This is a genomic window from Zhongshania sp. (assembly GCF_029212375.1).
Classification (GTDB): Bacteria; Pseudomonadota; Gammaproteobacteria; order Pseudomonadales; family Spongiibacteraceae; genus Spongiibacter.
On the sequence record NZ_JARGNU010000001.1, the window covers coordinates 403,701 to 461,140 of the forward strand.

Genomic DNA, 57,440 nt, shown 5'->3' on the forward strand with positions numbered 1-57,440 from the left:
GGCGTTTAAGCCACAAGGTGTTATTGATGCGCCCAAACAAGCCTTACCCCGCGCTAAACCAGCGGTGGGGGCCGTTGATACCGAAAAAAAGTCCTTAGCGAATGAGCCGACTGCGGCGGTTAAGGGCAGTGCCGTTGTCAATCCTGTTAGCGCAGAGCCTGATCCCGTGAGACAAGAGGCTGCGGTAAGGAATTCTGCTGCGCAGCCGCAAGTGGCGCCGAGTACTGCAATATCGGATTCGGCGGCGCCGCAGAGCAGGGCGCTTCCAAAGCCTCCTGTGCAAACTATGCCGCAAGCTGAAGTGAGCACCCCTGCGACTAGCAGCTCGGTACCGCCCTGGGAGGAGCAGGCTGTCCTAAATCATAAGCCGGTAAATCCGATCCTTGAGGCACCGGTTGCTGAAAATCGCCCTACAACGCTTATCGCAGAGCCAAAACCTACTCAAGCTGTTTCGCCAGCCCCAGCTAATACACCCGTAAATGCAGTGGCAGTCGCACCGGCTGCACCTAACGCGGCGCTTAACACCACTGATGCAACTGTAGCTGCTCCGTTGCAGGGTAAAATTAGCTTGGCGGAATTTTCGGAGCAGCACTGGCGCGAGCACATCGACCAATTTAATTTACCCGGTATGCTGGGTAGTATTGCCAGTCATTGCCAGCTGGTGGCGTCGACCGCCACGAGTTTGGACTTTCATATCGATGCCGGTAACGCGGCCTTGTTAAATGATCGCCACATCGAACGGCTTGGCGAGCTTTTAGGTGAGTATTTTGGAACGGCGCTAAACGTAAGTGTAAAAATTGCGCCAACGCCTACTGAAACCCCTGCTGCGTATCGGCAGCGGTGCTTAGATGAGCGTTTGCTTATCGCCAAAGAGGCTTTGTTTAACGACCCAATGGTAAATCGCTTAATTGCTGAATTTGATGGCGTGTTGGACCCGAATTCGGTGCAACTCATTAATTAATAACGTGATCGACGAGAGATACGCTAATGAAACCAGATTTAAATGAATTGATGAAAAAAGCCGCTGAAATGCAGGAAAAAATGCAAAAGGCGCAAGAAGAGTTAGCCAATGCCGAAGTGCAGGGCGAATCGGGCGCGGGTTTGGTAAAAATTACCATGACCGGTCGCCACGATGTGCGTCGGGTGAGTATTGACCCCACCCTAATGAGCGAAGAGAAAGAAATACTCGAAGATTTAATTGCGGCAGCGGTCAATGATGCTGTGCGCAAAATAGAAGCCAGTAGCAAAGACCAGATGGGTGGCATGTTATCCGGTATGGGCATGCCCGCCGGCTTTAAGATGCCATTTTAAATATGAGTTACAGCCCCTTAATCGATGAGTTAATAGATGCCCTGCGCTGTTTGCCGGGTGTTGGCGCCAAGTCGGCGCAACGCATGAGTTTTCAGCTGCTGGAACGCAATCGACCTGGCGCGGCGCGCTTGGCTGCAGCTTTGGCCAAGGCGGTAGACAAGGTTGGCCACTGCGCAAGTTGCCGAACGTTAACGGAAAATGAGCAGTGTTTTATCTGCGCCGACAGCCGTCGCGATACTGACACAATTTGTGTGGTGGAATCTCCGGCAGACGTGGTCGCGTTTGAACAGAGCGGTGATTACAAGGGCTTATACTTTGTGCTTATGGGGCATTTGTCGCCTATTGATGGCATTGGCCCTGAAGAGATTGGCATCGACAAACTCCTGCAGCGCAGCAGCGAACTGGCCGTAAGTGAATTGATTTTGGCTACCAACCCCACGGTAGAAGGCGAAGCAACCGCTTATTATATTACCGAGCAAATGCGCAGCCGGGGTATTGCGGTTAGCCGAATTGCCCATGGCGTACCGCTGGGTGGGGAATTGGAATACGTAGACAGCGGCACCCTCGCTCACGCACTAAAAGGACGACGACGCATTGACTGATCCTCTGGAAAGCTGCCTTTATATCGACACCGATATTGCTTTAAACGAGGCCTGCACGCAGTGGGCAAAAGCTGATTTTTTGGCGATTGACACGGAATTTATCCGCACCGACACCTTTTACCCTATTGCAGGGCTGCTGCAGGTCGGTGCTGAGGGGCGTTTATATCTTATCGATCCCCTTGAAATTGCGGACTGGTCGGCGTTCACAGCCTTGCTCCGGCGCGAGGACCTGCCCAAAGTCATTCACTCATGCAGCGAAGACTTAGAGGTTTTTCAGGTCTTGTTTCAGTGTGTGCCCCAGCCCTTGCTCGACACCCAAATTGGCGCCGCCCTAGCTGGGCTGGGTTTTGGTTTGAGCTACCAAAAATTAATTATGGAATGCTTGGGTATTCATGTAGAGAAAGGTGAAACCCGCTCGGATTGGCTGCGTAGGCCACTCAGCGAAAGCCAGTGCACTTACGCGGCCCTCGACGTTTTATATCTGCAGCGGGTTTACCCACTGCTCAACGAGCGCCTAGCAGCCAAGGGCGCCTTAGCGTGGTGGCTGGAAGACTGCGCGGCGATTACCGCGCAGGCGGAAACCCCAAATGCACCAGAAGACTACTATCTGCGCATTAAATCCCTGTGGAAGCTCAGTCGGCTTCAGCAGTACGGCCTGCAGCAGCTCTGTGCTTGGCGTGAGGTAGAGGCAAAAGAGCGTAATATTCCCCGTGGGCGGGTGATAAAAGACCCTGTTTGTTTTGAAATTGCGCGGCAGATGCCCAGCGATATAGCGCAATTGGGGCGTATCAAAGATTTATCGCCTGGTAGCATACGGCGTTATGGGGAAGCGATACTGACGCTAATTGATGACTGTCGCGGCGCTGCCGGCAGCGACCTGCCGCCAGCGGCCCCAAAGCCACTGAGTCCAGCGCAAACGCAGATGCTAAAACAAATGAAGGCAGTGGGCGAAACCGCTGCGGCCAAGCTCGATATTGCACCAGAGGTTTTATTGAAAAAACGCGATTTAGAAGAGTTAATCCGCAGCGGCAAACTGCCACAGGCGCTGAGCGGTTGGCGTAAATCAGTTGTTGGTGAGGACTTGTTGCGCCTCGGTGAGAAAAATTAATGAAGCGTATTTGTGCGGTATACCGCAGCCCTCGCACCGAGGGTATGTATTTATATGTTGATCATCAGGAAGATTTGGCCAAAGTGCCTGAGGCGCTGTTGTTGCGCTTTGGTAAGCCGGTGCGAGCCATGACCTTGGTGCTAACTGCTGAGCGCAAATTATCCCGCGCTGACGTTGGCAAAGTTATGCAGGAAATTGCCGACAATGGCTTTTATTTGCAGCTGCCCCCGCAGCCCGAGCGGCTTAACCCCATGGTAGGCCCCGAAATCGATGGCTGACATCGTACGGCCGCCATTTTGGGAAGTTAAATCTCTTGCCGAGATGAACGCGCAAGAGTGGGAACTACTCTGCGACGGCTGCGGTAAATGCTGCCTGCAAAAGCTCGAGGACGAGGATAGCGGCGAAGTTTTCTATACCGATGTTGCGTGTCGCTTACTGGACACCACGAGTTGCGGTTGTAGCGACTACCCGCATCGCCAGCAGCGGGTGCCAGATTGTTTGCAATTAAAGCTAGAGGACATAGCCGAGTTTCATTGGCTGCCCAAAACCTGTGCTTATCGGGTATTAAGCGAGGGTGGGACTTTGGCAGACTGGCATCCGCTGCTCTCAGACAGTGACGAAAGTGTGCACCGCGCCGGTATTTCGGTGCGCGGCCGCTGTGTTAGCGAGATTGCAGTGGCCGATGAAGATTTGGAAGAGCATATAATTCACTGGGTAAATTAAGGTGCGCAATGATTGATTTAGACGATTACCGCTTGGCATGGCAGGTATATCTTGGCGTTGGGGTGCTTGCAATGGTGCTGTGGTTTTTACTGTTGCGGCGTATTCCCTCGGTGTTTGTACGCTATTGGCTACTGTTTGCTGCGCTGGCATTTTTGTTCGTGCCTGGCCGCCACCCCGCAGCGCCTCAACTTTGGGTGCCTGGCAGTGCGGCAGCGGTGCTAAGTTTGCTAACAGAGGGCATTGAAAGTGCCATGCCGATACTGATTAGCTTGGGCGCGGGGCAGATTCTTGCTTTAATTATGGGGCTGGCGGCGATGATTTGGCTGTCAAACAGCTCGCCAGTAGCACCAACGCCGACTAGTACCAAGCCTGTTCGTGCTAAATCGGCCGGTGCTGAAAGCAAGGCGAGAGGGACAGAGCGCAAGGAACCCTCTTTATAGCACAAGGTATTCACGCTGCTGGCGGTGGGAGATTCCATCTTGGCTGTAATTAGCTATACTTTGGGGAAAATTCCGAGCATGGGCTTGGTTGTTTAGTTTAACAGGCGACACGGGTTTACATTTTTCTTAAATCTGCGCGCTGTAGGTAGCTTAATGGACTTAAAACTCGTCAGCTTGGATGGCAATGAAGCCTACGCTATTGCGACCGATACGGTTGTTATTGGCCGCGACAGCGATAGTGATATTACTATCACTAAGGATTTGTTGTCGCGCCGCCATGCCAAGTTAAGTTACATCGATGGTAGCTGGGTACTCGAAGATCTCGGTTCTACCAACGGTACGTGCATTAATAACCGTTTATTGAAAAGACCCACAGAAGTAAAAAGTGGCGATGTCATTAAATTTGGCGAAGCGGCGTATTACTTAAAAAGTGAAGCAGAAGCGGAGCGCACCATTGTTGCGGCGCGCTTGCCACAGAAAGATTCTTATAGCGGTGGCTCGGTGGTGATAGATGACGAGCCCGATAGCGAATTAACCTCCTTTCAACAATCCTACCAATTGCCCTCTGGCTGGACCGATACCGCCATTCGCAACAGTAAATACCCAAAAGAGCTGGTTGATCAGCGTATCCATCGGGCTATTGGCACTAAACAAATAAAGCCCGAAGTGGCCTTGGTGTTTTTCTTTGCCGACGGACGGAGTTTAGTGTTTGGTGTTTCCGCTAAAAATAGTGATACCTTTTGGACGATTGGCCGGCAAGAGAACTTAAAAATTCGTATTGATGATCCTAGCATCTCAATGCTTCACGCCAAATTAATACATAAAAATGGCAATTGGTGGATTGAGGATGTTGGCGCTACCAATGGCATTCGAATAGACGGCGAAGCCTGTCAAAAGGCTGTTCTCCAAGATAGTCAATTGCTCAGTTTAGGGCGTATTGAAATGGTGTTTCGCAAATTATAAAAAATCAATTTTTCGTCGTAGCGATGGGTTAAGCGACATCGGACTCATCATCAGGGACTAGATGAACGAGGCATTAGAGATGAATAGGTATATTGGCTGCAATCAGGCAGCAATGAATGCGGCCGCAGCGATTATAGCGTTTGTACTGCTAGCATCTTGCGCCAACACCAGTGACTCCAAACTTAGTAGTGGCGCGCCAGCGAGTAGCGAAGAAATTATTGCGGGCTTGCAAATTGTCGATTGCCTTTTACCTGGGCAGCTGCGCAAACTCGGTAATATGACGTATTTGTCGCCGCGGCGACCAATCAAAACCACCGCAGCCGATTGTAATGTCCGCGGCGGCGAGTACGTCGCCTATGACCGTGCCGACTATAAAACAGCCTTAAAAATATGGTTGCCAACGGCGGAGCAGGGCGATGCCGAGGCGCAATTAGCGGTGGGTGAAATTTTTGAAAAAGGTTTGGGTGCTGAACCGAATTACGAGGCGGCAGTATTGTGGTACCAAAAGGCCGCAGCGCAGGGCAATAAAAGCGCCCAATTTAATTTAGGCACAATGTATGAGCAGGGCTTGGGGGTAGCACAAAACAAATTACAGGCACTCAATTTATACCGCGAAGCGTGGGGTATGCCTGCCGATAGCGTAATTTTTCAAGACGCGGCGCGCAGTGAACAACAAGCCTTACGCAAGGCGCTTGAAGCCCAGCTAAGCGCTAAAAATGATCAGCTCGCTTTAATGGAGCGCCAGCTCGCCAGCCTTAAAAAGAAAACAGCCAGTAAACAACCCTCAGACAGTGCGCCTGTGACGGAGTTGGCGACCCTAACGCAGATAGTGGCGTCCTTGCAAAATGATCGCGCTAGCGTTGAAAAACAGTTGTCTACAATTCCTCGGCTGCGAACGCCGGCGGCGAGTCTCAACGCCACTCCGGCACAAGCTGCGACTGCAGCGGAAATCAAAGTTGCAGATATGGACTTTGGGCGCTATTACGCCTTGATTATTGGCAATCGTAATTACACGCAGTTAGAACACTTAGAAACGCCCCTGAATGACGCCCGTGAAGTTGGCGAAATTTTAGAAAAACAATATGGATTTCAAGTGCAGCTGCTGCTCGATAGCGACCGTCTTACGGTGATGAAGGCGATTAACGAGTTGCATAGCGTGCTCGGCGAAAACGACAACCTCTTGATCTACTACGCTGGTCACGGCTCGATGATTAATGTCGGGGAACGTGATACTGGCTATTGGTTACCGATTAACGCTGACCCACCGCCAAATGATGCGTCGTGGGTTTCAAATGATTTTGTCAGCAATCATTTGGGTCGAATTCAAGCTAAACGGGTTTTGGTCATTGCCGATTCCTGTTATGGCGGATTGCTGTCTTCCGCACCTGGGCATTTATTTTTTGGCCAAACTACTGGGGCGGGAAGTAGCGATTACATCAAGTATAAGCTGCCTCGGCGCTCCCGCTTGTTGTTGTCTTCTGGCGGAGATAAGCCCGTTATCGATGAAGGTGGTAGGGGGCATTCGGTATTTGCCCAAGAGTTGATTGACACTCTGCGCAGTAACGTCGGTGTGCTTTCGGCGCCGGATCTTTACGCCAGTATTCGCGGGCCGGTGAAAGCCCGCGCAGCAGTAAATCAGTTTGTTCAAGAACCTGTTTACAAAAGTATAAAGGGCGCAGGTCACGAAGTCGGGGATTTCTTTTTTGTACCGAAAGCCCTTAGCCAATAGGGCGAGAAATAAACGCGAGCAAGGCATTATTTAATAGATGTGCGCCATAGATTGCACAATAAGAGGATAACGGGTTGTGGCCAAAATACATTTAAAAACAGTGGTGTTGTCTGGGCTTATAAGCGCGGCTGCTATTGCGTTGCCACTGCAGGCAGCTGAAATCTGTAAAGGTCGTCAAGAATCGAATGGCGGTCAGGAAGGTCCCCCAGACCAGCCTACCGGTGGGGTTGGTACTGGCGGTGAGTATGTTAGTTTTGCCGCGCCTTCGTTTACCCGCGCAAGTGAATCGGCGGAACCGAGTAACAGTGTTTCGACTGATTCCTGCGGCGCAGTGGTGACCGAAAGCGGTGGTGGGCTAGCGCAAGACACCGCGATGAATCTAGGCAGTAAATTTAATGCCCTTCGAGTCATTTCAAGAGGCATTGGCAGTGACAAAAATAGCGAAAGCAGCACGTTGGGTGGCGCGGCGGGCGCGGGTGATAATGCGCTGCTCGATGGCAGTCGTTTCTCGGTATTTAGTTTTGCAGATCATGTTGAGCGCGAGCGCAAGGCCACCGCGAGCAGCGGTGGGTATGAACAGAAGAACAACGCATTGACCCTTGGTTTTGATTACCGCATAGACGATAGCAGCTTTGCTGGTATGTCGATTAGTCGAAGCGACGGCGACAGCGATCTCGATAGCCAGCTCGGTGGCAGCGAGGTATCCCTCACAATGCTCGGCTTTCACGGCGTTCACTACTGGCCAGAACATTATGTCTCGGTATTAGTTGCCTACGGTGCAATGGACATTGATATCGCTCGTCGTAACGCTGGCGACAGCTTTGACGCCGCCACCAACAGCAATTATTGGTACGGCGATCTGACACTGGGCACCGAATATCAGTATGGCGCGCTAAGGCTTAGCCCAACAATACGGGCATTGTTAATGACCGGCGAGATAGACGCCTACACCGAACGCTCTGCTTCAGGCGCTGGCACCGTGCGCAGTATTAACGCCCAAGATATCGATTCTAATTTGTTGAGCTTGGCCGTGCAGGCAGATTATTCGCTACTACAGTCGTGGGGTGTGCTGCTGCCTTCTATGCGGGCTGAGTTTATTTTTGATCAAGGCGACGCATATAAAACCAATGGTCAAACCTTGAATGACAGTGATAAAACCGTAATTGGTAGTATTTCAGATCTCTCTGACGAGCCCGACTCCAGCACACTGGCGGTGTCGTTGGGACTGTCTGGGCAATTCAAGCGGGGCTTTGCAGCCTATGCCGTATATGAGCGTTTATTTCTGCACGATTATCTGAATAAGTACACCGCGACCTTGGGTGTTCGCTATGAGCTGCCATAAAAAGTCACTATTGCGATTGGTAGTTTATTGATGAGGACGCAATGACTTTTCTAAATGGCGTTTTTCTCAGCTTGCGAATTTGCCTGCTGATTTTTATGTTTAGTGCCTGTAGTAGCCCCACTCAGCGTATCGATGCCACCGCTCAGAAGTATGGTATGGAAAAGCAGGTGTTAATGGGGCTTGGTTTTAAGCACGTTGTGTATTCTCGTCCGCCGTCAAAGGCTGAGGTGCTACATATTTATCTCGATGGCGATGGCAGCCCTTGGTTGCGTGGTCGCTATATTGCGAGCGACCCCACCCCCACGCAGTCGCTGGGACTCAGCCTAGCGAGTTTAGATACGCAGGCCGACGCGGTTTACCTTGGTCGCCCCTGCTATTTAGGTTTGGTTAATGAACCAGGTTGTAACGAATCAATGTGGACTTCGGCCCGCTATAGTGAAGCGCTGGTGCGTAGCATGGCCAAGGCTGCCGACTCGTTGATTGCCGCACGCGGCGCTAAACAGGTTAGGTTGATTGGTTATAGCGGTGGCGGTAGCTTAGCGATGCTCATGTTGAGGTATATGGAAAAGGTCGATGCAGTAATCACGATTGCCGCAAATTTGGATACAAGGGCATGGACCAGCTACCATAATTACTTGGCGCTAACAGATTCGCTCAATCCCATGGACAACCTTTTTCCAACGGGCATTCGGTATTGGCATTTTGCTGGGAGTGACGATGACAATGTGCCCCCACAACATCTTAGCGCATTTGTTGCTAAACACGGCGGCGAATCGCAGGTGATACGTGGCTTTGATCATTACTGTTGTTGGAGCGAGCGCTGGCCAAGTTTGCTGAGTACCGCCTTGGGCCACGGCAGCGGAGGTTAAAACGCGGGTATGGCGGATAATGACAAAACTCAAATCAGCAAGCTGACGCCAAGCGCCTCGCAAGATGAGGTCACGGAGTTTGAGTTTGAGTTTGAGTTTGATACAGATCAGACCGGTCTGGCGCCTACCGATGGCGAAAAAACCAAGCTTAATCACCAAGACATTGGCAGTGATGCTTTAACCGTTGTTGTGGGCGACGCCACCCAGCTAACGTCGAGGGCAGATGCCACGGTACTGACGAGTCACGCCGGTGATGATACAGATTTTTTTGTAGACGATAGTGGGCCGGTCAACACGGCTACCAGCCCCAGCTTCGATGTTGGCAGTGTGCTTAAAGATCGATTTCGGCTGGAAAAAAAGCTCGGTGAAGGGGGCATGGGCGCCGTTTTCCTCGCGGTGGATCAACGTAAATTAGAGGCCAAACACCCTGACCCCTATGTGGCGATAAAGCTGATTACCGGCGATTTTTTGCAGGATCCGCTGGCCTATATTTCGCTGCAGCGAGAAACCGATAAGTCTCAAAAACTTGCCCATCCAAATATTATTACCGTATACGATTTCGACCGCGACGGTGATGTGTTTTTTATGACTATGGAGGCCTTAAAGGGCCGCACCTTAGATCAAATTATTAGTGATCGGGAGCATTGCCAACGCCACGCGCGGGCTTATATTGAGGCGCTTGCCCAAGGAATTGCCTACGCGCACAAGCGCAATATTGTGCACTCAGACCTTAAACCCGCCAATATTTTTGTGACCGATGAGGGCGTGCTAAAAATCCTCGATTTTGGCATTGCGCGAGCGCTTTACGGCACTGGTGATGATCTTGGCGAGGTGGTGGGGCTCACCCCAGGCTACGCCAGTTGCGAAATGTTTGAGGCGGCGCCGCCTCATACCTCCGATGACGTTTACGCGCTGGGGATTATTGCCTATCAGCTTTACACCGGAGAGCATCCCTTCGCAAAAGCGAAAGCGCCAACCGCGCGAGACAAGGGCCTGCGGCCCAAGCGAATTGCCGGTATTGCGGCTTACCAGTGGCGGGCTATTGTTGCTGCGCTGGCATTTAAGCGAGATGAGCGCTGTGCGGATGCCGGTCAGTTTTATCGGCAATTTACCGGTGCAGGACGCAGTATTCGCCAGCTGAGTGCGGTCGTGGTGTTAATGCTTGTTGGTTTTGGTGGCTACATTGCATTTTACGAGCCCGCGCAGGGGCCGGATATTCCCTTTGCGGAACTGCCTGTCGCTGTGCAGCAGCAATTTGATAACAATATGAGTGAAGCAGAACTGGCCTTAAAATTTAAAGACATTAACGGCGGGTTATTCTACCTCGATAAGGCGTATGCACTGCATCCCCGTAATGAACGCGTAATGGCGAAGCTAGATGATTTGGTGCTGAAATTGCGTGCCGGTATTACGGCTGCGCCACTTGAGCCAGCGCAGCAGATACAACAACTGGACGAATTATTGAAATACGATTCGCTGGCTCAAAACCCAGAATTACTCGCGCTAAAGAAAAGCCTTAGCGGGCAGGCTGTGCCTTAGCCCTCGATTTCGGTGAATGCACCGGCAAATAAGGCCGAGCTTAGATAGCGTTCAGCCGAGTCAGGCAAAATTGCAACAATGGTTTTGCCGGCGTTTTCTGGGCGGCTCGCCACCCGTTGCGCCACCGCCATGGCGGCGCCGCTGGAAATGCCGGCCAATATACCTTCTTCCTTCATCAAACGATGGGCCCACTGCATGGCCTCGTCATCGTCGATGGTTTCTACGGCGTCAACCATCGTTAAATCGAGATTGTCGGGCAGAAAGCCCGCGCCTATACCCTGTATTTTGTGTGGTGCATGCTGCACTTCATCGCCGTTGAGCGCACTGCGAATTAGGTTGGTGGAGCTGGGCTCGACGGCAATAGTGGTGATCGCCTTGCCACACTGATTTTTAATATAGCGTGATATGCCAGATAGCGTGCCGCCGGTACCAACGCCCGCGACGAGAATATCAATTTCGCCCTTGGTGTCCTGCCAAATTTCCGGCCCGGTGGTGCGCTCGTGAATAGCGGGGTTGGCGGGATTGCTAAATTGCTGGGGCATAAAGTAGCGTTTCGGGTCGCTGGCCACGATGGCCTCTGCGGCGGCAATTGCGGCTTTCATGCCTTTGCTGCCATCACTGAGTACCAGTTTCGCGCCGAGGGCGAGCAGCACCTTGCGGCGCTCCATGCTCATGGTGCTGGGCATGGTGAGGGTTATGGGGTAACCCCGTGCCGCGGCTACAAATGCCAGCGCAATGCCGGTATTGCCGCTGGTGGGTTCAACGATTTCCATACCGGCTTTGAGGACGCCATCTTGTTCGGCTTGCCAGATCATATTGGCGCCAATTCGGCATTTCACACTATTAGCTGGGTTGCGGCTTTCCATTTTCACTAAAATATTGTGCTGGCTAATGCGTTTTACTTTAATTAACGGGGTGTTACCGATAGTGAGGCTTAAGTCGTCAAAGGGGGCGGGCATGGTAGTCTCCGTCTGTTTGAGGCATAGATTATTTGTGGCAGCGACCGCTGTAATACCAATTATGGCAGGCGATTGATTAATTATGCTGGCCAGATTTGTAATTGCCTTATAATGCCAGCTTGGTTAGTCTTCTGCGCAGTCATTTTAATCATCGCCTGACTAGTTTAGAACAGTGCGACAAGTTTTAGGGAATACCAATGAAATTTACCGGCACCGATTCATACGTTTCAACCGACGACCTGAGCATGGCAGTTAATGCGGCAGTGACTTTACAGCGTCCGCTGCTCATTAAGGGCGAGCCAGGTACCGGTAAAACCCTGCTGGCAGAGCAAGTCGCCGAGTCGATGGGCAAAACCCTGATCCAGTGGCATATCAAATCGACTACCAAGGCGCAGCAAGGCCTGTACGAATACGATGCAGTTTCGCGTTTGCGCGATTCACAGCTGGGTAATGAAAAAGTAAAAGACATCAGTAATTATATCCGCCGCGGCAAACTCTGGGAGGCGTTTGCCGCCGACGAGCAAGTGGTGTTGCTGATCGACGAAATTGATAAGGCCGATATTGAATTTCCCAACGATTTACTCGTTGAACTCGATCGCATGGAGTTCTTTGTTTACGAAACCGGCGAAACGGTTAAAGCCAAGCACCGGCCGATTATTATCATTACCAGTAATAATGAAAAGGAATTGCCCGACGCATTTTTACGTCGCTGCTTCTTCCACTTTATTACGTTCCCCAGCCGGGAAACCATGCAGAAGATTGTTGCGGTTCACTACCCAGATATCGCTAAAGAGTTAGTAGCCGAGGCCATGGAAGTGTTCTTCGAGATTCGTCAAATTCCTGGCCTTAAGAAAAAGCCTTCAACTTCGGAGTTAATCGACTGGCTGAAACTATTGCTGGCCGATGAAATTCCCGGTGAAATTCTTAAAAATCGCGATGCCAGTAAGGCCATTCCGCCGCTGTATGGCGCGCTGTTGAAAAATGAGCAAGATGTTCATTTGCTTGAGCGTCTGGCCTTTATGCATCGCCGCGATGGCCGCAATTAAATTATGCTAGTTCAATTTTTTCTCAGTTTACGCAATGCCGGCGTGCCGGTAAGCATTCGCGAGCTGCTCGATTTATTGGCAGGGCTGCAAGCGCGCTTGGCCTTTGTTGATGTTGACGAGTTTTATCAGTTGGCACGGCTGTGCATGGTCAAGGATGAGAAGTATTACGACCGCTTCGACAAAGCCTTTGGCCGCTACTTTAGCGACCTAAGCAGTCTCGACGATATTATCGAAGCGATGATTCCCGACGATTGGCTGCGCAAAGAGTTTCTTAAGCAGCTCACCGACGAAGAAAAAGCCAAAATTGAGTCATTAGGTGGTCTGGATAAGCTCATCGAAGAGTTTAAAAAGCGGCTCGACGAGCAAAAAGGCCGCCACGCTGGCGGCAATAAATGGATTGGTACGGGCGGTACTTCGCCCTATGGCCACAGTGGTTACAATCCAGAAGGCATCCGTATTGGTGGTGAAAGCCAAAACAAAAAGGCCATTAAAGTGTGGGAGCGTCGAGATTTTAAAAACCTCGACGACAGTGTTGAGCTGGGCACTCGCAATATCAAAGTGGCTCTGCGACGCCTGCGCAAATTTGCGCGCACCGGCGCGGCAGACGAGTTGGATATTAACGATACCATTTCGTCCACCGCCAAGAACGGCGGTATGCTCGACCTAAAAATGGTGCCAGAGCGCCATAATGCGGTGAAAGTGCTGTTGTTCTTTGATGTGGGTGGTTCAATGGACCCGCATATTAAAGTCTGCGAAGAGCTATTTTCAGCGGCGCGCACTGAATTTAAGCACATGGAATATTATTATTTCCACAACTACATCTACGAGTCGGTGTGGGATAACAATATGCGCCGGCACGCTGAGCGCATTCAAATGCTGGATATTCTGCATAAGTACAGCTCGGACTATAAAGTGATTTTTGTGGGTGACGCATCAATGTCGCCCTATGAAATTGTTCAGCCCGGCGGCAGTGTTGAGCATTGGAATGAGGAGGCGGGCGAGACGTGGATGCGACGTTTGCGTGAGACCTACGAGAAAGTGGTGTGGTTAAACCCCGTGCCACCCTCAGACTGGGGCTGGACTCAGTCGATTAAAATGGTTGAAAAGCAGCTTGAGGGGCATATGTACCCCATGACCTTAGGTGGGCTTGAGCAGGCCATGGTTTATTTGGCTAAGTAAGTCTACGGCGCAAGCGATGAATCTCATCGTTTGCGCTTATCTTTGCCTATTTCGCACTATTATTAAAGTCCACTAAACGCAATTAACGCAGCCGTCACCGCGACATTTAGCGATTCGACGCCGTTGTGCATCGGGATTTTTAGGCGCGCATTGCAGCGCTTTTCCAAATTGCGGCTCACACCCTCGGTTTCATTGCCAAGAATATAAACCATGCTGCCCTGCGCTTTGTAATCGAAAAGCGAGTGCTCAGCGTGGGACGATAGGCAGCATAGGGTGGCGCCATCGTCTTTCATGCGCAGTAACTCGGCATCTAAATCTTCGCAGTGATAGATCGGCGCCTTGAAGAGGGTGCCGGCACTGGCTTTTATAACTAGTGCTGTTAATGGCGCGCCGCCTCGACGGGGTAAAATAAGGCCGTCGATACCGCTGGCGGCTACTGAGCGAATAATCATGCCGAGATTTTGCGGGTTGGTTATGCGGTCTAATGCGATATAGCGGCGCGGCGATGCCTGCAAATGATCAGCACTAATTGCAGAGCAGGGCTGGTAGGCGCTGAGCTGTAGGTCGGCGGCCACGCCCTGATCTTGTTTACCGTTCTTGGAGATGCGCGACAGCGCTTTGCGCTCGTGCATTTCAATTTCAATGCCGCGCTGTTCGGCGAGCTGGCGCAATTCCCGAATAATGCCGTCTTCTTTATTGCTCTGAGCGAGGTGGAGCTTGTAGACCTGCATTGTAGAGTCTTGAAGGGCTTCTAGTACTGGCTTTCGACCGTAGATCGTTAACAACTGGTCGAAAAATGCTTTGCGTTGCTGATAGTTCTCACTGCTCATAGGGTTCGCTTATATTGCCGTGGTCTTGGGCTTGCTAAGGCCCTTTGCCGCAGCTGTGGGCACTCAGCGGGGATGCTGCGCGTGGGAGGGAATTTTAATTGAAAATGCTCGCGCTTACCTTGTTTTAGTCTATTTATATTTAGCGTTTTAGGACGATATATTACTTAATGCATTTTTGTGGTGCTTTTGCACTATGCTTGGGCATGAATATTGCTTCTAATTTGTGCGTTGCTGGATGCTCAGCAAATAAATCTTATGTCGCGTTTGCTTTGGCAACAGTCTCTAAGTCGAGAATTTGAAGCTAATATCACTGATAAACAGTGACTTACATGCAGTTGTAGTGGGTTTTACCTTAATACCTAATTATATAGGTCAGGTAATTATCGCCCCAATACCGAGCGACTTAATTATAAATGAACCAATTTAGTGCGTACCATTCCGCGCTAGGAGATACTTTTGATGAAAAACAAGGGAAATTGGCGCCTGCTGCGTGTTGCTGGCTTGCTCGCCACTATTTTTGCACCACAGTGGGGATTTGCACAGAGTCTCGACACCGGTAATACCGCGTGGGTGTTAACATCGACTGCCCTTGTTCTGTTTATGACGTTACCTGGCCTAGCGTTGTTTTATGGTGGCCTAGTGCGCAGTAAAAACGTATTAAGCGTATTGATGCAGTGTTTCAGTATTACCTGTCTTGCGTCCTTGCTGTGGGTTGTGGTGGGGTATAGCTTGGCCTTTAGCGAGGGCTCGGCGTTTGTCGGTGGCCTAAGTAAGGCATTTCTTGCTGGTGTCGGTGAGTCGAGTATTAGTGGCGATATTCCCGAAACCGTTTTTATTATGTTTCAGATGACCTTCGCGATTATTACCCCAGCGCTGATTATCGGTGGCTTTGCAGAACGGATTAAATTCTCGGCGGTTATGATCTTTTCGGCGCTGTGGTTGCTGTTGGTTTACGCGCCCGTTACCCACTGGGTATGGGGCGGCGGCTGGCTAGCTGAAATGGGCTTGCTTGATTTTGCCGGTGGTACAGTGGTGCACATCACCGCAGGTGCCGCTGCTTTAGTCGCTGCACTGGTGTTGGGTAAGCGTCAGGGCTTTGGGCAAATGGCCTTGCCGCCACATAACCTAACTATGACCTTTATTGGCGCCGGTATGCTGTGGGTTGGCTGGTTTGGTTTTAACGCCGGTAGCGCCTTGGCCGCCAATGGAAATGCCGGTATGGCAATGCTGGTAACCCATTTGTCTGCGGCAACAGGCTGTTTAACGTGGTCGGCAATTGAATGGAAGCGCTACGGCAAGCCGAGTGCGCTAGGCGCGGTAACCGGCATGGTAGCCGGTTTGGGTACCATCACACCGGCTTCCGGCTATGTCGGCCCTGCTGGCGCTATGGTGATTGGTTTAAGTGCTGGTATTGTGTGTTTTTACGTCACTTTAGCAATGAAGCAGGTGTGGAAAATTGATGATTCCCTCGATGTTTTCCCCGTGCACGGCGTCGGCGGCATCTTGGGTACCTTTTTGGCGGGCATTTTTGCCAGTAGCGAATTGGGTATTTTCAGCGGCCAAGGGCTTGCCGAAGGCATGACAATTGTTTCGCAGCTTAAAGTGCAGTTGATTGGTATTGGCGCTACCTTTGCGTATACCGCCATTATTAGTTACGGTTTATTTGTGCTTATCGACAAGCTCATTGGTTTGCGCGTAAGTGCCGACGAAGAAGCGCAGGGCTTGGATATTACTTGTCACAACGAAGTGGGTTACGATTTATAATTAGCCCGCGGTTTATTTTAATTTAAAAAAAAGCCCAGCATTGCTGGGCTTTTTGTTTTTGGCGTATATCTATTTAGGAGTGGCGATATGGAAGTGCAGACGCCAGTGACGTCCTTTGCACTGTACGGGACTTCGGCCTGCCATTTGTGCGAGTTGGCTGAAACTGTTTTAAGCGAACTTTTGGCCCAGGGCTACGACTGGCAGATAGAAGTGATTGATATCGCTGACGATGACGCCTTACTGGAGCGTTATGCACTGTCTATTCCGGTGTTAACTCGAGCGAGTGGCAACCTTGAATTGCGCTGGCCCTTCGATAGCGAGGCGGTACTGGCATTTGCCGGCGAGCGGTCAGCGCGATGAGTATCCAAGTTTCGGGACTTTATTCTTATCCAGTTAAATCTCTGCGCGGCCACGCACAGGAAACCACAAGGGTGACGAGCTGGGGCCCAGATCGCGACCGGCGCTGGTTGGTGGTGGGCGAAACTGGGCAATTTATCACCCAGCGCCAGGTTCCAAAAATGTCGCGAATTGGCGCCGAATACAGGGGGGAGGGTATTTATCTTTGGCATCTCGATTATGCCAATGCCGAGATTTACGTACCCGTAGCCAGTGCCCAAACTTCCTGTAAGGTGATGGTATGGGCAGATAGCTGCGCCGCCTTAGATGCCGGCGACGAGGCCGCTAGCTGGCTTAGCAGCTTGCTGGGCAAACCGCTGCGGCTTTGTTACATGCCAGAGCAAACGCATCGGCAGGTGGATATGCAATTTGGCCAGCAGGGCGACAGGGTGAGTTTTGCCGATGGTTTTCCATTTTTGCTTTGCAATACCGCTTCTTTACAGTTGTTTAGCGCTGGCCTCGGGCGAGAGATGGATATTTTGCGCTTCCGGCCAAATATCGTCATAAGCGGTGCTGAGGCATTTGCGGAAGATAATTGGCAACGTATTCGCATAGGCGATATTGAGTTTGATCTGGTTAAGCCCTGTGCGCGCTGCGCGATTCCCACCGTTAATTTAGTGGATGCGAGCCGCGAGGCGGATGTATTTACGATGCTAAGAAAACTACGTCAGCGGGGTGATGAGGTCTATTTTGGTCAAAATATGATCCATCGTGGCCAAGGTAATATTCGCCTTGGCGACGAGGTGAAAATTGTAAGCTAGCGCTAGTCTTTGAGTGCCGTGGCACTGGTTCTGGGGCCGATCTGGCGTTCAGTTTGGGCCAGCAGCGGCCGCTCTAGCTTTAGTTTTTCGGCGTAAATCACGCTAAAAGCCAGCACATTTTTAATGTATTCTCGGGTTTCGCCATAGGGTAGGTTCTCAATCCAGATGTCGGCTGGCATGTCTTTGGTTTGGCGCAGTAATACCCGTTCAATTCGACCCGGGCCGGCATTGTAGGCAGCGGTGGCTAGCACTCTGTTGCCGCCGAACTGTTCCAGTAACTGGCCAAGATAATAGCCACCCATGGCAATGTTTTTTTCGGGGATCAGTAGGTCTTCAGTTTTGGGGCTTGGAATGCCCATTTGTTTGGCGACAAGGCGAGCGGTGCCCGGCATTAATTGCATCAGCCCGCGCGCGCCAACGGGTGAGTTTGCGGCGGGCGCAAAGGCGCTTTCTTGTCGCGCAATGGCGTATATCCATTTCAATTGAATTTTTTCCCGTTTCGCCGTCTTAGTGAAACTGTCTTGGTGGGGAGTGGGGAAGCGCAGCTGCAAATCATCCCACTCGCCGGCGCGTATAGCGGTCATAATGGATTGGTATTCCCAGCCCCAGTTTAGAGCCAGCTGTGCGGCGGCAACTTGCTCGGCCTTGTTTAGGCTGCGCATAGCGTAAGCCCACTCAAGGTTGGCGGTTACGGGCTCGCCGATCAGGTATAGCTCGTGGGCGCGGGCAATGGCGCTGTGCTGTTCAATTTCACTAATGAGTGCAGGGTCTAGGGTGCGAGTGGCGCCCAACTGATAGTCTTCGTTGAGAATATCTGCCGCTAAAAAGCTGTAATAGCCGCGCTCGGAGGCCAAGGATTGCAGTGCTAATTGGGTGCTGACGGTCAGCTCACCGCGGAGCTCGATATCGGCTCTTGCCGACCAATAGCGCCAGTCGGCTTTCTGCTGCTTGTCGGCAGGGAGATGCTGCACAATACGTTGCACCGATGTCCAGTCGCCGTCCTTTAAGGCCAGACGAATTCGCCACTCCGTTAAATAGGGGTCTTCGTAGTCGGGGTCGGTGGCCATAACCCAGTCGCGAGTGTAATCGGCGTCACTGGCAATAATTTGTCTGGCCATGCTATCGCGCAGGGCATAATTTTGGCTTGGAGTGAACTTCAGGTGGCGATCAAGTTGCTGCCACAGTGTGTTGGTGCGCTCAAAATCGCTTTTGGCCAGACGCTTTAGGGTGTGAGCGGCTATGTCGCGGCTGTGATCGTTGGGGCTCAGGTTAAGGCCTCGGCTAAAAAGGAGGTTGGGGCTTTGTAATATTTCAATATAGGCTTCGCTGCCTTTGACCCTGCCAAGTAGGTAGCGGGCCATATCGGTTTGGCCAGCGTTGAGGGCAAGGCTGGCGCGACGCCAATACTGATGCTCAGTTTGGGCTTGGTTGAGCGTAGCAAACCACTGTTTGATTGGCGCGTCGCATTCTTTGGGGAGTGAGTAGGGCGTGCTCCACAGCTCCGAAATTGCGGTATTGGCGGCCTTTGTGTCGCCTATTTGGCGCAAGGCGTAAGCGTAATGGCAGCTATTGGTGGTGGACGAACTCTTGCGATAGTTCTGCACGTATTGTGGCCAATTGCGGTCGCGCAATAATTTATTCATCCATGTGAGACGAATGCGCTGTCCGGTAATGGTGTCGCCATACTGCTGTAAATACACATCAATGGTTTGCTGTGAAGTTTGATCGATCTGTGCTTTTAGCAATTCCAGCTCAAAATAGGGAAATAACGCGTAGTTACTTAAGCGAGGCGCTAGCTTTTCGGCATTGGCAATGCGACCGCGGCTGATTTCGGTCAGTGCTTCGCGGTATAATCTGCGGCTGTCCTCCGTCGAAGGGGCGGCATTGGCAGATATCGTCTGGAGTGACAGTACGATAAGGAGCGTGAAAAAGCGGTTCATATCCCAGCAGCCTTGATTGATTTCGTGAATTTTCGATGAGTTAGCAAAATACTTAGCGGATGCCCAACTGGCATCTGCTGCCCCCTATATTGGATCAAATATATGCCTTTGTTACGTGCCACACAATTACAGCACAGTATTGGACAACAGATTGTACTGGATAACGCAGAATTACAACTCGAAGCTGGAGATAGAGTGTGTTTATTGGGCCGCAATGGCTGCGGCAAGTCCACTTTACTGCGTATTGTCGAGGGCAGTGCCCCAGTAGATTCTGGTGAGGTTTGGCGCCAGCCAGGCGTTAAAATTGCGCGCATGGAACAGACCTTAGACTTTGCCTCGCCTGAAGAAACGATATATGACGTGGTAGCCGATGGCTTGGCCGGCCTTGGTAAGGTATTACGTCGTTATCACGAGCTAATCCATGGCGACATGGGCGATGCTGAGCTGAAAGAACTTGAGCACTTGCAGCGGGAAATAGAAACTAATGATGGCTGGTTATTTCAACAACGCATCGACAATATCCTGTCGCGCTTAGAATTAGATGCCGATGCCACTGTGGTTAGTTTGTCGGGCGGTTGGCGCCGCCGAGTGGCGCTGGCGCGGGCCTTAGTGTGCGACCCCGATATTTTACTGCTCGACGAGCCCACCAACCATTTGGATCTCGATGGTATTTTGTGGCTGGAACAATGCGTGATGTCTTTTCAGGGCTGCGTGCTATTTGTAACCCACGACCGGGCTTTAATCGAAAAATTGGCAACCCGCATCGTTGAGTTAGATCGGGGTATTTTGACGAATTACGACACCAATTACAGTCGCTATTTAGAGCTTCGCGAGCACGCTTTAGAGATCGAAGCTGAACACAATGCGCTGTTTGACAAGCGTCTCGCCCAAGAGGAAGTGTGGATTCGTCAGGGTATTAAAGCGCGCCGAACCCGCAACGAAGGTCGGGTTAGGGCGCTTGAACGTATGCGCACCGAACGCTCAGGCCGCCGCGTGCAGTCGGGGTCAGCCAATCTCAGTGTTAATCAGGCTGACAGAACTGGCAAAGTTGTGGCTGAACTTACGGATGTGTCTTTTCAGGTGCCAGGTAAGGTATTGGTCAATAATTTGTCGTTGCTGGTGTGTCGCGGCGATAAACTCGCCCTGATTGGCCCCAACGGCGCGGGTAAAACCACTTTGTTGCGGCTAATTTTGGGTGAGCTTGAAGCGCAATCAGGTACCGTGAAAGCGGGCACCAATTTGCAAGTAGCTTATTTTGACCAGTTGCGTGACCGCCTTGATGAAAGTCAGCGAGTGGTCGATATTGTTGGTCAAGGCCGCGATGCCGTCACCATTAATGGCAAAGACCGCCATATTATGAGCTATCTTGGCGATTTTCTGTTTAGTCCTGAGCGGGCCCGCAGTCACTTTGGCGTGCTGTCTGGTGGTGAGCGCGCGCGGGTGCAGTTGGCCTGCTTATTCAGTCAACCCGCCAATGTTCTGGTTATGGATGAGCCGACCAATGACTTGGATATGGAAACCTTAGAGCTGTTAGAAAGCCTGCTAGTTGAATTTAGCGGCACAGTCCTACTGGTGAGTCACGATCGCTCTTTTGTCGACAGCGTGGCCAGCAGCTGCCTGCTTTTTGAGGGGAATGGCGTAATCAGTGAGCATATTGGTGGCTACAGTGAGGTGTCTGCATATATGGCGCGGCGCGCTGCGCAACAAAAAGCGGCACCAGTCGCAAAGCAGGAGGCGCCTGCGGCGATTACCGCGCCGGCACCTCCGGCAGCTAAAGCCCGTAAGCTGAGCTATAAAGATCAACGGGAGCTTGATAACTTACCTAAAAAAATCGAGAACTTAGAGGCAAGTCTTGAGGATTTAGGTAAAAAGACGGGCGATGCTGGATTCTATCAGCAAGACCCAGTGGCCATTGCTGAAGTACTCGATAAACTCGCGTCCATACAGGCTGAATTAGATGCTTGCATGGAGCGCTGGCTAGAATTAGCTGAATAAAATCAGCTAATTCTAGCCGTTTAGGGCTTTTTGTGCTGGCCCACGCGCACCGCTAGCACATCACAGCTGGCGCCGTGTAACACGCCGTTGGCTGTTGAGCCTAGCAGTAGCGCTAGTCCCTTGCGGCCATGGCTGCCAACAATGATCAAGTCGGCGCCGAGGCTTTTGCTAAGCTCATGTATTTGCGCGTCGGGACGGCCGGTGAGCAAATGGCATCGCTTAGCGGGGATTGTTAAGCGTTCGGCATATTTTGCGAGCGCCGTTTCGGCTTGTTTTTGCAGTTGTAACTGCACTTCAGAGAAATCCATAGGAATATCGCCGCCGTAGGCGAGGCTGAGGGGTTCAACAACGTGCAATAGGTGTAGCTCTGCGCTGTGTTGTGCAGCCATGCCGGCAGCGCGGTCAAGTACGCTGCTGGCCTCATCAGATAGATCTATCGCGGTCAGGATAAGCCGATAATTTGGCATTTTACTCTCCATTAGTATTCGCAATTGACGCCGTTATTAAGGTATAAAGCCTGCCAACTGTCCAGTATTTGACAAAGGAATTCTATGACGTGGCTTATTGGTATTGCCGTAATTGCATTTATGCTGGCACCAATTATGTGGATTTTGCCCTCGCGGCGACAGTCGCAGCAGGCTGCCGTGCGAGAATCAGCGCGGTCCCTAGGCTTGTCAGTGAAAGTTGTTGCCATGCCGAAAACGCGGCGAGAGCGTATTCGTCGCGAAGATGATGTGTACGGCGTGTGCTACACCCGTGGCGTACACAATAAAAGAAGCTTGCCGGCATGGAAGTATTGGTTGATCGATATTCCTGAGGGTGAGGGCGATGTGGTGCCCTGCAGTACTGAAATTGAGGCATTGATCACCGAGTTTCGCGGTTTACTCCCCGCCGACGCGACAATGCTTGAATTTTCGCCTGTTGGCCTTCATGTTTATTGGCGAGAGCGCCAAGCTGATGAAAAGGTAGTGGCAGAAATTGCTCAGTGCCTCAATGCGATTATTGATAAAGGGGGGCTGGAAGTTGCGTCCAGAGCCGAAAGTACAGAGTGAAAACTTGCCAGCGGGCCGTTACCGCCACTATAAAGGTGGTGAATATCAAGTATATGACATTGCCACTCACAGCGAGACAGAAGAATTGCTGGTTGTTTATCGACCCCTTTACGGCGCTGGTGCGCTGTGGGTAAGACCCTTGGCAATGTTTGTTGAACTCATTGAATTTAAAGGGAAAACAATGCCGCGTTTCAGTCTCATTGAGGCCGATAGCAAGGCCTTGGCTTAGCAAGGGGCATAAAAAAAAGCCTAGCATCGCCCCTTGACCCTGGGGAAACGAACACTTATATATGTCGCCTCTCGCCGTTAAGGCGTCACGTACTTACTAATTTTGCAGAAGGATAATATGGGCAAATCTTTGGTTATTGTGGAGTCGCCAGCAAAGGCGAAGACCATTAATAAGTATCTGGGCTCCGACTACATCGTAAAGTCCAGCATTGGTCATATCCGCGATTTGCCAACCAGTGGCAGTGCTAAAAGTAGCACCGTAGATCCTAAAGAGCGGGCCAAGGCCGCGGCGTTAACGCGGAAAATGGCGCCAGAAGAAAAAGAAATTCATAAAAAGAAAAAGTCGCAGCAGCAGCTTATTGCGCGGATGGGCATCGACCCCGAAAAAGATTGGGCCGCCCATTATGAAATTTTGCCCGGCAAAGAAAAAGTCGTCAATGAACTGAAGAAACTGGCTGAAAATGCCGACACCATCTACCTCGCGACGGATTTGGACCGCGAAGGAGAAGCTATTGCATGGCATTTGCGCGAAGCGATTGGTGGCGATGCCAGCCGCTATAAACGAGTGGTATTTAACGAAATTACTAAAAAGGCGATTAAAGCCGCCTTTGAAAAGCCCACCGAGCTGGATATTGATCGGGTTAATGCGCAGCAGGCCAGACGTTTCCTCGACCGCGTGGTGGGTTACATGGTATCGCCGCTACTATGGGCAAAAATTGCTCGCGGCCTGTCTGCTGGGCGGGTCCAGTCGGTAGCGGTGCGTTTAATTGTTGATCGCGAAAAAGAAATTCGGGCGTTTATTCCCGAAGAGTACTGGCAGATTCATACCGACAACAAATCGTCAGCAGGCGCGTTGCGGCTTGAAGTAAAAAAACAAGCGGGCGCGAATTTCCGTCCCGACAATGAAGCCGACGCCCTAGCGGCAACGGCTGCATTGAATAAAGCGGACTACACGGTTACCGCACGCGAAGACAAACCAACCAAAAGCCACCCCGGTGCACCCTATATCACGTCAACGCTACAGCAGGCGGCCAGCACCCGTTTAGGCTTTGGCGTTAAGAAAACCATGATGCTCGCCCAACGTCTTTACGAAGCGGGCTACATTACATACATGCGTACCGACTCCACCAATTTGAGTGCCGACGCGGTTGCCGCTTGTCGAGATTATATTAGCGCGCAATTTGCCAAATCCTATTTGCCCGAGGCTCCGCGCTCGTATTCAAGCAAAGAGGGCGCCCAAGAGGCCCATGAAGCAATTCGTCCCTCCGACGTTAATATTGAGCCAACCCAGCTGGCCGGCATGGAGCGCGATGCGGAGCGTTTGTATGTGTTGATCTGGCGTCAGTTTGTGGCTTGCCAGATGGCCTCAGCCAGTTTTACCAGTACCTCGGTGGTGGTTGGTGCTGGCGACTTTGAGTTGCGTACCCGTGGTCGGGTAGTGTTGTTTGACGGCTTTATGAAAGTGCAGCCACCGAATGTGAGCAAAAAGGAAGAAGATCAAGAGTTGCCCGACGTTAAAGTGGGTGATCGTCTTGAACTTGTTAAAGTCGATCCGACGCAGCACTTTACTAAGCCATCGCCGCGCTATTCAGAAGCGGCCTTGGTTAAAGAATTGGAAAAACGTGGCATTGGCCGGCCATCCACTTACGCAGCGATTATTTCCACGATTCAAGACCGCGGTTATGTGCGGGTCGACAACCGCCGCTTTTACGCCGAAAAAATGGGCGATATCGTTACCGATCGTCTAGTGGAAAGCTTTAGTAATCTGCTTGATTACAGTTTTACCGCGCGCATGGAAGAACTGCTAGATGAAGTGGCGGCGGGCGATAAAAATTGGAAAAAATTACTCGACGAGTTTTATTCGGAATTTCGCAAAACCCTAGAAGCTGCGGAAGCTGAAGACGAGGGCATGCGTAATAATGTCCCGACGGGGACCGATATTCCCTGTCCGAATTGTGGTCGTACTATGCAAATTCGCACGGCGAGCACCGGCGTATTTCTCGGTTGTTCAGGCTATGCGCTGCCACCGAAAGAGCGCTGTAAACAAACGATTAATTTGGTGCCCGCTGAAGATTTTGTCAGCATTGATAGCGACGACGAAGAAGCTGAATCTAAGGTGCTGCGCAGCAAGCACCGCTGTGGTATTTGCAATACCGCAATGGAAAGCTATGTTATTGATACTTCCAGAAAACTGCATATTTGCGGCAATAACCCCGATTGCAGTGGCCATGAAATAGAGCAGGGTAGCTTTAAAGTAAAAGGCTATGAAGGCCCGCTGATTGAGTGCGATAAATGCGGCGCAGATATGCAGCTAAAAACCGGCCGTTTCGGCAAATATTTTGGCTGTACCGGTGAAGAGTGTAAAAACACCCGCAAACTACTGCGCAGTGGTGAGGCAGCGCCACCGAAGATGGATCCGGTGCCAATGCCCGAGCTGCAGTGCGAAAAGGTTGATGACCACTATATTTTACGCGATGGCGCGTCCGGCTTGTTTTTAGCGGCGAGTGGTTTTCCGCGCAACCGCGAAACCCGTGCGCCCTTGGTAAAAGAAATACTGCCGCATCAAGCTGAAATTGATGAGAAATACACATTCTTGTTTGCTGCACCGGCAAAAGACAAAGAGGGCCGTGATGCAGTTATTCGCTATAGCCGCAAAACCAAAGAGCAGTATGTGCAAACCGAAGTAGACGGCAAGCCCTCGGGCTGGTCGGCATTTTACGAAAACGGCAAATGGGTAGTGCGCGAGAAAGCGGCAAAAGTCGCTAAAGCAGCTAAGCCTGCGGCCAAGACTAAGGCGGCGAAGTAATTGGCTGGGCTAAAAGAAAGTTTCCGTGGCCAGTGTAATCTGCACGTGTATTTTGCTGAGCAATACCTTGCGCAGCTAGAATCCGCTGATCCAACAGCGTGGGGTGGGCATATACGTCGGGCTACCTCTGATTCACTGGTTTGGCAGCTCCAATTAGCTTATCAGTGCCATCTTGCCGATCTAATTGATCAGCAGCCTAAGTTCGGCTTGGCGTTGCCGCAGGGGGTGTTTAATGCTCGCTCCTTTGTGGCAGCTGAGTTACCACCAGAGATTGAGGAACTGGCCGACCGCGAGCTTGAGCCCGGTTGGCTTACGGTGATGCAGAATTATACCTTTGTGCAAACTGCTGTGGCGAGCCCTGCGCGCCATGGGGTTTTAGCGTGGGATGGTCAGCTGGAGCCGGAAGCGGCGCCTGATTTGGCTGCGTGCTTAACGGAGTTAAAGTCAACGATCGCCCGTCATCGCGCCACGTTAATGGAATACTAAGCTCGGCAGTTGGCGTCAGGCTTTATAGATTTGATACAATAGCGCCAACGGCGTCGTGTTGGCGTTAGTAATATCAAGGAATTTTTTGTGCTGTCATATTTAGAATTGGTTGAACTCGCTAACGGTGACGTTGTGCTACAACGCTCGGAAGGTGATGAAAACCCTTTGGTGACAATTCGTTTTTCCAAAGAAACGCGGGAGCATATCAATGGCTCTTGCTTGGAAATAGCCCGTGCCATGGTTCAGGCCGGAATTGAAGCGGCCGCTATTTCTGCCGACAATGACGCCTTTGCCGAAGAGGATGAGTCCGATCTGGACGAGCTCGAGTTGCAGACCAAAATCATCCACTAGCAAATTTTATTTTGATTGCTCACTTGGCACTGAATTTTCGGTGCATTGGTGTATGAGCGTATCGTCTAGTCGGTTTGCATTGATATTACTAGGCATTCCGCGGCGCCGGCAAGCGCGGCTACTTCCAGTGATTGACGCTCATCAGGCCGTAAAGGTCGGTCCAGTAAAATAGCTACTGTGTGACTTTTACCGCGCTCTAGGGCGCGCACGGCTATTTCTGTTAAATCCCGCTCGGTATTAGAGACAACCTGCAGTATTTTCTGGTCGTGCTGATGGCTAGATGCGCTAAGCAAGGGCTTTAATGGGCGGTCGGCAACCCAGCACAGCCAGCGCTGATCTGAGTTGGCGCTGAGCTGTACCAACATGGCTGCGAGCAGTGGCCGCGACAGATGTGACTCGCTGTGCATGGTAATTTCGGTGATCTGGCCAGCGGCAACCGCTGACTCAGAGGCGTAGTGTAGTGGTAGCTGTTCTATACAAGTCATGGTTTTTAACTCCCGCGCCGTAATACACCAACACTTAAGCCTTCGATGGCAAATTCTTGTTCACGTAAATCAACTTGAATCGCTTGGTAATCTGGGTTTTCAGCAAGTAAAGAAATTTGATATTTGTTTTTATGCTGCTGAAACCGCTTAACCGTTACTTCGTTATTTATACGCGCCACCACAATTTGGCCGTTGCGCGCTTCGCTGGTGCGGTGCACGGCGAGCAGATCGTCTTCAAAAATGCCCACATTAATCATGCTGTCGCCTTTTACCCGCAGAAAATAGTCGGCGCTAGGTGAAAATATTGAGGGGGGCATGTCGCAGTAATCTTCAATATTGGCTTCCGCTAGTATTGGGTTGCCCGCTGCTACGCGGCCGATAATGGGAATGCCTAGGTTTTCCGGCAGGCGTATGCCTCGGGATGCGCCTGCGATTATCTCGATAGCACCTTTGCGGGCAAGGGCTTTAAGGTGCTCCTCGGCGGCATTGGGGGAGCGGAACCCCAGCACTCGAGCAATGTCGGCGCGGGTTGGAGGGTAGCCAGTGTCGACGATGTGGTCTTTTATTAGCTGTAATATCTGGCTTTGCCGTGCAGTGAGCTTTTCCATAATTTCAGTATCTGTTTATCTATACAGGTACTGTTAGTATATACAGTGTTTTTGAGATAACAAGTGTAAATGTGCACAGACATTATTTTTTTGTGGAGGCATAAAAAACCCGCCAAAATTTAACAATGTGGCGGGTATTCGGCATCGATATAGGTATCGGCAGGCAATAGTATTGCCTGCGGTGTCAGTATTCGTCGAGTAATCCGTTGACGATGTCAGATTCTATTTCCGACAGTGGGTTGTTCCAATTTTCGGGAACCATGGTGTCGTCAAGAAAACGGTAGTCGTCGTCGCTTAATTCAAAGGCGTTTCGCCAATCTTCTGGCTCTTCGACGGTTTCGAGGCTCAGTTGTCGCCAACTTTCCATGTCGTATTGGCAGAGTTCACCGTCTATCAGTTGCACTTCAACGGAGTCGCTGCCGTCATCAACTGCAACCACTTCAAACAGCTGTTCTGATTCAGCATCTTTGTACCATTTTCCAACTTGGGGTCTAATTCTAGCCATGATTTCAACCTCTGCGAAAGCCTGTATCCAAACTAACACTTACGGATTTGCTGTCTAGTAGGTATTTTTCGCGACAGTAAGGTGGCGGTCTTGGGTTTTGCGGTGGGCCTTTAATACAATTCGCTGTATATTCAGTGGGCTAGCTACTATTTTTAATCTATTTCTCGATTTGAAAAATGGTTTTTTATGGTGCATTTGCATAAGCCTTGCTGGCTTAGCAATGAAATTGTATAGAAATAACGACGGATTAGCGCAATGTTTGAGCAGTGGTGGAGTAATTTTCAGCCGGATCAATACCCTTGGCTGGGCGATGTTTTTATCGTTGTTATTATTATGTTAACGACGAATTTATTTGTAAGCCGGTTAATGGCTAGCTTGGCAGTGAAGTTTACCAAAACTCGCAATTTGTGGGATGACGCGCTATTAGAGGCTGCGCGCAAACCAGCATTGCTCATGATATGGGCGGTGGGTGCTAGTCATGTACTAGAGATTATTGTGCGCTCCACCAACGCCGAGATTTTTACCGCGCTAGAGCCGCTGCGTGCGGTAGCCGTGGTGCTTATTTTGGGCTGGTTTTTGGTGTCGCTGGTACGGCAGGTTGAGCTGCGGTTATTGTCAGATGATTACTCAGCTAAGGATGAGCCAATAGACCGCACTACGGTGATGGCGCTCGGTAAATTAGTGCGCTCGGCAGTGATTATTGTGTCGGCGCTGATGGTGCTGCAAAACCTTGGTTACAGTATTTCTGGGGTGTTGGCCTTTGGCGGTATTGGCGGCATTGCCGTTGGTTTTGCGGCAAAAGATATGCTCGCTAATTTTTTTGGCGGCTTAATGGTGTATTTAGATCGGCCTTTTTCGGTTGGCGACTGGATACGTTCACCGGATAAGGACATTGAAGGAACAGTTGAAAATATCGGTTGGCGCCAGACTCGAATTCGCACCTTTGACCAGCGGCCACTTTATGTGCCCAATGCGACATTTATGCAGATTTCAGTCGAAAATCCTTCGCGCATGTTGAATCGTCGGATTTATGAAACCATCGGTGTACGCTACCAAGATGCTGCGTGTTTGCCCGAGATTATTGATCGGGTTAGGGCGATGCTTGAAAATCACGCCGACATTGATTTGGCTAAAACCCTGATTGTTAATTTTAATAAATACAATGCCTCATCTTTGGATTTCTTTATCTACACATTTACCAAAACCACTAATTGGGTGGAGTACCATCGCATCAAACAGAATGTGCTATTGCAAGTGCTCGATATTATTCATGAGCTTGGTGGTGATGTAGCCTTCCCAACCAGTACGATTAAGTTAGACCCTATCACTATTGAAAATGCCCAAGGGCGCGCGGAGCAAAACCATGAGTAAGACTATTGCTGTTATTGGCGGAACCGGATTATGTGATTGGCCGGGCGCTGAAGTGCTGGAAGAAACAGCGATTGAAACCCCCTTTGGGATGCCGAGCGCGCCCTTGCAGCGTATTCGTTACGAATCTGCTGAGTTTTTATTTCTCGCCCGTCACGGCCATGGCCACGAAATACCGCCTCACGCGATTAACTACCGGGCTAATATTTCTGCGCTCAAGCAGGCGGGCGTTGGCGCCATGATTGCGGTGAACGCGGTTGGGGGTATAAGCGAGCGCTTTGTGGCTGGGGTGATCGCTATTCCAGACCAAATCAATGATTACACTTGGGGCCGTGCGCATACCTTTTTTAATGGCAGCAATGGCAAGGTCGAACATATCGATTTTAGCTACCCCTATAGCCAAGATCTGCGCTCGCGGCTTGCCAATGCAGCGGTCGATGCGAATATTGCCTTTGAGGATTATGGTGTTTACGCGGTGACCCAAGGGCCACGCCTAGAGACGGCCGCGGAAATTCGGCGCTTGGCCAAAGACGGTAACGATATTGTGGGGATGACTGCGATGCCGGAAGCGGCGTTGGCGCGAGAAGCGGGGATTGAGTACGCCTCGATTGCGCTAGTGGTAAATCCTGGTGCTGGGCTTGGCGACAATATCATCACCATGGATGATATTCGCGCGGTAATCGATACCGGCATGCTACAGGTGAAGTCTATTCTCGCTCATTGCATAGCCGATTATTAAATGTGTAAGCCGGTCGTCTGTATAGACCGGCTATTTTTTAGGGCTTAGGCGGCGCAATTTTGGTAATTTTAATGATCGTGCCAAATTTAGGATGATCAATAAAATGCAGTTCGTCGCTGCGCATCCGCCGCTTTTGCTTCATTACCACAATCTGCTCAATTGGCGCGTCACTAGCGTCGGTTTGCGGCTGTGTGGTGGGTTTAAAATCTGGATTTTGCTGTTTAAATTGCGCATATTCGGGGCTGGCTTCAAAGGCTGTGTCAATAAGTGGCGCTTGCTCCTCTGGCTCGTTGTAGCTCAGTGGTTGGTGAGGCAGGTAGTAATTGTTCTCGCCGCGGTTGCCGTAATTAACCAGCCATAAATTGGTGTCTAGGTGGAGATAACGCTCTACTGAAACACGGATATAGCCCTCGAGTTCATAGTGTTTCCCAATTTGTTTACCGCCTTGAATTAGGATCGCTGGGGATTTCTTGCGGGCCTTCAGGTCTTGTTCCCAGCTTGCTTGAAACAGCGGTTTAAAGCGCGACGACATGCGCAGAGATGCGGCAACTTTGGCAAACTCAGGATCGCTGCTGTCAACGATATACGGCGAGTCACTTGTGCTGTCATTACTTTGTAGGCGCACCCATTTGCGGGGATAGCGCAAATGCACATTGTCGGGCCAGTCTTCTTCATACATATTGGCCGGATCGTTATTGGCGTAAATCACCATGTCGATGTGGTAGCGGTCGGAATTTTGCGCAAATGCCACGGCACTAAAACCCCACAGCAATAAAGCTAGCAGGGCGCAGGGGCGAAGGCGAAGTCGTGTACTCATAGTGCTCGGTCTCGTGTTTTCAATGCGGGCTTACTATCGCAGTTCTAGTGCTTGGCTTCCAGTTTGGCGAGTAGGGTTTCGACAAACTCGAAGCGCTGCTGTGGTTCAATCAGTGCTTGCTTGAATTTTAATGCATTGGCACCGTCGAGCTGGTAGCTGGCCGGTGCGGTTTGCACTAGTTTAACTATGTTCAATGGGTGTACTTGGGTGTCTTCGGCAAACTCGATCCGTCCGCCTTGGTTTGAGGCTTCGATTTTACTGAGGCCTAGTACTGCGGCATGTAGGCGTATCTCGGCGCAGCGGAACAGGTTTTTAACTTGGTCTGGCAGCAGGCCAAAGCGGTCGATCATTTCAACCTGTAGTTCCCGCAGTTCATGGCTATTATTGGCGCCAGCGATGCGCTTGTAGAGCATGAGTCGGCTCTGAACATCGGGTAGGTACTCGTCGGGAATCAGCGCCGGCAAGCGTAAATTCACTTCAATGTGGTCTTCGGCGTTATTCTCAAGGTTGATTTTCTTGCCCTGTTTAATGGCGTTCACTGCGCGGTCGAGCATGTCCATATACAAGGTGAAACCAATCGAATGAATTTGCCCGCTTTGGCCCTCACCAAGTAATTCGCCAGCGCCGCGAATTTCCATGTCTTGGGTGGCGAGGGTAAAACCCGCACCCAAGGTGTCGGCTTCGCTAATGGCAAGCAGGCGTTTTTGCGCGTCACCAGTGAGCTGCTTTACTGGCGGTGTTAATAAATACGCGTAGGCTTGGTGGTGCGAGCGCCCAACGCGGCCCCGCAACTGGTGGAGTTGGGCGAGGCCGAATTTATCGGCGCGATCAATAATAATGGTGTTGGCATTGGGTACGTCGATACCCGTCTCGATGATGGTGGAGCAAACCAGTACATTGTGGCGCTTGTGGTAGAAATCGCTCATTACCTGTTCCAGCTCGCGCTCGCGCATTTGGCCGTGGCCGACGCCGATACGTAGCTCTGGAATCATTTCCTCTAAGTCGCGGGCGACTTTTTCAATAGTTTTAACTTCGTTGTGCAGGTAATACACCTGACCGCCGCGCAATATCTCGCGCAGAATGGCTTCTTTTATCAGTCCCTTGTCTGATTCTCGCACAAAGGTTTTTACCGATAAACGCCGCGCCGGCGGGGTGGCGATAATAGAGAGGTCGCGAATACCGGCCATCGACATGTTCAATGTGCGGGGAATAGGGGTGGCGGTCATGGTCAGCACATCCACTTCGGCGCGCAGGGCTTTGAGCGCTTCTTTTTGACGAACGCCAAAGCGGTGCTCTTCGTCGATAATCACTAAGCCAAGGTTTTTGTAGCGAATATCATTGCTGAGCAATTTGTGGGTGCCAATTAAAATATCGACTTTGCCGGCGTGGAGCTCGGCAATAACGCCTTTTTGTTCGGCGGCGCTTCTAAAACGTGACAATACTTCGATATTAACTGGCCAGTCGGCGAAGCGGTCGCGAAAGGATTCAAAATGCTGTTGGGCGAGCAGGGTAGTGGGCACCAAAATGGCCACTTGGGTGCCGTTTTGCACCGCCACAAAGGCGGCGCGTACCGCGACCTCGGTTTTGCCAAAGCCCACGTCACCACAGACTAGTCTGTCCATGGGGCGCGGCGATTTTAGGTCGCTGACCACGGCCTCGATCGCGGCTTGCTGGTCTGGGGTTTCCTCGAAGGGAAATGCGTCGGCAAATTGATAATAGTCTTCGTCGCTGAGCTCAAATGCGCGGCCTTCACGGGCTTCACGGCGGGCGTATATATCGAGTAGCTCGGCGGCGACGTCCCGAATTTTCTCGGCCGCTTTACGCTTGGCCTTGCTCCACTGCTCGGTGCCGAGGCGATGCAGTGGCGCGGTGTCGTCGTCGGCGCCACTGTAGCGGCTAATCAGCTGTAGTGATGTTACCGGCACATAAAGTTTGGCGCTGTCGGCGTATTCCAGCGCTAAAAACTCACTGGCTTGATTGTCAATATTGAGCGACTGCAGGCCAAGGTAGCGGCCCACACCGTGGTCGGCGTGTACCACCGGCGCACCAATGCGCAGCTCGGCAAGATTTTTAACCACGCTCTCGGCGGTGCTAATAGCGGCTTTTTTGCGGCGCCGACTCTGGGATACGCGCTTGCCGAAGAGCTGGGATTCGGCAATCAAGGCAAAGGACTCTGGGCCGCTGCCGGCAATACCCTCGTCTAGAGGGGCGATGGTGATGCCGAGCTTAGCGCCGCTGTCGGCAAATTCGCGCCAGCCAGTGAAGGGTTTGGGTTTGAGTTTGTGACGGCCGAGCAGGTCGATAAGCGCTTCGCGGCGTCCGGCAGATTCCGCGCAGAGCATTATCTTGCGGCCGTTACTATAGCTGCGCAGGGCGCTGATTGGGTCGCTGTGTTTAGCGTCTATGGTTAACGGCGGCGCCAGCTCAAAGGGGAAGTTCTCATTGCCGGTGGCGCTGGGAATGGCGGCCTCGCTTAAGGCGACACGTGGATAGCGTTTGAGGCTGGCAAATAATTCCGGCACTGGCTGGAACACGACAGCGGGGGGCAGTACCGGGCGCTGTAAATCACCAATGCGCTGTTCATAACGCTGCTGTATGTCCTGCCAATAATGCTCTGCAGCACCCTCGATGCCCGCCGTATTTAAAACATGGGTGTTCTCGGGCAGATAGTCAAACAGGGTGCCGGTTTCACTGAAAAACAAGGGCAGGTAATACTCAATGCCCGAGGGTGCAATACCGTCGCTCACGTCTTGGTAGACCGGACATTTGCGGTGATCGACGTTGAAGCGCTCGTGCCAGTTGCGGCGAAATAGGGCAATGCCATCGTCGTCTAAGGGTACTTCCTTGCCGGGTAGCAAGCTTATGCTGGTGACGGATTCGAGGCCGCGCTGCGTCTCGGGGTCGAAACTGCGCAGGCTGTCGATTTCCATGTCGAGCAAATCGAGACGATAGGGTGCCTCGCTGCCCATTGGAAATATATCAATAATCGCACCGCGGCTGGCGTATTCGCCGTGCTGATAAACCGTGTCGACATGGCGGTAACCGCTTTTTTCCAGCTCGCGGCGAAACTCGCTAATATCGATGACTTGGCCGCGCTTGAGTACCAAGCTGTGTTTGCGCACGTAGTCTGGCGGCGCTATGCGCTGCATTAAAGTGCTAATGGGCGCGACGAGTATGCCCTTGCCCATAGTGGGCAGTTCGCTAAGGGTGCGCAGTCGCTCTGAAACAATATCTTCGTGGGGTGAAAAATTATCGTAGGGCAGAGTTTCCCAGTCGGGCAGTAAGCTCACCGCGAGTTCGGCGGCAAAAAATCGCAAGTTCTGCTCTAGCTGGTAGGCCGTGGCGGTGTCGGCGGTCAGTACTAGCAGGGGCGCGTCTAAGGCGCGGGCCAGCTCGGCGGCAACTAAACCGTGGCTCGCCGGAGGGCACTGGCCCCAGCGGATGACGCCCGCATTAGGGGGAAATTTAATGCTCGGTAATTCAATCACAGTAGGAGAATTCAGCTTTAGTCTGCGTTAAACGACGCATTGTAACCCGCTATTGGTAGTTATTACATTGCACTGATGCGGATGGGCGGTTGAACTTGGGCTCAGTAATAAAGATAATACGCGCACTAACTTTTCCCTCCCCATACTTAAGGGTACCTGCCGTGACTGAAAGAAGACGTGAGCGTCCTGATGATTACTTCGCCGATTGGAAAGAGCGCGAAGCGTTAGCAGAGGGTATGATCCCTCTGATTGGTAAACTTTACCGTAGCAATAATGTTAAGACCTACATCTATGGCAAAAATCTGGTTAACCTCTCGGTGCTAGATATCATGCAGGCCCACCGCTTTGTGCGGCAGGTTGAACAAAACGAAATTTCAGAATTTGAAACCTTCCCAATTATCCAAGCCCTTGCGACTTTAGATCTCGGCACCGCGCATATTGATGCGGGTCGTATTGCCGTGTCTTACGAAGAGAGCGGTAAGGCTGCCGGTTTGTCGGTAGAGGACTTTGTTCGCAGTCAGGTGGAAAACCTGATTGGCGGTGCCAAAGATCCGGGTCGCCCATCGCGTGACGTGGTGCTGTATGGCTTTGGTCGTATTGGCCGCTTAGTTGCTCGCCTCTTGATTGAAAAAGCCGGTGGCGGTGCTAACTTGCGTCTGCGTGCGGTTGTTGTTCGCCATGGCGGCGCCGAAAATGATTTGGTGAAACGAGTTAGCTTGTTGCGTCGCGACTCCGTTCACGGTCCCTTTAACGGCACTATTCGTGTTGATGAAGAGCGCCAGTCTTTTGTTGCTAACGGCGTCGAAGTGAAAGTGATTTACGCTAACTCTCCGGACGAAGTGGATTACACAGCCTATGGCATCAATGATGCTATCTTGGTTGATAACACCGGTAAGTGGCGCGACGTAGATGGTTTGTCTATTCACCTCGGTCGCCCAGGTATTGCCAAGGTTCTGCTGACCGCGCCTGGTAAAGGCGACATGAAAAACATCGTTCACGGTGTTAACAGTGATCAAATCTTGGCAGAAGACACCATCATCTCTGCCGCTAGCTGCACCACCAACGCAATTGCACCGCCACTTAAAGTGCTGGACGATAAGTTTGGCGTTGAAAATGGCCACGTTGAAACGGTTCACTCTTACACCAATGACCAGAATCTGATCGACAATTACCACAAAGGTGATCGTCGCGGCCGCAGCGCGCCATTGAACATGGTTATTTCTGAAACCGGTGCGGCTAAAGCCGTAGGTAAAGTATTGCCCGCGATGTTGGGTAAGCTGAGCGGCAACGCGATTCGCGTGCCAACGCCTAATGTGTCACTGGCCATTCTCAAGTTGAACTTGAAGACCGAGACCACCAAAGAAGAACTTAACGAGTTTATGCGTAAAGTTGCGCTGCACTCGCCACTGCGTAAGCAAATTGACTACTCAAACTCGCCAGAAGTTGTGTCTAGCGATTTTGTGGGTTCGCGTCACGCCTGTGTGTTCGACAGCGAAGCGACCATCGTTAATGGCAAAAGCGCCATTCTGTACTGCTGGTACGACAACGAGTTTGGCTATAGCTGCCAGGTTCACCGCGTGCTAGAGAAGATGGCTGGCGTTGAATATGCAGTATATCCCTAGGATTAATCGGGGCGGGCTAATCTGAGTCTCGATCAGCCCAGACGATAAATGTTTGTGCTTACCATCGATATCCGCAGTCTTTCGGTGGTAAGCAGTTCGGCGAGTCTTTATACTTGCCGCAGTTTTTGAGGCGCACGGCTGGTCACACAGTCCGTGTGTTACTCCCGGAGCGCTTCCGCGCCGGAATTTACGCAGATTTGCAATTTCGCGTTCAACCATAAGAGTGTTAGGCAGCCTTATGATCAAAATTAACAAGGGCTTGGATCTTCCCATATCCGGCGCGCCCGAGCAGCATATTGAGCCTGGCTCAAAAGTGCGTGCGGTGGCGATGCTGGGGTTTGACTACCTTGGTATGAAACCCACCATGGCAGTTAAGGTCGGCGATCGGGTTAAAACAGGGCAATTACTTTTTACCGACAAGAAAACCCCCGGCGTTCGCTACACAGCGCCAGCAACCGGCTTGATTTCTGCTGTAAATCGCGGCGAGAAGCGAGTGTTGCAGTCGGTGGTTATCGATGTCGAAGATGATGAGTACGAATCTTTTAGCAAATACGACGCTGCTGCCCTGAGTGGGCTCAGCGCTGAACAGGTTGCCGAGAACCTTCAGCAATCTGGTTTGTGGACGGCATTGCGCACTAGACCGTTTAGTAAAGTGCCAGCAATTGGCAGTACGCCAGCGGCAATTTTCGTGACGGCCATCGACACGCATCCCTTGGCGGCAAATCCCGCTGTGGTGATAGCCGATGCCGAAAGCGATTTTACCAACGGCTTGGAATTACTGTGCCGCCTAACTGACGGTAAAGTGCATTTATGCATTGCCCCAGGCAGTTCGGTGCCAAGTTTGGATAATGATCAGCTGCGCGTAGCAGAGTTTGGCGGCGTACACCCCGCCGGCTTGGCTGGTACCCACATCCACTTCTTGGAAGGCGCTAGCGCCACCAAAGTGGTGTGGACAATTGGTTATCAAGATGTGATAGCCATGGGCAGATTATTCACCACGGGCAAATTAAGCACAGACCGCGTGGTGGCCTTGGCGGGTCCGCAAGTGGACAAGCCGCGCCTAATTCGCACTCGGCTTGGTGCGAGCTTGGAAGAGCTGTGCGCTGGCCAAGTTCGGCCTGGCAATAATCGTATTATTTCCGGCTCGGTCTTGGGTGGTCGTACCGCGCGCGGTGCGGGGGCATTCCTAGGTCGCTATCACAATCAAGTGACCGTATTGGCCGAGGGCACCCAGCGCGAATTTATGGGCTGGTTGTCACCTGGTGTAAATAAACATTCGGCACTGCGAATTTATATTTCGCAATTCTTTAGTAAGCCGATTGCCTACACCACAAATACCAATGGTAGCGAGCGCGCCATGGTGCCAGTTGGCGCCTATGAGCGCGTTATGCCGCTGGATATTTTGCCAACGCAGCTACTGCGTTCGTTGATAGTTGGTGACACCCAAATGGCACAGTCCTTGGGATGTTTGGAATTGGACGAAGAAGACCTCGCGCTGTGTACCTATGTTTGCCCTGGCAAATATGAGTTCGGTCCGATCCTTCGCGACAATTTAAGCCGCATAGAGAAAGAGGGTTAAGTTATGGGGCTGAGAAAAATTCTCGACGACATGGCGCCGCATTTTGAAAAAGGCGGCCGCTATGAGAAATGGTATGCACTTTACGAAGCTGCAGATACTATTTTTTATTCGCCATCTAGCGTCACTAAAAGCAACGCACACGTTCGCGACGGTGTCGACCTAAAGCGGATTATGATTACGGTTTGGTTCTGCGCTTTTCCCGCGATGTTCTACGGTATGTGGAATATCGGTTTTCAAGCCAACCAGATCATGCTGGATTCTGGCATTGCCGCCGGTGAAGGTTGGCGACATGTCATGATCTCAATGATGGCTGGGTACGACCCTGCCAGTCTCTGGGATAATTTCTGGCATGGCTTTTGGTACTTTATTCCGGTTTATGCGGTCACTTTCTTGGTTGGTGGTTTCTGGGAAGTGCTGTTTGCGATGAAACGCGGCCATGAAGTTAACGAAGGCTTCTTTGTTACCTCCATTCTGTTTGCTTTGATTTGCCCGCCAAGTATTCCTTTGTGGCAGGTGGCTCTGGGTATCAGTTTCGGTGTGGTTATTGCCAAAGAAGTATTTGGCGGCACTGGCAAAAACTTCTTAAACCCTGCATTAGCAGGTCGCGCTTTCTTGTTCTTTGCTTACCCAGCGCAAATGTCTGGTGACGCGGTATGGACGGCAGTTGATGGCTTTACCGGCGCAACGCCATTGTCTATTGCTGCTAGCGATGGCATGGCGGTTCTGCAGGAAAAAATGACGTGGATGGACGCTTTCCTCGGCAATATGCAGGGCTCTATGGGTGAAGTGTCGACCTTGGCAATCTTCCTTGGCGGCGCGGTGCTGCTGTGGACCGGTATTGCCTCGTGGCGCATAGTGGTTGGCGTATTAATTGGCATGTTTAGCTTGTCAATGCTGTTCAACTCCATGCAAAGCGATAATTTAATGATGGCCATGCCTTGGCATTGGCATCTTGTGCTGGGCGGCTTTGCTTTCGGTATGATGTTTATGGCGACTGACCCTGTGTCATCGTCAATGACCAATACCGGCAAGTGGATTTTCGGTGCTTTGATCGGCTGTATGGTAGTTTTAATTCGCGTAGTGAATCCTGCTTTCCCAGAAGGCATGATGTTGGCAATTTTGTTCGCTAATTTATTCGCGCCGCTAATCGATCATTTCGTAGTGCAGGCAAATATCAAGCGGAGGTTGGCACGTGGCTAATAACGACAGTATCCCAAGAACGCTACTGGTTGCCGTTACGCTGTGTATCGTCTGTGCTCTGGTTGTGGCCAGCGCAGCCGTTATGCTGAAACCGGCCCAGGTAATCAATAAAGCCCTCGATCGCAAAGCCAATATTTTGGCAGCGGCGGGGTTGTTAGTTCCCGGCGAGAGCGTTGAGGAGCAGTTTAAACAGGTCACCACCAAAATTGTTGACCTGAACACAGGTAAGTTTACTGATGAGATGCCTTTAAAAGGCTTTGAACAGGCTAAAGTTGCCAAAGATTCTGAGACTTCTATTGCGCTGGGCGAAGACGATCTCGCCAAAATTCGCCGTCGTGAAAACTACGCCATGGTGTATTTGATCGAGAAAGACGGCCAGTACGATAAAGTGATTTTACCGGTGCGCGGCTACGGTCTGTGGTCAACGCTCTACGGTTTTCTCGCGCTGGAAAATGACTTTAATACCGTCGCTGGCTTAGGCTTTTACGATCACGGCGAAACCCCTGGTCTCGGTGGTGAAGTTGATAATCCTAAGTGGAAGGCGCTGTGGCCAGGTAAAGAAATTTACGATGACGGCGACGTGGCCATTGAACTTGTAAAAGGCAATGTCGACAGCAGCACACCCCATGCCGACAACAAAGTTGATGCTTTGTCAGGTGCCACCTTAACCAGCCGTGGTGTCAGCAACTTGCTGCGCTTCTGGATGGGCGAGCTGGGTTATAAATCATTTTTAAGCAACTTGCGTTCAGGGGAGGCATAAACCATGTCGATGATGAAAGAAGCCCTAACCAAGCCAATTTTACAGAATAACCCCATTGCCTTGCAGATACTCGGTATCTGCTCGGCTCTGGCGGTGACCTCCAGCCTTAAAGTAACGCTGGTAATGTGTATCTCTGTAACTTTGGTAACGGCCTGCTCAAGCTTTGCGGTTTCGCTGATCCGCAATCAGATTCCGAGCAGCATTCGAATTATTGTGCAGATGGTGATTATCGCCTCGCTGGTTATTGTGGTCGACCAGTTGTTAAAGGCCTATGCCTTTGCAATAAGTAAGCAGCTCTCGGTATTTGTTGGTTTGATCATCACCAACTGTATCGTTATGGGTCGCGCCGAAGGCTTTGCGATGAAAAACCCGCCAGTGGCGAGTTTTGTCGACGGTATTGGTAATGGCCTTGGCTACAGCGTGGTGCTGTTTAGCATTGCGGTAGTTCGCGAACTGTTTGGCTCTGGTAAATTGTTTGGTTTTGAAATTCTGCCACTTGTTACTGATGGTGGCTGGTATGTGCCTAATGGCCTGCTGCTATTGCCGCCAAGCGCGTTCTTCCTGATTGGTATTTTTATCTGGGTATTGCGCTCAGTGAAGAAAGAACAGGTTGAGAAAGTGGAATTTAAAATCACCAAAAATACCCGCAGCGTTAAGGAGGCCTTTTAATGGAACACTATATTAGCCTGTTCGTGCGCTCGGTATTTTTAGAGAACATGGCGCTGAGTTTTTTCCTCGGCATGTGTACTTTTATGGCGATTTCCAAAAAAATTCAGGCCGCCATCGGTTTGGGTATTGCGGTAATCGTGGTAATGGCACTGACCGTTCCGGTCAACAGCCTCATCTATAACCATTTGCTCCGTGAAGGCGCGCTGGCTTGGGCCGGTTACCCCGATGTAGATCTGAGCTTTTTGGGTTTGCTGAGCTATATCGGTGTTATTGCCGCGATAGTGCAAATCATGGAAATGGTATTGGATAAATATGTACCGGCGCTCTACAACGCACTGGGCGTATTCCTGCCCTTGATCACAGTTAACTGCGCAATTATGGGCGGCTCGCTGTTCATGGTTGAACGCGACTACGGTTTTGCAGATTCGGTGGTATACGGCGCAGGCGCCGGTACTGGCTGGGCACTAGCCATTGTTGCCTTGGCGGGTATCCGTGAAAAATTAAAATACAGCGATGTTCCCGAAGGCCTTCGCGGTCTGGGTATTACCTTCATCACTGTTGGCTTAATGTCGTTGGGCTTTATGTCCTTCGGCGGTATTGATCTCTAACCGAGAAAACTGGAGAAGAATTAATGAATACAGTAGTTATTCTCGGTGTGGGCATGTTTACCGCGATTGTATTGTCGCTGGTTGGCGTTATTTTGTTTGCGCGCTCGCGCCTTGTGAGCAGCGGCAATGTCACCATCGAGATCAATGGCGAAAAAACCATTACCGTGCCGGCAGGCGATAAATTATTAAGCACATTGTCGGGCCAAGGTGTATTTTTGGCCTCGGCCTGTGGTGGTGGCGGTAGCTGCGCCCAGTGCAAGTGTATTGTTAGCGATGGCGGCGGCTCGATGCTGGCCACCGAAGAAGCGCATTTCAGCCCTCGCGAAGCCCGTGAAGGCTGGCGTTTGTCTTGCCAGACTCCGGTTAAGCAGGATATGAAGATCGAAGTGCCAGAGGACGTCTTTGGTGTTAAACAGTGGGAATGTACCGTTGAGTCCAACCCCAATGTCGCGACCTTTATCAAAGAGCTGACCCTGAAACTGCCAGAAGGCGAGAACGTTAACTTCCGTGCTGGTGGCTATGTGCAGCTTGAGTGCCCACCGCACCATGTTAAGTATTCGGATTTTGATATTCCGGCCGAATACAAAGGTGATTGGGAGCGTTTTGGCTTCTTGAATGTTGAATCGAAAGTGGAAGAGACGGTTATTCGCGCCTACTCCATGGCCAATTACCCAGAAGAGCGGGGCATTGTTAAGTTCAATATTCGGGCGGCGACGCCACCACCAAATAATCTGGCCTTAACACCTGGTCAGATGTCGTCTTGGGTCTTTAGTCTTAAGCCTGGCGACAAGGTGAAAGTGTACGGCCCGTTTGGTGAATTCTTTGCCAAAGAAACTGACGCGGAAATGGTTTTTGTTGGCGGAGGTGCAGGTATGGCGCCAATGCGTTCGCATATCTTTGATCAGCTGATGCGTTTAAAAACTAAACGTAAAATTACTTTTTGGTATGGCGCTCGCTCTATGCGTGAAGCTTTCTACGTGGAAGAGTACGACAAGCTGGCCGCTGAAAATGAGAACTTTGAGTGGCACTTGGCGCTCTCTGATCCTCAGCCCGAAGATAATTGGACTGGCATGACTGGTTTTATCCATCAGGTGTTGTTTGAAAACTACTTGAAGGATCACGAAGCGCCGGAAGATTGTGAGTTTTACATGTGTGGGCCGCCGATGATGAATTCGGCTGTTATTAAAATGTTGGAAGATCTCGGTGTTGAACAAGACAATATACTTCTCGATGACTTCGGTGGGTAATTTGCCTCGCAACACAATAAAAGCAGCCTTAGTGCTGCTTTTATTGTTTTTGGTAGGCTGCTCAGCGAAACAAGCGCCATTTTTACAAGTGAATGGCACTACCATGGGCACCACTTATCACATCACGCTGCGCCAGCCGAGCGATGAGTGGACGGAGCAAAGCCTGAAGGAAGCGCTGGACCTGCGCCTGCAGGCGTTTAATCAGCTCGCTTCAACGTATATCCCAAACTCGGAATTGAACCGCTTAAATGACGCGCCAGTAAATGAGTGGCATCCGGTCATGCCGATGCTGTTCGATATTTTGGTTCTGTCGACAGAAGTAAGTTGGCTGAGTAACGGCGCGTTTGACATTACCGTTGCACCGCTGGTGAACTTATGGGGCTTTGGCCCAGTTAAACACGACGGCAAGCCCACAGACGAGGCCGTTGCAAAAGCCCGTGAAAACGTGGGTTTTGGTGAAATTGAGCTGGATATCCTCGACAAAAAAGTGCTTAAACACAAAGATTTGCATATCGACTTGTCGGCGATTGCGAAAGGCTACGGCGTTGATGTGGTCGCCTTGTGGCTCGAATCCCTTGGCACCAAGGACTATTTGGTCGAAATCGGCGGCGAGATGCGGGTCGCAGGCCTTAGCCCTCGTGGTGATCAGTGGCGAATTGGGGTAGAAAACCCCGACGTGGAAAACCCAGAAACCACGCCGATCCGCTTGGGCAATATTGGCGTGGCCACCTCAGGTGACTATCGCAATTATTTTGAAGAAGAGGGCGTGCGTTACTCTCACACTATTGACCCTGGCACTGGCCGACCGATCACCCATAATTTGGCCTCAGTGACGGTATTGGATGCCTCTTGCGCGTATGCTGATGCTATGGCTACTGCGTTTTCGGTCATGGGCGGGGATAAAACCTTAAAGTTGGCTGAACAAATGGGTATACCGGTTTATATTATTGAGAAGGGCGACGCGGGTTTTGTTCGCCGCTACAGTTCTGCATTTGCTCCGTATTTGGAGCAGGAGAAGTAAAATGGCAACGATATTTGCTGCGTTTTTTGTGATGTTATTAATTGTTGGCGCAATGTCGATTGGGGTATTGATGGGCCGCAAGCCCATTGCTGGGTCTTGCGGGGGTGTTGGCGCCGCGCTGAGTGATCCAGATTATGTTTGTGATTTGTGCGGTAATGATCCCAAGAAATGTACCGAGGAAAACGACGCGGCAGCGGCTGCGCGTAATAAATCGAGCACCACGTTTTACGACGCTAGTTAAAATTGCTAAATGCGTGACGGGAGACGATAGACGCTAAGCAAAGACAAGCGCTCGCCTTTGAATAGTGAGCGCAGCGAATAAAAGCGTCTCCCGTCTCCCATCAAGCGTTCTCCAACTTCGTTCATCAAACGTTCTGCCAAACCGCGACCCGCTCTAAATAGGCTTTCCTCGCAATTTCCATATCTTTTAAAAACGGCTCTAGCTCATTAATGGTAAGCGCTTGGGGGCCGTCGACTAGCGCCTTTTCTGGTGCGGGGTGAAAGTCTACTAGTACCATATTTGCGCCTGCTAATACTCCTTGAGCGGTGGCGTGGCAGAGCTCTAAAACCCCGTCGGGCGCGACATCGCGGCTGCCCACCGAGTGGGAGGGGTCGATGCAGACCGGCATTCTGGTTAGTCTTTTCACTGTTGGTACTTGCGCGAAATCCACCATATTGCGGTGGGGGGCGCCAAATTCACTTTTCATGCCGCGCAGGCAAAAAATAACCTGATTATTACCTTCGCTGGCGAGATATTCCGCGGCGTTCAGCGATTCATTTAAGGTAATGCCAAAGCCGCGCTTGAGTAACGCGGGGTAGGTGTTTTGGCGGCCTATGGCCTTGAGTAATTCAAAATTCTGGGTATTGCGGGTGCCAATCTGCATAATCACGCCACAGGGATTGCCGGCATCGGCGAGGGCTTGATCAATTTCCTGCATGTGACTTTCGTGGGTCACTTCCATGGCGATGACCTTTGTGCCGTATTTACCGGCCAAATCAAAGACCCAAGGTAGGCAGCTTTTGCCGTGCCCCTGAAATGCATAGGGATTGGTGCGGGGTTTGTAGGCGCCCATGCGTGTGCAGCTAAGGCCGTTGGCCTGCAGTGCCTTTAGCATTTCCTCGACGTGTTTGGGGTTGTCTACCGCACAGAGACCGGCAAAGATGTGGAGTGACTCTTGGTCGAAGCGCAAACCCTGATAATGAAAACCACTGGAGCGTTGCTGGTCTTTATGGCGACCCAGAATGCGATATTCCTCAGATATGCGGATCACTTTTTCTACCGCTGGCAGACTTTCGATCTCTTCTAGGTCGAGGGCGAGCGTGTCGCCAAGCAGATAAATTTCCCTTAGATTCTGGAGTTGGCCGCTGACCTGATGCTGTCTAACTTTAACATCGGGCAATTGTTTGAGGTGGGCCAAGGTTTTGATGAAGTCTGGGTCCGACTCACTGGTATTGGGGTGAAGTATTAATAGCATGTAAAACCTCTTATACCGCGGCTAAAACCAAAATCGGCTTAGCGAATACAAATAGCAAAATATGTTTTCTCATAATCCCTATGCTCAATGATAGTATAGGCGCAGATTTTAGACGTGGATTACGATTAACTTCCTATGGCTGTTCCCCTTTTTTTACGCATTGGTATTCGGTATTTTCGGCGCGCCTCGGGCAACGATCGTTTTCTGTCGCTGGTGTCGTGGTTTTCGCTGTTGGGTATGCTGATTGGCGTGGTGTCGTTGATTGTGGTCATGGCGGTAATGAACGGCTTTGAGCGCGAGCTACAGCAGCGGGTTTTGTCGGTAGTGCCCCACGGTTATATAGAAGGGCCCCAGCGCCGTTTAAGTGATTGGCAGCGCTATGCCGCCACCGTAGCGGAAAATCCTCAGGTCAGCGCGGTTGCGCCCTATGTGGGCGGCAAGGCGATGTTGGCTGTGTTTAAGCGTTTGCGAGGTGTTTCGCTGTACGGTATCGACCCTGAACAAGAGCGGGGCGTGTCGGCAGTTGGAGAACACATGGTCGCAGGCGACTACCTCAGTGGCGACGCGGGCCAATACCAAATCATTATTGGCGATATTCTGGCGCGTCAGCTCGGGGTGAATATTGGCGATGGCGTTACTGTAATTCTGCCTAAGGTGACAGTTACCCCTTTTGGTTTATACCCCCGTGAGAAGGAGTTTACCGTCAGTGGCGTGTTTAGTGCCGGTGCTCAGCTTGACGCCACCAGTGCCTTTATTCATATCAGCGACGCCCAGCGTCTTTACCAGCTTGGCGACGACGTTGAAGGTCTTCGTCTGCAATTAACCGATATGTTTGTCGCGCCACATTTACTGCCGGAGCTAGCTGCCCTGCTGCCAGAGGGCAGTGTGGCGGTAAGTTGGAGCGACAGCCAAGGCAGCTTGTTTCAGGCCGTTAAAATGGAAAAGCAAATGGTGCGTTTGCTACTACTGTTTATCGTGCTCATCGCCGCTTTCAACATAGTTTCTATCCTCAGCATGGCGGTATCTGCTAAACGGGGTTCTATTGCGGTACTGCGCACCATGGGTAGCACGCCGGGCTCGATTATGGCCATTTTTATTGTTTACGGAATGGCTACCGGTTTAATCGGGCTTGGCTTGGGTTTGCTGATTGGTGTGCCTTTGGCCCAGCATATTGGCGAGGTGGTCGCTTTTTTAGAACAGCTCAGCGGTTTGCAGTTGTTTAATCCCCAAGTGTATTTTATTACGCGTCTGCCATCTTATTTGCAGTGGTCAGATGTCGCCGTGGTTAGCGGCTTTGCTTTGTTGCTTAGTTTACTGGCTACGCTGTATCCCGCTTGGCAGGCCTCCCGAGTGCAACCTGCGGAGGCTCTGCGTTATGAATAGGATGTATCTGCCTAAATTGTATGTAACTAATCTGCCTACGAATAATTTATCCATGCACAATCTGCTTATGAACCGAGAGTCTCGTATTTATGCATAATCCCAGCACCCCAGAAGATTCGGTTCTGGCCTGCCGCAACTTACAGAAAAGCTTTGTTCAGGGCCCGGAACAGCTGACGATTTTGAACGATATTAATTTGGATATCGGTCGCGGCGAGCGGATTTCGATTGTTGGTCCCTCTGGCGCGGGTAAAACTACCTTGCTGCATATGTTGGGCGGCTTAGACACCCCATCGCAGGGCAGTGTGCTGGTGCGGGGCAAAGATATTGCGCAAATGAATGACCGCGAGCGCAGCCGCTTGCGCAATCGCGAGTTGGGCTTTGTTTACCAATTTCATCACTTGCTTGCAGAGTTTTCGGCGCTCGAGAACGCGGCGATGCCGCTGCTGATTGCCGGCGAAAAACGCGCAGTGGCCTTTGCAAAAAGTACCGAATTGCTAGAGCGGGTGGGACTTGCTCATCGCCTGCAACACCGCCCTGCGCAGCTGTCTGGTGGCGAGCGCCAGCGAGTGGCGATTGCGCGGGCGTTGGCGAATAGCCCCGCCTGCGTGTTGCTGGACGAACCAACCGGTAATTTGGACGGCGACACCGCCGCGTCGGTACAGGCATTGCTACTGGAATTAAATAGAGAGCTGCAAACCAGCTTGGTCATTGTTACCCACGACATGCAGCTGGCGCACCGTATGGATCGAATTCTTGCCCTTGCTGATGGCCGATTGCAGGAGACCGCAGCCTGATGCGTTCACTGGCAGTGTTTATTGGCCTGCGCTACAGCGCCGACCGCTCAGGAAATCAGTTGGTATCGTTTTTGTCGCGGCTATCAATGGTTGGTTTGGTTCTTGGTGTTGCGTTGTTAGTGACGGTTTTGTCGGTAATGAACGGCTTTGACCGTGAAATGCGCAATCGCATTTTAGCGCTGGTGCCGCATATTACCCTGCAACCTTGGGCGGCGGGCACCACCGATTGGCAGGCCTTGCAAAGCGATGTTGAGCGCCACCCCGCAGTATTGGCCACCGCGCCGTTCGTGCAGGGCAGTGCCATGTTGATTAAGGGCGGTTTGGTTGAGCCTGGCTTGTTTTACGGCGTAGAACCGCTTGCTGAAGCCAAAGTGTCGAATATTAGCGATTATGTCGACTTGGGCGTTTTGAGTACAGAGTCCAAAACCGTGATTTTGGGCAAGGCGCTGGCCGAGCGCCTTGGGGTAGAACAGGGCGAGCGGGTCACGCTGGGCGTGCCCCAAGCCGCTGGCAGCCAAAACGTGCGTTTTGTGCAAATGACGGTGGCCGCGCTGGTTGCTACCGGCACTGAGTTGGATCAGCAAATGGTGCTGATGCACATAGATCAAGCGAGCAAACTATTTGCCGAGCCACCGCCGGTGTCCTTGCGAGTGACCGTAAGCGATGTGTTTGAAGCGCCGCAAATTGCTTGGGAGCTAGCCTCGGTGCACGGCCGAGATTTTATGCTCAAGGACTGGAGTCAGCAGTTTGGCAATATGTATCACGCCATTCAAATGTCGCGCCGTTTGGTGGTGATTATGTTGCTAGCCGTGGTTGGGGTTGCGGTATTTAATGTGGTTTCAACCTTGGTTATGGTCGTAAATGACAAGCGCGCCGATATTGGCATTTTGCGCAGCCAAGGCGCTAGTCAGGGCGATATTTTGCGTATTTTCTTAAGCTACGGCGCGGTGATTGGCGCGGTAGGTGCCGTTGCTGGTGGTGTGCTGGGGGTGTTGTTGGCGGCGGTGATTGGTGACGTGGTTGCTGGTATAGAGCGCTTTTTCGACCTAAAGCTGCTGCAAAGTGATGTTTATCCCATTAATTATTTGCCTGCCGACATTCGCATTCCTGATGTGCTGGCGGTGTGTGGCTTGGCCTATGTAATGAGTTTGCTAGCGACAATCTACCCAGCCTGGCGGGCGTCACGCATGGCGCCAGCAGAGGCCTTGCGCAACAGCTAATCTAGAAAAGCTACGTCGCCAGCAGTTATTCGTAATTATTATATTTCAATTGCTTAGCGTGTTTTTAAAGAATGTTTCGCAGGTTTTTTTACTTGCTGGGCTAGGGTTTCTGGCGGCTTTCTTGGCGTTTTCGCCAGCGCCGAATTACATGAACACGCCACAGAATGTGAATGCTGGCAGCGCCCACTAAACCCGATAGCAAACCGGTGAGAAAACAGCCTAAGAGCATTGGCCGCCACAAATAGGTAAACTCTTCGGCTAACCACGTCCACGATAATTCAAAGTGAAAGGAGTTGGGTGGTATGCCCATTACCATTGCGCCAAATTTATAGGTAAAGTAAAAAATGGCAGGCATGGTGATGGGGTTGGTAATCCAAACCAGCATCACTGAAATAGGTAGGTTTGCGCGAAATACAATGGCGGCGAGGGCGGCAAGGAGCATTTGCGTAGGAATAGGCACAAACGCAATAAACAGGCCCAGAAAAAACGCCAAGCTCACTGAGCGGCGATTTAAATGCCAAAGATTGGGGTCGTGTAACAAACTGCCGAAAATACGTAGCGAGGGGTGCTCGCGCATTTTTTCCGGTGTCGGTAACCAACGTTTAAATAATTTACGAGCCATCCGCTCAATTCTAGTTCACATGTGTGACAGTTAAAATGTATCCCGCCGCATGCCAGAGCACACGGAGCGGCGCCATTATGCACGTATCGTACGGGGTACTCCAGCATGTTGTCATGGATGACAGCAGCAATTGCGGCAATCGTTGCGGTGGCCTTTGCGCCCAGTTTGCCAGAACCGCCATTAATTGCAGCGAGTTTGCTCGTCGGCGTTGGTGTCTGCTTTTGGCTGCCGGTGCGCATACGCTGGCCGTTGGTGGCGTTTTTGTTGGCCGGCAGTTATGCCTGTGGCTACGGTTATTGGCGAAGCGCCGCGCTCCTGCCCGTGGCCTTGGAGGGCGTCGATCTGACAGCGAATATCCGCGTGCTAAGCGCTCCCGAACAGCGCGCCACTCATCCCCCGTATTTTCGTTTTGACGCTGAACCTATCGGTCAACTTAGCTGCAGTGTTCAGGGTGATCAACGTTGCAATTCGGCCCAGCTTCCGTCGCGGCTGGGCCGCTTGCGGCTAAATTGGTATGGCGTCGAACCTCCGGCATTGGGTGCGAATATCACGGTGTCTATGCGCCTTCGCCGACCCCACGGTTATCGTTCGGTCGGCGCATTTGACTACGGTCGCTGGCTATTCGTGTCTGGCTACTCGGCCATTGGCTATGTGCGCAATCCAGACTCGGCGTTGAGCAGCGCTGGCGTGGGCTTCTCTGCGGCAATAGCGCGGCAGCAGCTAATTGCAGCGCCGCTGGCCTATATTGCTCAATACTCCCACGGGGCAATAATGAATGCCCTGTTATTTGCTGATCGCAGTGCAATTAGCTCTGCGCAGTGGGCGCTGTTTAGCCAAACCGGTACCAGTCATTTAATGGCCATCTCGGGTATGCATATTGCGATGGTGTTGGCGTGGGGCTGGGTTTTTGGTCGCCTTGGCGCTTTGTTGTGGTTGCGCTCTTATTTGGCTGCGCCGGCATTCGCCTTTAGTTTTGCGCTGATATATGCCGCAATGGCGGGCTTTCCGGTGCCGACTCAGCGCGCCTTGCTTATGGCGGCCACTGCATTGCTAGCCTATAGCTTGCGCCGCCATATTTCACGCTGGCAGGGCTATTTTGCTGCGATGTTCATCGTGCTGTTGTTAGATCCTCTGGCACCACATCAAATCGGCTTTAGTCTGTCATTCGCGGCGGTTGGGGTCTTGCTATGGGCTTATCAGGGGCAGCGTCAGCGTAACTCGCTAAGTTTGTTGCACTCGCAATGGGTGGTGATACTGGGCTTGTTGCCAGCGTTGGGGCTGTGGGGTTTTGGTTTTAGTGGCCTTAGTTTGCCGGCTAACCTAGTGGCCATTCCGTTGGTAGCACTAATAATACTGCCGGTCTTGTTTGTCGGTTTGATTTTGTACCCATTATGGCCTGCATTGGCGGCGCACTTATTCTCGACGGCGGATACCTTATTAGATATTTTGCTCAAAACCTTGGCTTTTATGGCCGAGTGGCTGCCATTAATTCACTTTAGCCCGCCATGGCCGGCGCTGATTTTAGGCTTAATTGCCGTCATGATTGTGCTGCTGCCGCGCGGTGTACCGGCCAAATGGCTGGCAATTATTCCCTTGTTGGCTTTGTTTTGCTGGCCAGTGGCGCGGCCCGCTAAAGGGGCCTTATGGCTAACGGTGCTGGATGTTGGGCAGGGCCTCGCGGTGGTGCTACAAACCCACAGCAAAACCTTGCTTTATGACGTGGGGCCCGATTTTAACAGCGGCTTTAATACTGCCGATGCAGTGGTGATTCCCGCCTTGCGCAAATTTGGGATCGACAAGCTTGATACGCTGGTGCTCAGCCATGCCGATCGCGATCACGCCGGCGCGGCCCCAGTATTGCTGGATAAAATTGCAGTAAATCAGTTGTTTTGGGGCGAGCGGGTTGCTGATCTGACTGCGCAGGGAGAGCAGTGCGGGCGTGGCCAGAAGTGGCGGTGGGATGGCTTGGTGTTTGAATTCTTGGCTGGCGGTCACAATAGTGGCGCGGAAAAGACCGCTGGCAATAACAGTTCCTGTGTGCTGATGGTTAGGGAGGAAAACGACGGTAGGGGCTTAGCGTTGATTACGGGTGATATTGAGGCTGATATCGAGCGACAACTATTAACACTATATAGACAAACGGGTCTGACTAAAGCGCATGCAAAGCAACACAATTTGCAGGCCACGGTGTTAATCGCGCCCCATCACGGCAGTAATACCTCGTCGACAGAGGCGTTTATAGCGGCGGTTGCGCCAAGCGAGGTGGTGTTTTCGGCGGGTTTGCACAATAACTATGGTCATCCCGCGGCGGCGGTGCGCAAGCGATATACTCAACAGGGCAGTCACTGCTGGTTCACCGGTCAGCAGGGTAGTATTCAATTTCGCTATCAAAATGGCCTGCTTACCGAGCGTCGTCTGGTTCGCGCATGGCAATATTACTGGGAAGAAGGGTTAAAGCCCGAAATATGCCCCAAATTCAATTCCGCGGGCTGATTCACTTCTTACCTTGGCCATCACTCCGTATAATGCTCGCACATAAGAAATGTAGGGTTGTGATGTGCTGGAATTGGTGAAAGCAGGTGGCTGGTTAATGCTGCCAATTATATTGTCTTCAATTATCGCGTTGGCGATTTGTGTAGAGCGTTTTCTCAAGTTAAATCCCGACAAGGTGGCACCGCGCAATCTCTTAAATCAAGTGTGGGGTTGGCTGCAAAATAAACAGCTAGACGCCGATAAATTACGCGAATTGCGTCGTGGTTCACCGCTGGCGCAAATCCTCGCTACCGGACTGGCCAATGCCAAGTTCGGGCGCGACATTATGAAAGAGAGCATTGAAGACACCGCCTCTCATATCATTCACGACCTCGAACGCTACTTAAACGCCCTTGGCACCATTGCCGCTGTTACGCCGTTATTGGGATTGCTGGGCACAGTGCTAGGCATGATTCGGGTCTTTACCGAAATAATGGTGCAGGGCACCGGCAACGCTGGCGTTTTAGCTGGCGGAATTTCCGAGGCCCTGATTACCACCGCCTCGGGGCTTTGTGTGGCTATTCCCGCCCTAATTATGCATCGCTACTTTTTGCGCCGGATCGACGAGCTGGTAGTAAGAATGGAGCAGGATGCAATGAAGTTAATTAACGCTATGCACGGCGAAGTCCAAATTAAAGATGGCGCAGCGGGTAAAAAGTCGTGAAATTTAAACGCCAGCGCATGGACGACGGCGGGGTTAATTTAACGCCGTTGATTGATGTGGTCTTTCTGTTGTTAATTTTTTTTATGGTGTCTACAACTTTCACTAAAGAAAGCCGTCTGAATTTGGAATTACCCAGTGCGCAAGGCGAGCCAGCGCTGCAAGATGCCAATGTGTTGGAAGTGGTGATTGATGCCAGCGGCCACTACCGCGTTAATGAACAAGCATTGCTTGATCACACTATTGAGTCGTTAATGGCGGCAATGCGCGAGTTGGCCGGTAGTGACAATGAGCTGCCGGTTATCATTACCGCCGACGCCAACAGCCCCCACCAATCGGTGATTACCGCAATGGATGCAGCTGGTCGGCTCGGCTTTGCAAAGCTGAGCTTGACGACGCAAGATCCAAACTTAACAAGCCCTGATGCAGAAGCGGTTGATCGAAAAAGCACCTCTGCCAAGTAATGTTTAACACCAGGAAAACCCCTGCACTATGAGTAATAAGAAATCTGATCTCGTCATTTACGGACGCTTACTGAAATACGTACTGCCGATGTGGGCGATGTTTTTATTCAGCGTGCTGGGCTTCTCCCTGTACTCAGGGGTACAAGTATTACTTGCCGACATGATGCAGCTGATTGTGGATTATATTGGCGGCAATATGGTGCCGGGCGACGGCGGCATGTCTGCAAAGTTTATGTGGGCACTGGGAGGTAAAGATTTTGTATTAACTGACGCGCGGCTGTGGATCGTGTTGATGATGGTGGTGCTCGGTATGTTGCGGGGTATGGGTTACTTCGCTGGTAATTACTTTATATCGATTGTCTCGCACAGCCTAGTTCATAATTTGCGCTGCGAATTATTTAAAAAAATGCTGCACATGCCCAGCAGCTATTTTGATCAAAACTCCACCGGCATGATGATTTCCAAAATTACCTTTAATGTTGAGCAAGTCACTGGCGCGGCGGTGAATGCCACCAAGGTGGTGCTGCGCGAAGGAACGTTTGCGATAGGTCTCGTCGCTTACCTATTATTCACCAACTGGAAACTCACCATGGTGTTTTTCCTCGCCTTGCCGCTGATTGCGGTTACGGTGTACTGGGTGGGCAAACGGTTTCGCAAGCTCAGCAAAAATATTCAAAATGCCATGGGTGATGTTAACCAAGTAACCAATGAGTCGATTGGTGCCTATCGGGAAATTCGGCTCTACGATGGCGTTGCCTACGAGAGCGCGCGCTTTTTAGAGGCCAGCGGCCGCAACCGCAGTCAAAATATTAAAATGGCTTATTACAATGCAATTAGCCCTTCGGTGATTCAATTTCCGGTGGTGTTGGCAACGGGCATTCTGGTGTGGATTGCGTTGGGTCTGGGCGGTGAAATGTCGCCAGGCGCCTTTGTTGCCTATTTGTCGGCGGCCTTGTTTTTGCCAAAGCCGATGCGCCAACTGGCTGATATTAGCAGCACTATTCAAAAAGGCTTGGCGGCCGCCGAAGATATATTCGAGTTTATTGACGCTGAACAGGAAAAAGACAACGGCAGTTATCACAGCGATACCACTCGCGGTGAAATCGAAATTCGCAACCTGAGCTTTGCTTATAATCGCGGCAGCGATTTAGTGCTGCGCGATGTAAATTTAAAGGTTGCGGCGGGTAAATCACTGGCACTTGTGGGTTTGTCTGGCTCGGGTAAGTCGACCTTGGTGAGTTTGTTGTCGCGTTTTTACGAGCACGAAAAAGGCGACATATTGCTCGATGGCGTCGATGTACGAGATTACCAGCTGGCGAATTTACGCGACAAAATGGCCCTTGTTACCCAGCAAGTTACGCTGTTTAACGACACCATTTTTAATAATATTGCCTACGGTAAAATGGCCAACGCCAGCCGTGAACAAGTGCGTGCGGCGGTTGAAGCGGCCCATGCCAGCGAGTTTGTCGACCAACTTCCAGAAGGCCTCGACACCATGATTGGTGAAGACGGGGTAATGCTGTCGGGTGGCCAGCGCCAGCGCTTGGCAATTGCGCGTGCATTTCTGAAAGATGCGCCAATTCTAATTTTTGACGAAGCTACCTCAGCGCTAGACAACCGCGCCGAAAGCCATATTCAAAAAGCCATGGAAGAAGTGATGAAAGGCCGCACCACCATTGTTATCGCTCACCGTTTGAGCACCATCGAAATGGCGGATCAAATAGTGGTAATGGAGGCGGGGCAAGTTAAGGAACAGGGCAGTCATGACGAATTGCTCGCGCTAAACCAGCGTTACGCTCAGCTCTATCACAAGAATTTTGAGGAATAAGCCAGCGTGACGCTGGAACAAAAACTCAACCGTGCGTGGTATGGCAAGCCTGGCTTGCTCCGCTTGTTGCTTCCCCTTGAAGGGTTATATCGTGGGGTAGCCGCCGCTCGTCGTCAGCTAATTCGCGGCCATTCCTGTGGCGCGCCAGTCATTGTGGTGGGCAATATCTCGGTGGGCGGCAGCGGTAAAACCCCCGTGGTATTGGCTTTGGCTGAATATTGCCAAGCGCAGGGCTTTCGGGTGGGTATTGTCAGTCGCGGTTATGGTGGCCGAGCGCCAGAATATCCGTATTTGCTGAATAGTAATTCTGGCCCTGCCGAGGCGGGGGACGAGCCCTACCTAATGGCTAAGCGCAGCGGATTGCCGGTGGCGGTGGCGCCAGACCGTCTCGCTGCGGCGCAATTATTAGTTAGCCAAAGCGGCTGTAATCTCATCATTAGTGATGACGGCCTCCAGCATTATCGTTTAGCGCGAGATATCGAAGTATTAGTGATCGACGGCGAGCGCGGCTTTGGCAATAGCCACTGTCTGCCGGTTGGCCCGCTGCGCGAGCCGCGGTCGAGAGCCCGCGATATTGCGCTGCGTATTATCAATGGCGGCGACACCCAAAACAATTCCGGCTTAAGTGGTCATGCTATGCGCCTAAAGGGCACGGTGGCGGTGAACTTGGCAACGGGTGAGCAGCGCGCTTTGGCCGACTGGCCCGCAGCTGAGCGCCGGGTTCATGGCCTTGCTGGTATCGGCAGCCCTCAGCGGTTTTTCCGCAGTCTGCGCGCGGCCGGTTTTGATGTTGTCGAACATGCTTTTCCAGACCACTATCCCTATGCCGCGGCGGATTTACAGTTCACCGAGGCACTGCCGGTGCTGATGACCGAAAAAGACGCGGTTAAGTGTCGATATTTTAGTTTGGATCAACACTGGATGCTGCCGGTAAACGGGGTGATCGACGATGAGTTTTATAAAAAATTGCAGTCTTGTTTGGCAGAAATTAAAACCAAGCGCTAATGTTTTACTGGCAAGGCATTAGTTTGAGTTGCCGCGAAGCACGTATAACAGCACCGATTGACCATCAGAATTGATTTAACTTGGAGTTTCCATGTCTTACACCGTCATTATTCCTGCACGTTTCGCGTCGAGTCGTTTACCTGGCAAGCCCCTATTGGATATTGCCGGCAAACCAATGATTCAGCACGTGTGGGAGCGGGCTTGCGAAAGCGATGCCAGCCGAGTGGTGATTGCAACTGAAGATCAGCGGGTATTTGATGCCTGCCAAGGCTTTGGCGCCGAGGTGGTGATGACCTTGGCCACGCATGAGTCGGGAACTGATCGCCTGCAAGAAGTGGTGAGCCATTTACAGTTAGGTGCTAACGAAATTGTGGTGAATGTGCAGGGCGATGAACCGCTGATTCCCAAGGCCGCGATAGCGCAGGTGGCGGCTAATTTGGCCGCAAACGCTGGCGCAAGTATTGCTACCCTGGGCGAGGCGATTGACGATATTGAGGTGGTCTTTAACCCCAATGCGGTGAAGGCAGTTGCCGATAACTTGGGCTACGCCCTGTATTTTAGCCGCGCGCCCATGCCTTGGTGTCGAGATGAATGGGCAGGGGAGGAAGTTAAACTTCCAAGCTCGGCGCCATTTTTGCGCCATATTGGCATTTACGCCTACCGAGTGGGGTTTTTACACCAATTTGTTAGCTGGCCAATGGGTACACTTGAGCGTTTTGAGAAACTGGAGCAGTTGCGGGCCATGGAAAACGGGGTGCGTATTCATATTGCCGAGGCCTGTGTGGCAATACCAGGCGGTGTGGATACTGAGGCAGATCTGCAATTGGTGCGCGATGTTGTTGCGGCGGGTCGCTAATGGGCTGCAGTGTGCTGTTTGTGTGCTTGGGTAATATCTGTCGTTCACCGACCGCGCACGGCGTGTTTCAAAAAATGGTGAGCGATGCTGGGCTTATGGATGAGATTCAAATTGATTCCGCTGGCACCGGCGACTGGCATCTTGGTCGCGGCCCAGACCCGCGTAGTCAAGCGGCTGCGCTGAGCCGCGCTTACGATTTGTCTGCGCTCAGGGCAAGGCAGGTCTGCGCCGAAGATTTTCAAAAATTTGATTATATTTTGGCAATGGATAACAGCAATTTACGGGATTTACAGGAAATGCGCAGCGGCCAAGATACGTGTCATTTAGGCCTGTTCCTCGATTTTGCTAGCGCCTCTGCTGTACGCGAGGTCCCTGATCCGTATTACGGCAGCGGCGACGGGTTTAACGAAGTACTCGATTTAGTGGAGGACGGCGCTCGCGGCTTGCTGGCGACAATTCAGCGTAAATTGGCGGAGCAGGGTTAATGGATATTCAGCGTCATATCGACCTGCGGCCCTACAATACCCTTGGGGTTAGTGCCAAAGCCGATTATTTTGTTGAAGTGAGCAGCCTCGAGGAATTGTGCGAGGCCATTCAATTTAGCAGTAGTCGGCGGCTGCGGCGGGTGTTTATTGGCGGCGGTAGCAATCTGGTACTGCGCGGTGATGTGCAGGGTTTGGTTATTCACATCGCCTTGCTCGGCATTAGTTGCGAAGCGCTCGGCGACGAGCGTTTTATTACCGTGGCGGCGGGGGAAAACTGGGATGCCTTGGTTAAATACTCGCTGGCGCAGGGCTGGTATGGCCTAGAAAATCTGATTTCAATTCCCGGCTCGGCTGGAGCCGCACCGATTCAAAATATCGGCGCTTATGGCGTAGAACTCGCCAGTGTACTGGTGTCAGTTACCGGCTGGGATGTGGCGCTAAATCGGCTGCGCAACGTCAGTTTGTCGGATTGCCACCTAAGCTATCGCGACAGTGTGTTTAAGGGCGCGCTGCGCGACACCTTTATAATTACCGCTATCACCTTACGGCTGCAAACAAACCCTGTGCTTGAACTCAGCTACCCCGCATTGCGCGAGGCGCTGCCAGCAAATTGCAGCCCCACACCCGAAATTATCGCTGAAACCGTGGCGCGAATTCGCGCCGAGAAGCTGCCAGATTTTCGTTTAGAGCCAAACGTGGGCAGCTTCTTTAAAAACCCCATCATTGCAGCTAATCAGGCAAAGACACTTATTGCTGAATATCCAGAGTTGCCCCATTGGTCGATGCCTGAGGGGCGCGTCAAACTGGCGGCGGCGTGGCTGGTAGACCAAGCCGGCTGGAAAGGGCGGCGCTTAGGCGCGGTGGGTATTCATCCCCGCCAAGCCATTGTGCTGGTCAATTATGAGGCGGCGAGTGGCGCCGAGGTATTGGCACTCGCGGATGCTATTCAAACCGATGTCAACGCGCGCTTTGGCATTGGT

General features: G+C 51.5%; 56 protein-coding genes (2 of these 56 cut by a window edge). 45 read left to right on the top strand and 11 right to left on the bottom strand.

Going from position 1 to position 57,440, the window contains the following annotated elements; genetic code table 11:
* The 12 genes from dnaX to P1U47_RS01835 all read left to right on the top strand — a co-directional run.
* Positions 1 to 961, top strand: partial view of a DNA polymerase III subunit gamma/tau gene (gene dnaX, locus P1U47_RS01780; RefSeq protein WP_301026798.1) — the 3' portion only. 1,067 nt of this gene lie to the left of the window's left edge; 961 of the gene's 2,028 nt are visible here — the last part of the coding sequence; its start codon lies off the left edge, out of view; the stop codon is at positions 959 to 961.
* A gap of 26 nt (positions 962 to 987) precedes the next feature.
* Positions 988 to 1,311, top strand: coding sequence for a YbaB/EbfC family nucleoid-associated protein (locus tag P1U47_RS01785; protein WP_301026799.1), 324 nt, complete (start codon positions 988 to 990; stop codon positions 1,309 to 1,311).
* Between the two features lie 2 nt (positions 1,312 to 1,313).
* Positions 1,314 to 1,913: a recombination mediator RecR gene (recR, locus tag P1U47_RS01790; protein ID WP_301026800.1), complete on the top strand. Its 600-nt coding sequence runs from the start codon at positions 1,314 to 1,316 to the stop codon at positions 1,911 to 1,913.
* Positions 1,906 to 3,021, top strand: coding sequence for a ribonuclease D (gene rnd, locus P1U47_RS01795; protein ID WP_301026801.1), 1,116 nt, complete (start codon positions 1,906 to 1,908; stop codon positions 3,019 to 3,021). The genes recR and rnd overlap by 8 nt, the downstream gene beginning before the upstream one ends.
* Entirely contained in the window at positions 3,021 to 3,299 is a 279-nt protein-coding gene (locus P1U47_RS01800) for a YcgL domain-containing protein (RefSeq protein ID WP_301026802.1), read from the top strand. The genes rnd and P1U47_RS01800 overlap by 1 nt, the downstream gene beginning before the upstream one ends.
* Entirely contained in the window at positions 3,292 to 3,744 is a 453-nt protein-coding gene (locus P1U47_RS01805) for a YcgN family cysteine cluster protein (protein ID WP_301026803.1), read from the top strand. Before P1U47_RS01800 ends, P1U47_RS01805 begins: the two co-directional genes overlap by 8 nt.
* Positions 3,745 to 3,752: 8 nt before the next feature.
* Positions 3,753 to 4,184: a hypothetical protein gene (locus P1U47_RS01810; RefSeq protein ID WP_301026804.1), complete on the top strand. Its 432-nt coding sequence runs from the start codon at positions 3,753 to 3,755 to the stop codon at positions 4,182 to 4,184.
* A 153-nt stretch (positions 4,185 to 4,337) separates the two neighbouring features.
* Complete coding sequence (locus tag P1U47_RS01815; protein ID WP_301026805.1) at positions 4,338 to 5,147, top strand: FHA domain-containing protein; 810 nt, start codon at positions 4,338 to 4,340, stop codon at positions 5,145 to 5,147.
* Positions 5,148 to 5,226: 79 nt separating this feature from the next.
* Positions 5,227 to 6,876 carry a caspase family protein gene (locus P1U47_RS01820; RefSeq protein WP_301026806.1) on the top strand — a complete coding sequence of 550 codons (1,650 nt, stop codon included), beginning with the start codon at positions 5,227 to 5,229 and terminating at the stop codon, positions 6,874 to 6,876.
* A gap of 76 nt (positions 6,877 to 6,952) precedes the next feature.
* On the top strand, positions 6,953 to 8,218 hold the full coding sequence (locus P1U47_RS01825; RefSeq protein ID WP_301026807.1) for an autotransporter outer membrane beta-barrel domain-containing protein: 1,266 nt from the start codon (positions 6,953 to 6,955) through the stop codon (positions 8,216 to 8,218).
* 41 nt (positions 8,219 to 8,259) lie between these two features.
* Positions 8,260 to 9,087 (top strand): hypothetical protein, encoded by an 828-nt coding sequence (locus P1U47_RS01830; protein ID WP_301026808.1) that lies wholly within the window; start codon positions 8,260 to 8,262, stop codon positions 9,085 to 9,087.
* A 9-nt stretch (positions 9,088 to 9,096) separates the two neighbouring features.
* A complete protein-coding gene (locus P1U47_RS01835; protein ID WP_301026809.1) occupies positions 9,097 to 10,626 on the top strand; it encodes a serine/threonine-protein kinase in 1,530 nt (509 codons plus the stop codon).
* Here the strand turns inward: P1U47_RS01835 and cysK are convergent.
* Positions 10,623 to 11,585 carry a cysteine synthase A gene (gene cysK, locus P1U47_RS01840; RefSeq protein ID WP_301026810.1) on the bottom strand — a complete coding sequence of 321 codons (963 nt, stop codon included), beginning with the start codon at positions 11,583 to 11,585 and terminating at the stop codon, positions 10,623 to 10,625. The two genes, P1U47_RS01835 and cysK, sit on opposite strands and share 4 nt — an antisense overlap.
* Before the next feature lie 197 nt (positions 11,586 to 11,782).
* On the opposite strand from cysK, the gene P1U47_RS01845 reads away from it, so the two are divergent.
* Positions 11,783 to 12,631, top strand: coding sequence for a MoxR family ATPase (locus P1U47_RS01845; RefSeq protein ID WP_301026811.1), 849 nt, complete (start codon positions 11,783 to 11,785; stop codon positions 12,629 to 12,631).
* 3 nt (positions 12,632 to 12,634) lie between these two features.
* Positions 12,635 to 13,810, top strand: a complete 1,176-nt coding sequence (locus P1U47_RS01850; RefSeq protein ID WP_301026812.1) for a VWA domain-containing protein — start codon at positions 12,635 to 12,637, stop codon at positions 13,808 to 13,810.
* Positions 13,811 to 13,872: 62 nt separating this feature from the next.
* Here P1U47_RS01850 and P1U47_RS01855 read toward each other — a convergent pair whose 3' ends face one another.
* On the bottom strand, positions 13,873 to 14,640 hold the full coding sequence (locus tag P1U47_RS01855) for an RNA methyltransferase (RefSeq protein ID WP_301026813.1): 768 nt from the start codon (positions 14,638 to 14,640) through the stop codon (positions 13,873 to 13,875).
* 459 nt (positions 14,641 to 15,099) lie between these two features.
* Between P1U47_RS01855 and P1U47_RS01860 the strand changes: the two genes are divergently transcribed.
* From P1U47_RS01860 to P1U47_RS01870, 3 genes are all read left to right on the top strand, one after another.
* Entirely contained in the window at positions 15,100 to 16,404 is a 1,305-nt protein-coding gene (locus P1U47_RS01860; protein WP_301026814.1) for an ammonium transporter, read from the top strand.
* 87 nt (positions 16,405 to 16,491) lie between these two features.
* Positions 16,492 to 16,764 (top strand): glutaredoxin family protein, encoded by a 273-nt coding sequence (locus P1U47_RS01865; protein WP_301026815.1) that lies wholly within the window; start codon positions 16,492 to 16,494, stop codon positions 16,762 to 16,764.
* Complete coding sequence (locus P1U47_RS01870) at positions 16,761 to 17,561, top strand: MOSC N-terminal beta barrel domain-containing protein (RefSeq protein WP_301026816.1); 801 nt, start codon at positions 16,761 to 16,763, stop codon at positions 17,559 to 17,561. The genes P1U47_RS01865 and P1U47_RS01870 overlap by 4 nt, the downstream gene beginning before the upstream one ends.
* A 2-nt stretch (positions 17,562 to 17,563) precedes the next feature.
* Here P1U47_RS01870 and P1U47_RS01875 read toward each other — a convergent pair whose 3' ends face one another.
* Positions 17,564 to 19,501: a transglycosylase SLT domain-containing protein gene (locus P1U47_RS01875; RefSeq protein ID WP_301026817.1), complete on the bottom strand. Its 1,938-nt coding sequence runs from the start codon at positions 19,499 to 19,501 to the stop codon at positions 17,564 to 17,566.
* Between the two features lie 102 nt (positions 19,502 to 19,603).
* Here P1U47_RS01875 and P1U47_RS01880 point away from each other — a divergent pair, with 102 nt between their 5' ends.
* Positions 19,604 to 21,496 (top strand): ATP-binding cassette domain-containing protein, encoded by a 1,893-nt coding sequence (locus tag P1U47_RS01880; RefSeq protein WP_301026818.1) that lies wholly within the window; start codon positions 19,604 to 19,606, stop codon positions 21,494 to 21,496.
* A 20-nt stretch (positions 21,497 to 21,516) separates the two neighbouring features.
* Here P1U47_RS01880 and P1U47_RS01885 read toward each other — a convergent pair whose 3' ends face one another.
* On the bottom strand, positions 21,517 to 21,963 hold the full coding sequence (locus tag P1U47_RS01885; protein WP_301026820.1) for a universal stress protein: 447 nt from the start codon (positions 21,961 to 21,963) through the stop codon (positions 21,517 to 21,519).
* Between the two features lie 84 nt (positions 21,964 to 22,047).
* Here P1U47_RS01885 and P1U47_RS01890 point away from each other — a divergent pair, with 84 nt between their 5' ends.
* From P1U47_RS01890 to P1U47_RS01910, 5 genes are all read left to right on the top strand, one after another.
* Entirely contained in the window at positions 22,048 to 22,548 is a 501-nt protein-coding gene (locus tag P1U47_RS01890) for a hypothetical protein (protein WP_301026821.1), read from the top strand.
* A 4-nt stretch (positions 22,549 to 22,552) separates the two neighbouring features.
* Positions 22,553 to 22,777 (top strand): DUF1653 domain-containing protein, encoded by a 225-nt coding sequence (locus P1U47_RS01895; RefSeq protein ID WP_301026822.1) that lies wholly within the window; start codon positions 22,553 to 22,555, stop codon positions 22,775 to 22,777.
* Between the two features lie 117 nt (positions 22,778 to 22,894).
* Complete coding sequence (gene topA / locus P1U47_RS01900; RefSeq protein ID WP_301026823.1) at positions 22,895 to 25,582, top strand: type I DNA topoisomerase; 2,688 nt, start codon at positions 22,895 to 22,897, stop codon at positions 25,580 to 25,582.
* Complete coding sequence (locus P1U47_RS01905; protein WP_301026824.1) at positions 25,583 to 26,068, top strand: hypothetical protein; 486 nt, start codon at positions 25,583 to 25,585, stop codon at positions 26,066 to 26,068. It begins immediately after the preceding gene.
* An 87-nt stretch (positions 26,069 to 26,155) separates the two neighbouring features.
* Positions 26,156 to 26,419 (top strand): hypothetical protein, encoded by a 264-nt coding sequence (locus tag P1U47_RS01910; protein WP_301026826.1) that lies wholly within the window; start codon positions 26,156 to 26,158, stop codon positions 26,417 to 26,419.
* A 65-nt stretch (positions 26,420 to 26,484) separates the two neighbouring features.
* On the opposite strand, the gene P1U47_RS01915 is transcribed toward P1U47_RS01910, so the two are convergent.
* The 3 genes from P1U47_RS01915 to P1U47_RS01925 all read right to left on the bottom strand — a co-directional run bounded on the left by P1U47_RS01915 (position 26,485) and on the right by P1U47_RS01925 (position 28,017).
* Complete coding sequence (locus P1U47_RS01915; RefSeq protein ID WP_301026827.1) at positions 26,485 to 26,904, bottom strand: hypothetical protein; 420 nt, start codon at positions 26,902 to 26,904, stop codon at positions 26,485 to 26,487.
* Between the two features lie 5 nt (positions 26,905 to 26,909).
* Positions 26,910 to 27,512, bottom strand: a complete 603-nt coding sequence (gene lexA / locus P1U47_RS01920) for a transcriptional repressor LexA (RefSeq protein ID WP_301026828.1) — start codon at positions 27,510 to 27,512, stop codon at positions 26,910 to 26,912.
* A gap of 184 nt (positions 27,513 to 27,696) precedes the next feature.
* Positions 27,697 to 28,017 carry a DUF6763 family protein gene (locus P1U47_RS01925; protein ID WP_301026830.1) on the bottom strand — a complete coding sequence of 107 codons (321 nt, stop codon included), beginning with the start codon at positions 28,015 to 28,017 and terminating at the stop codon, positions 27,697 to 27,699.
* Between the two features lie 255 nt (positions 28,018 to 28,272).
* On the opposite strand from P1U47_RS01925, the gene P1U47_RS01930 reads away from it, so the two are divergent.
* Both P1U47_RS01930 and P1U47_RS01935 read left to right on the top strand, forming a co-directional pair.
* Positions 28,273 to 29,388, top strand: coding sequence for a mechanosensitive ion channel family protein (locus P1U47_RS01930; RefSeq protein WP_301026831.1), 1,116 nt, complete (start codon positions 28,273 to 28,275; stop codon positions 29,386 to 29,388).
* Positions 29,381 to 30,124: an S-methyl-5'-thioinosine phosphorylase gene (locus P1U47_RS01935; RefSeq protein ID WP_301026832.1), complete on the top strand. Its 744-nt coding sequence runs from the start codon at positions 29,381 to 29,383 to the stop codon at positions 30,122 to 30,124. Before P1U47_RS01930 ends, P1U47_RS01935 begins: the two co-directional genes overlap by 8 nt.
* 37 nt (positions 30,125 to 30,161) lie before the next feature.
* Here the strand turns inward: P1U47_RS01935 and P1U47_RS01940 are convergent, their stop codons facing one another.
* Together P1U47_RS01940 and mfd are read right to left on the bottom strand one after the other, a co-directional pair.
* Entirely contained in the window at positions 30,162 to 30,941 is a 780-nt protein-coding gene (locus tag P1U47_RS01940; protein ID WP_301026833.1) for a CsiV family protein, read from the bottom strand.
* Positions 30,942 to 30,985: 44 nt separating this feature from the next.
* Positions 30,986 to 34,429 (bottom strand): transcription-repair coupling factor, encoded by a 3,444-nt coding sequence (gene mfd, locus P1U47_RS01945; protein ID WP_301026834.1) that lies wholly within the window; start codon positions 34,427 to 34,429, stop codon positions 30,986 to 30,988.
* Between the two features lie 161 nt (positions 34,430 to 34,590).
* Here mfd and P1U47_RS01950 point away from each other — a divergent pair, with 161 nt between their 5' ends.
* The 9 genes from P1U47_RS01950 to nqrM all read left to right on the top strand — a co-directional run bounded on the left by P1U47_RS01950 (position 34,591) and on the right by nqrM (position 43,376).
* On the top strand, positions 34,591 to 36,051 hold the full coding sequence (locus P1U47_RS01950; RefSeq protein WP_301026835.1) for a glyceraldehyde-3-phosphate dehydrogenase: 1,461 nt from the start codon (positions 34,591 to 34,593) through the stop codon (positions 36,049 to 36,051).
* A gap of 238 nt (positions 36,052 to 36,289) precedes the next feature.
* On the top strand, positions 36,290 to 37,630 hold the full coding sequence (locus tag P1U47_RS01955; RefSeq protein WP_301026836.1) for a Na(+)-translocating NADH-quinone reductase subunit A: 1,341 nt from the start codon (positions 36,290 to 36,292) through the stop codon (positions 37,628 to 37,630).
* A 3-nt stretch (positions 37,631 to 37,633) separates the two neighbouring features.
* Complete coding sequence (locus tag P1U47_RS01960) at positions 37,634 to 38,830, top strand: NADH:ubiquinone reductase (Na(+)-transporting) subunit B (protein WP_301026837.1); 1,197 nt, start codon at positions 37,634 to 37,636, stop codon at positions 38,828 to 38,830.
* Positions 38,823 to 39,590, top strand: coding sequence for a Na(+)-translocating NADH-quinone reductase subunit C (locus P1U47_RS01965; RefSeq protein ID WP_301026838.1), 768 nt, complete (start codon positions 38,823 to 38,825; stop codon positions 39,588 to 39,590). The genes P1U47_RS01960 and P1U47_RS01965 overlap by 8 nt, the downstream gene beginning before the upstream one ends.
* Positions 39,591 to 39,593: 3 nt before the next feature.
* Positions 39,594 to 40,259 (top strand): NADH:ubiquinone reductase (Na(+)-transporting) subunit D, encoded by a 666-nt coding sequence (locus P1U47_RS01970; protein WP_301026839.1) that lies wholly within the window; start codon positions 39,594 to 39,596, stop codon positions 40,257 to 40,259.
* Positions 40,259 to 40,867 (top strand): NADH:ubiquinone reductase (Na(+)-transporting) subunit E, encoded by a 609-nt coding sequence (gene nqrE, locus P1U47_RS01975; RefSeq protein ID WP_301026840.1) that lies wholly within the window; start codon positions 40,259 to 40,261, stop codon positions 40,865 to 40,867. Before P1U47_RS01970 ends, nqrE begins: the two co-directional genes overlap by 1 nt.
* A 23-nt stretch (positions 40,868 to 40,890) precedes the next feature.
* Positions 40,891 to 42,114: an NADH:ubiquinone reductase (Na(+)-transporting) subunit F gene (nqrF, locus tag P1U47_RS01980; protein WP_301026841.1), complete on the top strand. Its 1,224-nt coding sequence runs from the start codon at positions 40,891 to 40,893 to the stop codon at positions 42,112 to 42,114.
* Positions 42,074 to 43,135 carry an FAD:protein FMN transferase gene (locus P1U47_RS01985; RefSeq protein ID WP_301026842.1) on the top strand — a complete coding sequence of 354 codons (1,062 nt, stop codon included), beginning with the start codon at positions 42,074 to 42,076 and terminating at the stop codon, positions 43,133 to 43,135. The genes nqrF and P1U47_RS01985 overlap by 41 nt, the downstream gene beginning before the upstream one ends.
* A gap of 1 nt (position 43,136) precedes the next feature.
* Positions 43,137 to 43,376, top strand: coding sequence for a (Na+)-NQR maturation NqrM (gene nqrM, locus P1U47_RS01990; protein ID WP_301026843.1), 240 nt, complete (start codon positions 43,137 to 43,139; stop codon positions 43,374 to 43,376).
* 124 nt (positions 43,377 to 43,500) lie between these two features.
* Here the strand turns inward: nqrM and P1U47_RS01995 are convergent, their stop codons facing one another.
* Positions 43,501 to 44,610 (bottom strand): 3-deoxy-7-phosphoheptulonate synthase, encoded by a 1,110-nt coding sequence (locus P1U47_RS01995; protein ID WP_301026844.1) that lies wholly within the window; start codon positions 44,608 to 44,610, stop codon positions 43,501 to 43,503.
* A gap of 135 nt (positions 44,611 to 44,745) precedes the next feature.
* Between P1U47_RS01995 and P1U47_RS02000 the strand changes: the two genes are divergently transcribed.
* From P1U47_RS02000 to P1U47_RS02010, 3 genes are all read left to right on the top strand, one after another.
* A complete protein-coding gene (locus P1U47_RS02000) occupies positions 44,746 to 45,993 on the top strand; it encodes a lipoprotein-releasing ABC transporter permease subunit (protein ID WP_301026845.1) in 1,248 nt (415 codons plus the stop codon).
* An 89-nt stretch (positions 45,994 to 46,082) separates the two neighbouring features.
* Complete coding sequence (lolD, locus tag P1U47_RS02005) at positions 46,083 to 46,787, top strand: lipoprotein-releasing ABC transporter ATP-binding protein LolD (protein ID WP_301026846.1); 705 nt, start codon at positions 46,083 to 46,085, stop codon at positions 46,785 to 46,787.
* Entirely contained in the window at positions 46,787 to 48,007 is a 1,221-nt protein-coding gene (locus P1U47_RS02010; RefSeq protein WP_301026848.1) for a lipoprotein-releasing ABC transporter permease subunit, read from the top strand. The genes lolD and P1U47_RS02010 overlap by 1 nt, the downstream gene beginning before the upstream one ends.
* Positions 48,008 to 48,107: 100 nt before the next feature.
* Here the strand turns inward: P1U47_RS02010 and P1U47_RS02015 are convergent, their stop codons facing one another.
* Positions 48,108 to 48,629 (bottom strand): DUF2062 domain-containing protein, encoded by a 522-nt coding sequence (locus tag P1U47_RS02015; RefSeq protein ID WP_301026849.1) that lies wholly within the window; start codon positions 48,627 to 48,629, stop codon positions 48,108 to 48,110.
* 117 nt (positions 48,630 to 48,746) lie between these two features.
* Between P1U47_RS02015 and P1U47_RS02020 the strand changes: the two genes are divergently transcribed.
* The 8 genes from P1U47_RS02020 to murB form a co-directional block, all read left to right on the top strand.
* Positions 48,747 to 51,122 (top strand): DNA internalization-related competence protein ComEC/Rec2, encoded by a 2,376-nt coding sequence (locus tag P1U47_RS02020; protein ID WP_301026850.1) that lies wholly within the window; start codon positions 48,747 to 48,749, stop codon positions 51,120 to 51,122.
* 64 nt (positions 51,123 to 51,186) lie between these two features.
* Positions 51,187 to 51,825: a MotA/TolQ/ExbB proton channel family protein gene (locus P1U47_RS02025; protein ID WP_301026851.1), complete on the top strand. Its 639-nt coding sequence runs from the start codon at positions 51,187 to 51,189 to the stop codon at positions 51,823 to 51,825.
* On the top strand, positions 51,822 to 52,286 hold the full coding sequence (locus P1U47_RS02030) for a biopolymer transporter ExbD (protein WP_301026852.1): 465 nt from the start codon (positions 51,822 to 51,824) through the stop codon (positions 52,284 to 52,286). Before P1U47_RS02025 ends, P1U47_RS02030 begins: the two co-directional genes overlap by 4 nt.
* A gap of 28 nt (positions 52,287 to 52,314) precedes the next feature.
* The gene (gene msbA, locus P1U47_RS02035; protein WP_301026853.1) at positions 52,315 to 54,114 is read left to right on the top strand and encodes a lipid A export permease/ATP-binding protein MsbA; all 1,800 of its coding nucleotides are present in this window, start codon (positions 52,315 to 52,317) and stop codon (positions 54,112 to 54,114) included.
* 6 nt (positions 54,115 to 54,120) lie between these two features.
* Complete coding sequence (gene lpxK / locus P1U47_RS02040) at positions 54,121 to 55,119, top strand: tetraacyldisaccharide 4'-kinase (protein ID WP_301026854.1); 999 nt, start codon at positions 54,121 to 54,123, stop codon at positions 55,117 to 55,119.
* Between the two features lie 91 nt (positions 55,120 to 55,210).
* Positions 55,211 to 55,975, top strand: coding sequence for a 3-deoxy-manno-octulosonate cytidylyltransferase (gene kdsB, locus P1U47_RS02045; RefSeq protein ID WP_301026855.1), 765 nt, complete (start codon positions 55,211 to 55,213; stop codon positions 55,973 to 55,975).
* A complete protein-coding gene (locus P1U47_RS02050; RefSeq protein ID WP_301026856.1) occupies positions 55,975 to 56,460 on the top strand; it encodes a low molecular weight protein-tyrosine-phosphatase in 486 nt (161 codons plus the stop codon). The genes kdsB and P1U47_RS02050 overlap by 1 nt, the downstream gene beginning before the upstream one ends.
* Positions 56,460 to 57,440, top strand: partial view of a UDP-N-acetylmuramate dehydrogenase gene (gene murB / locus P1U47_RS02055; protein WP_301026857.1) — the 5' portion only. It continues 27 nt past the right edge of the window; only the first 981 of its 1,008 coding nucleotides appear in the window; it begins with the start codon at positions 56,460 to 56,462; its stop codon lies beyond the right edge, outside the window. The genes P1U47_RS02050 and murB overlap by 1 nt, the downstream gene beginning before the upstream one ends.

Coding starts and splice junctions, on each gene's coding strand:
- P1U47_RS01785 (WP_301026799.1), top strand. CDS start 988: ATGAAACCAGATTTAAATGAATTGATGAAAAAAGCCGCTGAAATGCAG.
- recR (WP_301026800.1), top strand. CDS start 1,314: ATGAGTTACAGCCCCTTAATCGATGAGTTAATAGATGCCCTGCGCTGT.
- P1U47_RS01800 (WP_301026802.1), top strand. CDS start 3,021: ATGAAGCGTATTTGTGCGGTATACCGCAGCCCTCGCACCGAGGGTATG.
- P1U47_RS01805 (WP_301026803.1), top strand. CDS start 3,292: ATGGCTGACATCGTACGGCCGCCATTTTGGGAAGTTAAATCTCTTGCC.
- P1U47_RS01810 (WP_301026804.1), top strand. CDS start 3,753: ATGATTGATTTAGACGATTACCGCTTGGCATGGCAGGTATATCTTGGC.
- P1U47_RS01815 (WP_301026805.1), top strand. CDS start 4,338: ATGGACTTAAAACTCGTCAGCTTGGATGGCAATGAAGCCTACGCTATT.
- P1U47_RS01820 (WP_301026806.1), top strand. CDS start 5,227: ATGAATAGGTATATTGGCTGCAATCAGGCAGCAATGAATGCGGCCGCA.
- P1U47_RS01830 (WP_301026808.1), top strand. CDS start 8,260: ATGACTTTTCTAAATGGCGTTTTTCTCAGCTTGCGAATTTGCCTGCTG.
- P1U47_RS01835 (WP_301026809.1), top strand. CDS start 9,097: ATGGCGGATAATGACAAAACTCAAATCAGCAAGCTGACGCCAAGCGCC.
- cysK (WP_301026810.1), bottom strand. CDS start 11,585: ATGCCCGCCCCCTTTGACGACTTAAGCCTCACTATCGGTAACACCCCG.
- P1U47_RS01845 (WP_301026811.1), top strand. CDS start 11,783: ATGAAATTTACCGGCACCGATTCATACGTTTCAACCGACGACCTGAGC.
- P1U47_RS01850 (WP_301026812.1), top strand. CDS start 12,635: ATGCTAGTTCAATTTTTTCTCAGTTTACGCAATGCCGGCGTGCCGGTA.
- P1U47_RS01855 (WP_301026813.1), bottom strand. CDS start 14,640: ATGAGCAGTGAGAACTATCAGCAACGCAAAGCATTTTTCGACCAGTTG.
- P1U47_RS01860 (WP_301026814.1), top strand. CDS start 15,100: ATGAAAAACAAGGGAAATTGGCGCCTGCTGCGTGTTGCTGGCTTGCTC.
- P1U47_RS01865 (WP_301026815.1), top strand. CDS start 16,492: ATGGAAGTGCAGACGCCAGTGACGTCCTTTGCACTGTACGGGACTTCG.
- P1U47_RS01870 (WP_301026816.1), top strand. CDS start 16,761: ATGAGTATCCAAGTTTCGGGACTTTATTCTTATCCAGTTAAATCTCTG.
- P1U47_RS01875 (WP_301026817.1), bottom strand. CDS start 19,501: ATGAACCGCTTTTTCACGCTCCTTATCGTACTGTCACTCCAGACGATA.
- P1U47_RS01880 (WP_301026818.1), top strand. CDS start 19,604: ATGCCTTTGTTACGTGCCACACAATTACAGCACAGTATTGGACAACAG.
- P1U47_RS01885 (WP_301026820.1), bottom strand. CDS start 21,963: ATGCCAAATTATCGGCTTATCCTGACCGCGATAGATCTATCTGATGAG.
- P1U47_RS01890 (WP_301026821.1), top strand. CDS start 22,048: ATGACGTGGCTTATTGGTATTGCCGTAATTGCATTTATGCTGGCACCA.
- topA (WP_301026823.1), top strand. CDS start 22,895: ATGGGCAAATCTTTGGTTATTGTGGAGTCGCCAGCAAAGGCGAAGACC.
- P1U47_RS01915 (WP_301026827.1), bottom strand. CDS start 26,904: ATGACTTGTATAGAACAGCTACCACTACACTACGCCTCTGAGTCAGCG.
- lexA (WP_301026828.1), bottom strand. CDS start 27,512: ATGGAAAAGCTCACTGCACGGCAAAGCCAGATATTACAGCTAATAAAA.
- P1U47_RS01925 (WP_301026830.1), bottom strand. CDS start 28,017: ATGGCTAGAATTAGACCCCAAGTTGGAAAATGGTACAAAGATGCTGAA.
- P1U47_RS01930 (WP_301026831.1), top strand. CDS start 28,273: ATGTTTGAGCAGTGGTGGAGTAATTTTCAGCCGGATCAATACCCTTGG.
- P1U47_RS01935 (WP_301026832.1), top strand. CDS start 29,381: ATGAGTAAGACTATTGCTGTTATTGGCGGAACCGGATTATGTGATTGG.
- P1U47_RS01940 (WP_301026833.1), bottom strand. CDS start 30,941: ATGAGTACACGACTTCGCCTTCGCCCCTGCGCCCTGCTAGCTTTATTG.
- P1U47_RS01955 (WP_301026836.1), top strand. CDS start 36,290: ATGATCAAAATTAACAAGGGCTTGGATCTTCCCATATCCGGCGCGCCC.
- P1U47_RS01960 (WP_301026837.1), top strand. CDS start 37,634: ATGGGGCTGAGAAAAATTCTCGACGACATGGCGCCGCATTTTGAAAAA.
- P1U47_RS01970 (WP_301026839.1), top strand. CDS start 39,594: ATGTCGATGATGAAAGAAGCCCTAACCAAGCCAATTTTACAGAATAAC.
- nqrE (WP_301026840.1), top strand. CDS start 40,259: ATGGAACACTATATTAGCCTGTTCGTGCGCTCGGTATTTTTAGAGAAC.
- nqrF (WP_301026841.1), top strand. CDS start 40,891: ATGAATACAGTAGTTATTCTCGGTGTGGGCATGTTTACCGCGATTGTA.
- nqrM (WP_301026843.1), top strand. CDS start 43,137: ATGGCAACGATATTTGCTGCGTTTTTTGTGATGTTATTAATTGTTGGC.
- P1U47_RS01995 (WP_301026844.1), bottom strand. CDS start 44,610: ATGCTATTAATACTTCACCCCAATACCAGTGAGTCGGACCCAGACTTC.
- P1U47_RS02000 (WP_301026845.1), top strand. CDS start 44,746: ATGGCTGTTCCCCTTTTTTTACGCATTGGTATTCGGTATTTTCGGCGC.
- lolD (WP_301026846.1), top strand. CDS start 46,083: ATGCATAATCCCAGCACCCCAGAAGATTCGGTTCTGGCCTGCCGCAAC.
- P1U47_RS02010 (WP_301026848.1), top strand. CDS start 46,787: ATGCGTTCACTGGCAGTGTTTATTGGCCTGCGCTACAGCGCCGACCGC.
- P1U47_RS02015 (WP_301026849.1), bottom strand. CDS start 48,629: ATGGCTCGTAAATTATTTAAACGTTGGTTACCGACACCGGAAAAAATG.
- P1U47_RS02020 (WP_301026850.1), top strand. CDS start 48,747: ATGACAGCAGCAATTGCGGCAATCGTTGCGGTGGCCTTTGCGCCCAGT.
- msbA (WP_301026853.1), top strand. CDS start 52,315: ATGAGTAATAAGAAATCTGATCTCGTCATTTACGGACGCTTACTGAAA.
- kdsB (WP_301026855.1), top strand. CDS start 55,211: ATGTCTTACACCGTCATTATTCCTGCACGTTTCGCGTCGAGTCGTTTA.
- P1U47_RS02050 (WP_301026856.1), top strand. CDS start 55,975: ATGGGCTGCAGTGTGCTGTTTGTGTGCTTGGGTAATATCTGTCGTTCA.